The 57,671-nt window shown below is 37.3% G+C and carries 52 protein-coding genes and 1 pseudogene; 41 read left to right on the forward strand and 12 right to left on the reverse strand.

From position 1 onward, the window contains the following. Positions 1–208 precede the first annotated feature (208 nt). The 12 genes from ABDZ84_RS15095 (at position 209) to ABDZ84_RS15150 (ending at position 10,731) form a co-directional block, all read left to right on the forward strand. Positions 209–406: a hypothetical protein gene (locus tag ABDZ84_RS15095; RefSeq protein ID WP_281950038.1), complete on the forward strand. Its 198-nt coding sequence runs from the start codon at positions 209–211 to the stop codon at positions 404–406. Between the two features lie 158 nt (positions 407–564). Continuing rightward, complete coding sequence (locus tag ABDZ84_RS15100; RefSeq protein ID WP_026682295.1) at positions 565–1,557, forward strand: LacI family DNA-binding transcriptional regulator; 993 nt, start codon at positions 565–567, stop codon at positions 1,555–1,557. 121 nt (positions 1,558–1,678) lie between these two features. Beyond that, positions 1,679–2,395 (forward strand): GntR family transcriptional regulator, encoded by a 717-nt coding sequence (locus ABDZ84_RS15105; protein WP_026682296.1) that lies wholly within the window; start codon positions 1,679–1,681, stop codon positions 2,393–2,395. A gap of 99 nt (positions 2,396–2,494) precedes the next feature. After that, entirely contained in the window at positions 2,495–3,673 is a 1,179-nt protein-coding gene (locus ABDZ84_RS15110; protein ID WP_051388396.1) for an SIS domain-containing protein, read from the forward strand. Positions 3,674–3,756: 83 nt separating this feature from the next. Beyond that, entirely contained in the window at positions 3,757–4,236 is a 480-nt protein-coding gene (gene agaV, locus ABDZ84_RS15115; protein WP_026682298.1) for a PTS N-acetylgalactosamine transporter subunit IIB, read from the forward strand. Positions 4,237–4,280: 44 nt separating this feature from the next. After that, complete coding sequence (gene agaW, locus ABDZ84_RS15120) at positions 4,281–5,048, forward strand: PTS N-acetylgalactosamine transporter subunit IIC (RefSeq protein WP_026682299.1); 768 nt, start codon at positions 4,281–4,283, stop codon at positions 5,046–5,048. After that, on the forward strand, positions 5,038–5,859 hold the full coding sequence (locus ABDZ84_RS15125; protein ID WP_026682300.1) for a PTS system mannose/fructose/sorbose family transporter subunit IID: 822 nt from the start codon (positions 5,038–5,040) through the stop codon (positions 5,857–5,859). The genes agaW and ABDZ84_RS15125 overlap by 11 nt, the downstream gene beginning before the upstream one ends. 203 nt (positions 5,860–6,062) lie before the next feature. Further along, entirely contained in the window at positions 6,063–6,479 is a 417-nt protein-coding gene (locus ABDZ84_RS15130) for a PTS sugar transporter subunit IIA (protein WP_026682301.1), read from the forward strand. Between the two features lie 86 nt (positions 6,480–6,565). Continuing rightward, positions 6,566–7,735 (forward strand): N-acetylglucosamine-6-phosphate deacetylase, encoded by a 1,170-nt coding sequence (gene nagA / locus ABDZ84_RS15135; RefSeq protein ID WP_026682302.1) that lies wholly within the window; start codon positions 6,566–6,568, stop codon positions 7,733–7,735. 1 nt (position 7,736) lies between these two features. Continuing rightward, the gene (locus ABDZ84_RS15140) at positions 7,737–8,594 is read left to right on the forward strand and encodes a tagatose-bisphosphate aldolase subunit GatY (RefSeq protein WP_026682303.1); all 858 of its coding nucleotides are present in this window, start codon (positions 7,737–7,739) and stop codon (positions 8,592–8,594) included. A gap of 67 nt (positions 8,595–8,661) precedes the next feature. Then, complete coding sequence (locus tag ABDZ84_RS15145; protein WP_026682304.1) at positions 8,662–9,591, forward strand: hexose kinase; 930 nt, start codon at positions 8,662–8,664, stop codon at positions 9,589–9,591. Between the two features lie 228 nt (positions 9,592–9,819). After that, positions 9,820–10,731: a cupin domain-containing protein gene (locus ABDZ84_RS15150; RefSeq protein WP_026682305.1), complete on the forward strand. Its 912-nt coding sequence runs from the start codon at positions 9,820–9,822 to the stop codon at positions 10,729–10,731. A gap of 467 nt (positions 10,732–11,198) precedes the next feature. Here the strand turns inward: ABDZ84_RS15150 and ABDZ84_RS15155 are convergent, their stop codons facing one another. From ABDZ84_RS15155 to sigV, 3 genes are all read right to left on the reverse strand, one after another. Then, on the reverse strand, positions 11,199–13,169 hold the full coding sequence (locus ABDZ84_RS15155; RefSeq protein WP_034679435.1) for an acyltransferase family protein: 1,971 nt from the start codon (positions 13,167–13,169) through the stop codon (positions 11,199–11,201). Between the two features lie 347 nt (positions 13,170–13,516). Beyond that, complete coding sequence (rsiV, locus tag ABDZ84_RS15160) at positions 13,517–14,392, reverse strand: anti-sigma-V factor RsiV (protein ID WP_343782103.1); 876 nt, start codon at positions 14,390–14,392, stop codon at positions 13,517–13,519. Between the two features lie 51 nt (positions 14,393–14,443). After that, positions 14,444–14,923, reverse strand: a complete 480-nt coding sequence (gene sigV, locus ABDZ84_RS15165) for an RNA polymerase sigma factor SigV (protein ID WP_026682308.1) — start codon at positions 14,921–14,923, stop codon at positions 14,444–14,446. 316 nt (positions 14,924–15,239) lie between these two features. Between sigV and ABDZ84_RS15170 the strand changes: the two genes are divergently transcribed. The 14 genes and pseudogenes from ABDZ84_RS15170 (at position 15,240) to ABDZ84_RS15235 (ending at position 29,440) form a co-directional block, all read left to right on the forward strand. After that, a complete protein-coding gene (locus ABDZ84_RS15170; protein WP_026682309.1) occupies positions 15,240–16,223 on the forward strand; it encodes a LacI family DNA-binding transcriptional regulator in 984 nt (327 codons plus the stop codon). A 7-nt stretch (positions 16,224–16,230) separates the two neighbouring features. Next, positions 16,231–16,992, forward strand: coding sequence for an SDR family oxidoreductase (locus ABDZ84_RS15175; protein WP_034679438.1), 762 nt, complete (start codon positions 16,231–16,233; stop codon positions 16,990–16,992). A 303-nt stretch (positions 16,993–17,295) separates the two neighbouring features. Further along, positions 17,296–18,618, forward strand: a complete 1,323-nt coding sequence (locus ABDZ84_RS15180; protein WP_343782106.1) for an ABC transporter substrate-binding protein — start codon at positions 17,296–17,298, stop codon at positions 18,616–18,618. A gap of 226 nt (positions 18,619–18,844) precedes the next feature. Further along, positions 18,845–20,170 carry a carbohydrate ABC transporter permease gene (locus tag ABDZ84_RS15185; protein WP_026682312.1) on the forward strand — a complete coding sequence of 442 codons (1,326 nt, stop codon included), beginning with the start codon at positions 18,845–18,847 and terminating at the stop codon, positions 20,168–20,170. A gap of 11 nt (positions 20,171–20,181) precedes the next feature. Then, the gene (locus tag ABDZ84_RS15190) at positions 20,182–21,003 is read left to right on the forward strand and encodes a carbohydrate ABC transporter permease (RefSeq protein WP_026682313.1); all 822 of its coding nucleotides are present in this window, start codon (positions 20,182–20,184) and stop codon (positions 21,001–21,003) included. 81 nt (positions 21,004–21,084) lie between these two features. Beyond that, positions 21,085–22,167, forward strand: coding sequence for a Gfo/Idh/MocA family protein (locus ABDZ84_RS15195; protein ID WP_026682314.1), 1,083 nt, complete (start codon positions 21,085–21,087; stop codon positions 22,165–22,167). A gap of 15 nt (positions 22,168–22,182) precedes the next feature. Then, complete coding sequence (locus ABDZ84_RS15200) at positions 22,183–23,199, forward strand: Gfo/Idh/MocA family protein (protein ID WP_343782109.1); 1,017 nt, start codon at positions 22,183–22,185, stop codon at positions 23,197–23,199. A 51-nt stretch (positions 23,200–23,250) separates the two neighbouring features. Beyond that, on the forward strand, positions 23,251–23,973 hold the full coding sequence (locus tag ABDZ84_RS15205) for a ThuA domain-containing protein (RefSeq protein ID WP_026682316.1): 723 nt from the start codon (positions 23,251–23,253) through the stop codon (positions 23,971–23,973). A gap of 7 nt (positions 23,974–23,980) precedes the next feature. Further along, positions 23,981–24,942, forward strand: a pseudogene (locus ABDZ84_RS15210) (Gfo/Idh/MocA family protein). A 21-nt stretch (positions 24,943–24,963) separates the two neighbouring features. After that, positions 24,964–26,004, forward strand: coding sequence for a Gfo/Idh/MocA family protein (locus ABDZ84_RS15215; RefSeq protein WP_026682317.1), 1,041 nt, complete (start codon positions 24,964–24,966; stop codon positions 26,002–26,004). Positions 26,005–26,022: 18 nt separating this feature from the next. Further along, complete coding sequence (locus tag ABDZ84_RS15220; RefSeq protein ID WP_026682318.1) at positions 26,023–26,991, forward strand: sugar phosphate isomerase/epimerase family protein; 969 nt, start codon at positions 26,023–26,025, stop codon at positions 26,989–26,991. A gap of 217 nt (positions 26,992–27,208) precedes the next feature. Then, positions 27,209–27,466, forward strand: coding sequence for a hypothetical protein (locus ABDZ84_RS15225; protein ID WP_051388398.1), 258 nt, complete (start codon positions 27,209–27,211; stop codon positions 27,464–27,466). Between the two features lie 401 nt (positions 27,467–27,867). Beyond that, positions 27,868–29,046, forward strand: coding sequence for a pyridoxal phosphate-dependent aminotransferase (locus tag ABDZ84_RS15230; RefSeq protein WP_026682320.1), 1,179 nt, complete (start codon positions 27,868–27,870; stop codon positions 29,044–29,046). Between the two features lie 199 nt (positions 29,047–29,245). Next, positions 29,246–29,440: an alpha/beta-type small acid-soluble spore protein gene (locus ABDZ84_RS15235; protein WP_026682321.1), complete on the forward strand. Its 195-nt coding sequence runs from the start codon at positions 29,246–29,248 to the stop codon at positions 29,438–29,440. A gap of 93 nt (positions 29,441–29,533) precedes the next feature. Here the strand turns inward: ABDZ84_RS15235 and ABDZ84_RS15240 are convergent, their stop codons facing one another. Continuing rightward, a complete protein-coding gene (locus ABDZ84_RS15240; protein WP_026682093.1) occupies positions 29,534–29,935 on the reverse strand; it encodes a secondary thiamine-phosphate synthase enzyme YjbQ in 402 nt (133 codons plus the stop codon). Positions 29,936–30,355: 420 nt separating this feature from the next. Then, a complete protein-coding gene (locus ABDZ84_RS15245) occupies positions 30,356–31,081 on the reverse strand; it encodes a GntR family transcriptional regulator (protein WP_026682092.1) in 726 nt (241 codons plus the stop codon). Positions 31,082–31,985: 904 nt separating this feature from the next. Between ABDZ84_RS15245 and ABDZ84_RS15250 the strand changes: the two genes are divergently transcribed. The 5 genes from ABDZ84_RS15250 to ABDZ84_RS15270 all read left to right on the forward strand — a co-directional run bounded on the left by ABDZ84_RS15250 (position 31,986) and on the right by ABDZ84_RS15270 (position 38,459). Next, a complete protein-coding gene (locus ABDZ84_RS15250; RefSeq protein WP_051388370.1) occupies positions 31,986–33,266 on the forward strand; it encodes an ABC transporter substrate-binding protein in 1,281 nt (426 codons plus the stop codon). A gap of 324 nt (positions 33,267–33,590) precedes the next feature. After that, positions 33,591–34,457: a carbohydrate ABC transporter permease gene (locus ABDZ84_RS15255; protein WP_026682090.1), complete on the forward strand. Its 867-nt coding sequence runs from the start codon at positions 33,591–33,593 to the stop codon at positions 34,455–34,457. Positions 34,458–34,527: 70 nt separating this feature from the next. Further along, positions 34,528–35,409: a carbohydrate ABC transporter permease gene (locus ABDZ84_RS15260; RefSeq protein WP_026682089.1), complete on the forward strand. Its 882-nt coding sequence runs from the start codon at positions 34,528–34,530 to the stop codon at positions 35,407–35,409. A gap of 96 nt (positions 35,410–35,505) precedes the next feature. After that, complete coding sequence (locus ABDZ84_RS15265; protein WP_026682088.1) at positions 35,506–37,404, forward strand: beta-N-acetylhexosaminidase; 1,899 nt, start codon at positions 35,506–35,508, stop codon at positions 37,402–37,404. Positions 37,405–37,424: 20 nt separating this feature from the next. Beyond that, positions 37,425–38,459, forward strand: coding sequence for a lactonase family protein (locus ABDZ84_RS15270; protein ID WP_051388369.1), 1,035 nt, complete (start codon positions 37,425–37,427; stop codon positions 38,457–38,459). A 475-nt stretch (positions 38,460–38,934) separates the two neighbouring features. Here the strand turns inward: ABDZ84_RS15270 and ABDZ84_RS15275 are convergent, their stop codons facing one another. After that, positions 38,935–39,588 carry a hypothetical protein gene (locus ABDZ84_RS15275; protein ID WP_026682087.1) on the reverse strand — a complete coding sequence of 218 codons (654 nt, stop codon included), beginning with the start codon at positions 39,586–39,588 and terminating at the stop codon, positions 38,935–38,937. 248 nt (positions 39,589–39,836) lie between these two features. Next, the gene (locus ABDZ84_RS15280; protein WP_051388368.1) at positions 39,837–40,682 is read right to left on the reverse strand and encodes a lytic polysaccharide monooxygenase; all 846 of its coding nucleotides are present in this window, start codon (positions 40,680–40,682) and stop codon (positions 39,837–39,839) included. Positions 40,683–41,096: 414 nt separating this feature from the next. Between ABDZ84_RS15280 and ABDZ84_RS15285 the strand changes: the two genes are divergently transcribed. The 4 genes from ABDZ84_RS15285 (at position 41,097) to ABDZ84_RS15300 (ending at position 45,575) form a co-directional block, all read left to right on the forward strand. Then, positions 41,097–42,032 carry an ABC transporter permease gene (locus ABDZ84_RS15285; protein WP_343782129.1) on the forward strand — a complete coding sequence of 312 codons (936 nt, stop codon included), beginning with the start codon at positions 41,097–41,099 and terminating at the stop codon, positions 42,030–42,032. Between the two features lie 28 nt (positions 42,033–42,060). Continuing rightward, positions 42,061–42,960 carry a carbohydrate ABC transporter permease gene (locus ABDZ84_RS15290; RefSeq protein WP_026682085.1) on the forward strand — a complete coding sequence of 300 codons (900 nt, stop codon included), beginning with the start codon at positions 42,061–42,063 and terminating at the stop codon, positions 42,958–42,960. 90 nt (positions 42,961–43,050) lie between these two features. Beyond that, the gene (locus tag ABDZ84_RS15295; protein WP_034679343.1) at positions 43,051–44,661 is read left to right on the forward strand and encodes an extracellular solute-binding protein; all 1,611 of its coding nucleotides are present in this window, start codon (positions 43,051–43,053) and stop codon (positions 44,659–44,661) included. Between the two features lie 218 nt (positions 44,662–44,879). Next, positions 44,880–45,575: a YesL family protein gene (locus tag ABDZ84_RS15300; RefSeq protein WP_026682083.1), complete on the forward strand. Its 696-nt coding sequence runs from the start codon at positions 44,880–44,882 to the stop codon at positions 45,573–45,575. An 83-nt stretch (positions 45,576–45,658) separates the two neighbouring features. Here the strand turns inward: ABDZ84_RS15300 and ABDZ84_RS15305 are convergent, their stop codons facing one another. The 5 genes from ABDZ84_RS15305 to ABDZ84_RS15325 all read right to left on the reverse strand — a co-directional run bounded on the left by ABDZ84_RS15305 (position 45,659) and on the right by ABDZ84_RS15325 (position 51,014). Further along, on the reverse strand, positions 45,659–46,675 hold the full coding sequence (locus tag ABDZ84_RS15305; protein WP_026682082.1) for a sugar kinase: 1,017 nt from the start codon (positions 46,673–46,675) through the stop codon (positions 45,659–45,661). Continuing rightward, complete coding sequence (gene dagF, locus ABDZ84_RS15310) at positions 46,668–47,423, reverse strand: 2-dehydro-3-deoxy-phosphogluconate aldolase (protein WP_026682081.1); 756 nt, start codon at positions 47,421–47,423, stop codon at positions 46,668–46,670. Before dagF ends, ABDZ84_RS15305 begins: the two co-directional genes overlap by 8 nt. Before the next feature lies 1 nt (position 47,424). Continuing rightward, positions 47,425–48,528, reverse strand: a complete 1,104-nt coding sequence (locus ABDZ84_RS15315; protein ID WP_026682080.1) for a DgaE family pyridoxal phosphate-dependent ammonia lyase — start codon at positions 48,526–48,528, stop codon at positions 47,425–47,427. Next, positions 48,506–49,606, reverse strand: a complete 1,101-nt coding sequence (locus ABDZ84_RS15320) for an amidohydrolase/deacetylase family metallohydrolase (RefSeq protein ID WP_026682079.1) — start codon at positions 49,604–49,606, stop codon at positions 48,506–48,508. Before ABDZ84_RS15320 ends, ABDZ84_RS15315 begins: the two co-directional genes overlap by 23 nt. Before the next feature lie 343 nt (positions 49,607–49,949). Then, a complete protein-coding gene (locus tag ABDZ84_RS15325; RefSeq protein WP_026682078.1) occupies positions 49,950–51,014 on the reverse strand; it encodes a C40 family peptidase in 1,065 nt (354 codons plus the stop codon). A 656-nt stretch (positions 51,015–51,670) separates the two neighbouring features. Here ABDZ84_RS15325 and ABDZ84_RS15330 point away from each other — a divergent pair. From ABDZ84_RS15330 to ABDZ84_RS15355, 6 genes are all read left to right on the forward strand, one after another. Continuing rightward, positions 51,671–52,330, forward strand: a complete 660-nt coding sequence (locus tag ABDZ84_RS15330; RefSeq protein ID WP_166530128.1) for a response regulator transcription factor — start codon at positions 51,671–51,673, stop codon at positions 52,328–52,330. Positions 52,331–52,444: 114 nt separating this feature from the next. Further along, complete coding sequence (locus tag ABDZ84_RS15335) at positions 52,445–53,089, forward strand: helix-turn-helix transcriptional regulator (RefSeq protein WP_281950054.1); 645 nt, start codon at positions 52,445–52,447, stop codon at positions 53,087–53,089. Positions 53,090–53,616: 527 nt separating this feature from the next. Continuing rightward, positions 53,617–53,946 carry a DUF3870 domain-containing protein gene (locus ABDZ84_RS15340; RefSeq protein WP_026682076.1) on the forward strand — a complete coding sequence of 110 codons (330 nt, stop codon included), beginning with the start codon at positions 53,617–53,619 and terminating at the stop codon, positions 53,944–53,946. A gap of 213 nt (positions 53,947–54,159) precedes the next feature. Beyond that, entirely contained in the window at positions 54,160–55,320 is a 1,161-nt protein-coding gene (locus ABDZ84_RS15345; RefSeq protein ID WP_026682075.1) for a DUF819 family protein, read from the forward strand. A 100-nt stretch (positions 55,321–55,420) separates the two neighbouring features. Further along, on the forward strand, positions 55,421–56,491 hold the full coding sequence (locus ABDZ84_RS15350; RefSeq protein ID WP_026682074.1) for a dipeptide epimerase: 1,071 nt from the start codon (positions 55,421–55,423) through the stop codon (positions 56,489–56,491). Positions 56,492–56,535: 44 nt separating this feature from the next. Further along, positions 56,536–57,567 (forward strand): C40 family peptidase, encoded by a 1,032-nt coding sequence (locus ABDZ84_RS15355; RefSeq protein ID WP_026682073.1) that lies wholly within the window; start codon positions 56,536–56,538, stop codon positions 57,565–57,567. Positions 57,568–57,671 lie beyond the last annotated feature (104 nt).

The raw sequence follows: 57,671 nt of genomic DNA on the forward strand, positions 1-57,671 counted from the left end.
CAATGCTCCGACTAATTACTTCGCTTTCGGCGGGCACGGCCTCAACTAACTTTGCAAAGAAGAACACGTTTGCAAAGTGGATTTTCGGCTCGCGCTAATCCCGCAGGAGTCTACGTAATTCGTCTCCGCTATGCGAAGGTGCAACAATTCTTGCTCATAAGTAATAGATTGACTTTTTTTACAATGGGTAAAGTGAAAATCGCTATCCGTGCGTATAAAAGCAGCTGTGTTACTTCATGCTAGCGTTGTAGAGCCTGATAATAGCGAAGGGTGGCCACTTCAACTCCTGTGGGAAATGTTTGACCTGAAGATCCACTTTTTTGAGCGGGTTTTGCTAAAAAAGTTAGCTGAAGGACAAACCCCACGGAAAGGGAAGTGGGCAGCCGGAGTGGTGGTCAAGCAGTAGCTATTATTCCATAATAGCTACTAGGGGGAGCGTAAATCGGAGCATGTTTTGATAAGGACTGAGCGAATTTTGCTCCGTTTTTCTTACAGAAAACAGACGCTAGTATTGGGAAATGGTAAAATAGTTACTAGTAGATTAGGGATTTAGGAGTGATGTTGTTGGCAACGATTAAGGATATAGCACAAAAAGCTGGTGTGTCACCGGCGACTGTTTCACGTGTACTTAATTATGATGCAAGCTTATCGGTGGCAGATGAAACAAAGAAAAAAATTTTTGAAGCAGCTGAAGAACTGTCTTACCGAAAGAAAACATCAAAAAAGTACCATGGTACGAATATAGCTATTGTACATTGGTATACAGAAAAAGAAGAGCTGAGTGATCTGTATTATCTATCAATTCGCCTTGGTATTGAAGAACGATGCAAAGCGTTGAATATAAATTCTCAAGTATATTTTTTTAATAGTATAGATGAAATTTCTAGTGAAGGCATTGATGGAATAATTGCCGTAGGTAAATTTAGTAATGGACAGGTTAAGGAATTAACCGCTATTAACCCACATGTGGTATTTGTTGATTATAGCCCAGATGAAGATAAATATGATGCGATTGTCATTGATTTTGAAAAGGCGACAAGAACGGTTATTGACTATTTTATTCAAACAAATCATCAGTCGATTGGGTTTATTGGTGGTAGGGAGTTGTTAAAAGGAGAGGTTGAAGAGCTTATTGACCTGCGAGAAAAAACCTTCGAATCATATATGAAAGAAAAAGCATTATATAATGAGCGGTTTATGTATGTAGGATCGTTTTCGGTGGACGATGGTTATCAGCTAATGAAACAAGCAATCGAAGAATTAGGTGATGATTTGCCAACTGCATTTTTTACGAGTAGTGATGTCATGGCAATTGGCAGCTTACGTGCGCTTCATGAAGCCAACCTTCCCGTTCCTGATCGAGTTAGTGTAATTGGTTTGAATGATATGTCTGTATCTAAGTATGTGTATCCTTCTTTGAGCACGATTAAAGTATATACAGAAATTATGGGAGAAACAGCTGTGGATACGTTGGTTGAGCGATTGGCAGGAAGGAAAATAGCAAAGAAAATATTTATTGCAACAAAGCTTGTTATTCGTAAAAGTGTGCGATCTTAGACATAATTGAAGCACTAAGTTAATAATAATTGAAATTAAAGCCTTTACATTTTTGTAAGGATTTTATATACTAAAGGCAACTGGTAATAACCACTTTAAGTAAGGGAGGTGGAAGTCCGAATTGGATAAAAGTAGTAAGGTACCTTTGTATTTACAATTAATGGAAGAATTAATTAAGAAGATAGACAATCAAGTATATCAAGAACATGAAAAGCTACCTTCTGAGCGCGAATTATGTGATATGTATGATTTGAGTAGGATAACCGTCAGGCAGGCGCTACAGGAATTGGAGAGGGAAGGCTATATTTATAAGCTTCATGGAAAAGGTACCTTCGTTTCTGCAACATCTTATAACCAAGATTTAGTAAAGCTCTATAGCTTTACAGAAGAAATGCAAAAGATGGGTAAGGTTCCCATGACACAAGTATTGTCCTTTGAAGAAATTGCGGTGGAAGAAAGACTAGCAACAAAAATGGATATCAAACCGTACGATGAAGTTTTTCAAATTATTCGATTACGACTTGCCGATAATGAGCCATTAATGTATGAAACATCCTATTTGCCAAAGAAACGATTTCCTAATCTAACAAAAGCACAGTTAATAGAAAGACCAATGTATGATGTGTTTTACCAAGAATATCAAGTAGTAGTAACGAAAGCACTTGAGCGCTTCTCTGCTGCTAGCCTTCGAGAGACAGAGGCACGTTATTTAGGAATACCCTCTCAGCAGCCAGCAATGCTAATCAAACGATTTGCCTATCATCAGGATCAGTTAATTGAATATACTGTTAGTGTGGCTAGAGGAGATAAGTTTGATTATACGGTAGAATTGACTTAGATTGTACTCTATTAAGTATTAAATGAAATCTTAATAGAGTATTCTAATAGAACAACTGGTTATGACAACATAACCACAAGTAGATTTGGAGGATATTAGATGTTTAATTTAACAGAGCATGAACTGCAGAATAAGATGGCAGGTTTTACCGCGCAGGAAATCAACCAGCAGCCTGAAGTTTGGAAAGAGACAGTTACAACACTTTTTGAAAATAAAGAATCAATGAGAGGTTTTATTGAATCTATTTTTTCAAAGCATGATCATGTAAGAGTACTATTAACAGGGGCTGGTACCTCAGCCTTTGCAGGGGATATCCTTGTTCCAGAGCTACAAAAGCAGTATCAAGGGAATGTACAATTTGAAGCAATTGCCACAACGGATATTGTCTCTAATCCTTCTCATTATCTGTTCAAGGATATTCCAACGATCTTGGTGTCATTTGCAAGATCAGGAAATAGCCCAGAAAGTGTAGCAGCCGTACAATTAGCAGGATCGATTATTAGTGACTTTTATCAGGTAGTTATTACCTGTAATCCGCATGGCGAATTGGCAAAAAGCACGGAACAAGATGCGAATAGCTTAACAATCCTTACACCAGAACAAGCTCATGATCAAGGATTTGCTATGACTAGTAGTTTCACAAGTATGATGCTAGCTTGCTATGGATTATTTACGGTGTATCCGTTTACTGGTGATAATGTTTCTAAAGTAATTGCTAATGGTGGGAAACTAGTCAACCAACTTACGCCTATTGTCGAGGACATTTTACAATTCGATATAAAACGTATCGTTTATTTAGGATCTGGATTGCTCAGTCAATTATCTCATGAAGCAGCACTTAAAATGCTAGAACTAACGGCAGGTAAGGTGGTTGCTGTACATGAATCGTCATTAGGTTTTCGCCATGGTCCAAAATCAATTTTAAATGACGACACCATTGTTGTCCTTTTCATGTCACAGAATCCACATACGAGAAGATATGACCTAGATATGCTAAAAGAATTGTCCGGAGAAGATTCTAAAATGAAAATTGTCGCTGTTACAGAAAAAACAGATTCCGAGATAGAGGGATATGCTGACTGGGTGATTCCGGTAAATAGTGATAGTGAACAACTTACGAATGATTTTTATTTAGGTCTACTCTATATTATGTTTGCTCAAGTACTTGCTCTGAAAATGTCTATTAAGCTTGGTATTACTCCAGATAATCCGAGTCCTGATGGAAGAGTAAATCGAGTCGTGCAAGGAGTAACCATATACGAATACAACCATGCGTAACATAGGAGCCTAATTAGGTTCCTAAATAACAAATTTGATAGCACTTACATGAAGTGATTTATATAAATGAAGGGATGAATAATATGACAACACCGAACATTTTATTAACACGTATTGATAATCGCCTAATCCATGGCCAAGTAGGGGTCACATGGGTAAATCACTTAGGAGCCAATCTTGTCGTAGTTGCAAATGACAAGGTTTCAGAGGATGAGGTACAGCAAAGCTTAATGGATATGGTGCTTCCTGATGTCATTCAAGCGCGTTATTTTTCTTTGAAAAAAACGATCGATGTGATTCATAAGGCTTCTCCAAAACAAAAGATTTTTCTAGTCGTAAAAGATGTTCAAGACGCACTTGCCTTAAAGGAAGGTGGCGTTCCAATTGATCATATTAATGTCGGAAATATGCATTATGAGGAAGGAAAAAAACAAATTTCATCAACTGTTTCGGTAGATGACGAAGACATTCAAGCTTTTAAGAAACTCGATAAATTAGGAGTAAACCTTGATCTACGTGGCGTACCAAATGAAAAAGGACAAAATATTCTTGAGTTAATTTAAACGTAGATGGCAACACATTATTTGTGTAGGAGGAGGAATTGAGTATGTTAATGGAAGCTATACTAATTGCCTTATGGGCCGGAATCATCGGGATAGATTTATATAATGGATTAACACATATTCACCGTCCAGTTGTTACCGGTCTTGTTGTAGGTTTGATTTTAGGAGATGTAACTACTGGTTTAATCGTTGGAGGTACACTCGAGTTAATTTGGATGGGGATGGTACCACTTGCAGGTGCCCAACCTCCTAACGTTGTAATTGGTGGTGTTATTGGAACTGCTTTTGGCGTCATAGCAGGGCAAGATCCAAAGGTTGCGGTAGGAGTTGCTATACCTTTTGCCGTTGCTGTACAGGGATTAATTACACTATTCTTCACGGTTTTTGCTCCGGTCATGCATAAGGCTGACCAATATGCATTAGAAGCAAATGCTAAAGGAATAGAACGGATCAACTATATGGGACTAGGGATTCTATTTGTTTTTAATGCAGTAATTGCCTTTCTTCCCATCTATTTTGGAGCTGAACGAGCGGCTGCGTTTGTTGAAACAGTCCCGCAGTGGATTATTGATGGTTTATCTGTTGCGGGGGGGATTATGCCTGCAATTGGCTTTGCCATGCTACTTCGTATCATGATAAAAGTGGAGTATATTATGTTCTTCATTGTAGGCTTTATTTTAGCCGCATATCTAGAGCTTCCGATCTTAGCCATTGCATTAATTGGTTTAGCAATAGCTCTGTATGATTTCTATCAAAATAAGAACAAGCAAGGTCCTACACCGAAAGAGGAGGAGATAGCTGATGGTATCTAATAGTTATCAATATGAAGATACGGCTTCCGCACAGGACTTACAACCGAAGCAACTTCGACATCTAGCTTGGCGGTCATTGCTTTTACAGGCATCGTTTAATTATGAACGGATGCAGGCAGCTGGGTGGCTGTATTCCATATTGCCTGGATTAAAAGTGATTCATAAGAATAAAAAAGATCTAAGTAAATCGATGAAGGATCATATGGAATTCTTCAATACGCATCCTTTTCTAGTTACATTTATTATGGGTGTCATTCTAGCAATGGAGCAAAAGAAGGAAGATAGAGATGCAATTCGTGGTATTAAAGTAGCTACAATGGGACCTTTAGGTGGAATAGGCGATGCCTTGTTTTATCTAACCCTATTACCAATCACTGCTAGTATTGGAGCTTCATTAGCAGTAAACGGGAATATTCTTGGTCCATTTGTATTTTTGATCATGTTCAATGTTATTCACTTCGGAGTCCGTTTTGGGTTAATGAGTTATGGATATAAAACTGGAGTGAAGGCAATCAGTAAGTTGAAAGAAGGCACAAAGCATGTATCCCGTGCCGCATCTATTGTGGGGTTAACAGTAGTTGGCGGGCTAATAGCCACTTATGTTTCTTTCAAAATTGATTATACGTGGACACAGGGTGAATCAGAATTAAATGTACAAACAGATATTTTAGATCAAATCATGCCAGCAATGCTTCCTTTAGCCTATACCTTACTTGTATATTGGCTACTAAAAAAAGGTCGTTCACCAATTGTGTTAATTGGCCTTACTGTATTCGTTGGTCTTGTAGGTTCATTCTTTGGAATTATGTAAAGTAAATTATATTTTATCCCACATATAACTGCAGTAAGCCCCCACTATGGGTAGACGTGGGATCGACTGCCAGTAAATGTCCGATTGGTTCAAAGACCTTTAGGTCATACCCTTGTGGTACGAACAATCCGTTGGGGGAAATAAAACCCCAAAGGTTTGAAGTTCACCTTATCCTAGTTTTATATCGAGAAAGGATGTTTGAGATGATTGGAATTGTCGTTACAGGCCATGGATCATTCCCAAATGGGATTTATGAATCTGTTCGGCTAATCGCAGGAGATGTAGAAAAATTAGAGGTCGTTCCCTTTGAAGAGGATCAAGATAAATTAGAAGAAGCACTCCTTAAAGCGATTGAAGTAGTTGATGAAGGGGAAGGCGTAGTCTGCTTTGCTGATTTAGCAGGGGGTACACCTTTTAATGTAAGCTCGCGAATCGCATCAACTAGAGATCAAGTGCATGTAATTGGTGGAACGAATTCACCAATGCTATTAAGTGGCTTGTTTCAAAGGCAGCAACCGATAGATAGCTTTGTTACTAGTATCATTTCAGAGGGAAAGGAAAGCATTAAAGCCTTTGAAGTAAAGAAGAAGAGAGCTGTCAATGAATCGGATGGTATTTAAAATAAGATGCTGCAGTAATGGGTAGCGGTAGTAGACAAAATTAATTCACGAACAGTATTACTCATTAGATAAGGGAAGTGTACAGGATGCACTATTTTATAAAAGCAGATCGGTTTATATTGGAAAATCATATAGCAGAAGCTGGCTATCTTTCCGTCGAAAATGGACGATTTGGTCATCTGACCAAAACGGTACCTGATTCTGCTGAAGTAATTGACTGGAGTGGTTATATGATTGCTCCAGGTCTAGTGGATACGCATATTCATGGTATAAATGGCTACGACATCATGGATGGCACGAAGGAAGCAGTTCGCCATATTTCAGGAGCCTTGTTAACACTAGGTGTTACAAGATTCTTGCCAACAACGTTAACATCCTCACGCTCTGATCTTGACAAGGCCATTCAAGCTGTTACAGAAGCTGTGGAAGAAGGCTTGCCAGGAGCATTGTCCGAAGGAATTTATTTAGAAGGACCGTTTTTTACGGAAGCGTATAAAGGAGCACAGAATCCAAAGTACTTTCAAGATCCTGACATTGGATTATTTGAGAAATGGCAATCACTTGCTAAGGGAAACATTGTAAAAATTGCCCTTGCTCCGGAACGCGAGTATGCTATGGAATTTATTAAAACAATGGATGATAAAGGTGTCTTAGTAAGTATCGGGCACACAAATGCTAGTTATGGTTGCTGTCAAGAAGCGATAGCAGCTGGAGCGCAAAACTTTGTTCATTTATTTAATGGTATGTCGGGGCTTCATCACCGAAATCCTGGGGTTGCTGGTGCTGCATTAACAGATACCAATGTTTATGCTGAACTCATTTGTGATGGTTACCATGTTCACCCTGATGTAGCGACTCTTGCACTAAAGGTAAAAAATGAAAAGCTGATGCTGATTACGGATTGCATGCGAGCAGGAATGATGCCTGATGGACATTATCATTTGGGAGAGTTTCCTGTCGTTATGCAAAATGGTGTAGCTCGCACAGAAGAGGGGTCATTGGCTGGAAGCACGTTAAGATTAATTGACGGTGTTAAAAATCTTCATAACTGGTCCGATCAAGCATTATTTGATATATGGCATTTGGCTAGTTTAACCCCTGCCAAGAGTTTAGGGCGCGCAGAAGAGATAGGAAGTATACATCCGGGAAAGCTGGCCGATTATGTGGTTTTGGATGACGAGTTGTCGGTTCAAGCAACAGCAATTAATGGGAACATAAAATATCGAAAAATGACAACAGGAAATGAGGAGGAGTAATATGGGATACGTGCAAAATACAGAAGATATGCTAAGAAAAGCTAGAAGAGAAGGTTATGCGGTACCTGCTTTTAATATTCATAACCTAGAAACGATACAAACTGTAGTAGAAACGGCACAAGAATTAAAATCTCCAGTTATATTAGCTGCTACTCCAGGAACGATGAACTATGCAGGACGCGCTTATATTCAAGCAATTGCTGAAGTAGCAGCAAAGCAAAATGATATACCTATTGCCTTACATCTTGATCATCATGAAACCTATGAATCTATCGTTGAATCACTAGAGTTAGGGACAAAATCAGTTATGATTGATGGGTCACATCATACCTTTAAGGAAAATATTGCGATCTCGAAACAAGTTGTTGATACGGCACATGCCTATGGTGCTACAGTCGAGGCAGAACTAGGGAAATTAGTAGGGCAAGAGGATGATTTAGTTGTGGAAGCAAAGGATGCCGCTTATACCGATCCAGATACAGTAGCTGAATTTGTTGAAGAAACAGGTGTTGACTCATTGGCTGTAGCTATTGGTACGGGACATGGTTTATATGAGACAGAGCCTGATTTAGATTTTGAACGGTTAGAAAAGATTAAGAATTTAATTTCTATACCGATTGTTTTACATGGTGCTTCAGGGATTTCGAAGGAAGATGTTCAGAAATGTATTTCTTTAGGTTGTGCGAAAGTCAATATTTCAACTGAATTAAAAATTCCTTTCTCTACTGGATTACGAGCACACCTCATGGAACATCCAAATGAAACGGATCCAAGAAAATATATGGGTCCTGCCAAAGCTAGGATGAAGGAAGCAGTTAAAGAAAAAATAGCAATTTGTATGAGTGCAGGAAAGGCATAAAACTCACAATATATAGAAGCGGTATTTTCTGCATATACAATAAGTATGAGGAAAAGGAAGTGGAGAAGTGATATTAACCATTACCTTAAATCCATCCGTAGATATTCGATATAGCATCTCAAGCTTCCAGGAGAATGCCATTAATAGAGTGACAGATGTCTCTAAGACGGCAGGAGGAAAAGGTTTGAATGTAACTCGAGTGTTACATCAACTTGAGGAGAATGTAGCAGCTTCAGGCTTTCTAGGTGGAAGCTTAGGTAGCTTTATTAGTACTGAATTACAAAAATATGGTATTGACAATTATTTTACGCCTATTAAGGGAGAAACGCGTAATTGTATTGCTATCATTCATAACGGTAAGCAAACGGAGATTTTAGAAAGTGGGCCAGAAATCAGTGAAAATGAAGCAGCATCTTTTCTAAGGGAGTTCGAAAAAAATGTTCTTCAGGCGGAAGTAGTTACTATTTCTGGAAGTCTCCCCACAGGGTTAGACAGAACCTATTATAATCAGATGCTAGAAATTGCCGAAAAAGCTGGAACTCCTGTTTTACTAGATACTAAGGGTGAACTACTTGCTGAAGCATTACAGCATGATGTGAAGCCATTTTTAATTAAACCAAACCAATACGAGCTTGGTGATTTAATCGGTTCGGAAATTCTTCACGTAGATGAAATGAAGCAAGCTCTACAGTTGCCATTATTTAACGATATATCTTGGGTGGTTATAACGTTAGGAGAGACTGGTGCAGTGGTAAAACACGAAAACAATTTTTACCACGTCACAACTCCAAAAATAAATGCAGTTAATCCAGTAGGATCTGGGGATTCTGTTATCGCTGGTTTTGCTGCCGGGTTGGAAAGGAAGCTTCAAGAAACCGAATTAATTCGATTTGGTATAACCATGGGTGTTTTAAATGCAATGGAAGAAAAGACAGGGTCAATCGATCTAACGAAAATGGACTGGTGTATCCAGCAAATAAAAATTGATGTTTTGTAGTGCTTTTTGCTGGAAGACAGCTTCTACCAGTAATTTTCAGAGGCAAACAGTAACAAAATAAAGCTCCTTCACCTCGTTTACTTTAGCTAGGTGAAGGAGCTTTACGTTCTAAAAAGCAGGATTTACACTGAAAAGTCTTATTAAGATGATAAGTAGTTGAAGTACATTTTGTGGATGTAGGCATATGATGATTATGGATATTATAATGTTTGAAAGGATTGAAATGTTATGTATTATATGCCTCAAGCTTATCCATATTTTCATTACAATAATGTAGGCACAGCTATGTACGATTCTAATAATCAGTCAAGAAATACAGAGGAAAATTATCAAAGCCTTTGTGAATCTATACTTGAAGAAGTAAAACGAGTGGCTTGTGTAACTACGTTATATCAGGAGTTAGCAAATGTAGCACCAAATGAGGAACATGCCGATAACATTCGACATGCCCTAGCAGGAAAGAAAGACCATTTGGCACATGTTACAAATCTTTATATTCAATTAACAGGGGCAGAGCCTGACTATCAGGTAAATGACATCACTTTTGAAAGTTATCAGCAAGGTTTACAGAGAGCTTATGAGTTAGAAGTCGAAGGATACCAGGCCTATCAGAAAGGCTATTTCCTTACACAGCAGGATCCACAAATACGAAATATCTTTTTGGCTGCGCTAAACGGAGATCAAGTCAATGTCTCTAATGTTGAGCAAATACAAAATGGGAATTTTCGACGGCCAATGGATTATGGAGGAGAGCCGTTTGTCATTGATATAGAGGAAGCTACGAAGCAAAACAACACCTTTCGTACCGCTATTTGGACGGGGGACCATTTACAAGTAACGCTTATGAGTATTGATGTTGGAGAATCTATTGGCTTAGAAGTTCACCCATCGACAGATCAATTTTTGCGTATTGAAGAGGGAGAAGGATTTGTGCAAATGGGAGATCGTAAAGACCAACTTACTTTTGAAGCAAATGTAAATGATGACGATGCCATCATGGTTCCTGCTGGTAAATGGCATAATATAACCAATGTAGGAACCGATCCTTTAAAATTATACTCCATTTATGCACCACCTGAGCACCCTTTTGGAACTGTCCATAAAACAAAAGCGGAGGCAATGGCTGCTGAAAAGTACTAAAAATTTTGATCATAAAAGGATATCCACTCTAAAGGCGAATAATAAACTACGACAGCTTGTTGTTCGTCTTTTTTCCAGATTAAAACCCCGCCTCTTATTGGTTAATTAGGTATCATTCACTTAAAAAATGGCTCTATAAAATAATGAATAGGTTGATACATGTCAGAATGGTTATTTGGGTCATATTCACATACTACTATGCTCGAATATCAATAAGACTTGTTAAATGATCGAATTCATTTCTTTAAAAAGAAAAAATCCAAGCAATGACCTCAAGGTCTGCTTGGATTCATATATTACAAGAAAGGGGGAGTTACAAGGGTAGTATAGTAATTCCCAATTACATCCATTTCTAAACCACCATTCTTGAAAAAGGGCATTGTAATTATACACAGTGAGGGAGTTAGCTTCGTCTGATTTCTTAAAGCCTATTTCTGTATAGCTTTTCTAAGCTACACCCTGAACGATTATTGGCTATACGAAGAGAAATCTAGCGAATCATAAGCTTTTTTAATAATGTCAGCATATACCTTAGCCCCTTTTTTATTTGGATGGACTCCGTCAGAAGCAAAGTAATTATCATGTCCAGCGCTAGCACCATGCCAATCTACTAATGTAACATTTGCCTGTTTTGAGGCCGTATCTGCTAATGTCCTATTAACGACTTGTTCCCAAGGTCGAGAAATACGCGTATTAACTAATAGAACTTGACGGTCATCACCAATCATCTCAAGCACAGACAAAAGCTGATCCTTTGCAAAGGCTCCGTTAGTACCAAGTCCAATAATGACGATCTCTCCTAATTTGTCTTGGCCTTTCAGTTGCTTTACTACATTTTTTGCTTGCTTCATTTGTCGACCAATGGAAGCATCTATATGGATGGAAGGGAAATAAGATTCGAGAAAAGGCGATACATTAATTAGTATCGAATCACCAATTGCGGTAACCTCTTTCTTATCTGAATTCTCATTTGCTACAGCTTCCTTTTCCTCCTCATGAGTCTGCTCTTTTTTAGTAGCATTATGCTTCTCTTCTTTTGGCAGTTTCGTTTCATGTTTGTCCTTATTCTCAGTGTTAGCAGGTATATTTTCTTCTTTTTCTTGTTTGAGAGCTTGCTCTTTTTCTATTTTTTCCTTAGTTGCTTTTTCCGCTGATTCTCTGTTTTCATTTATATGCTTAGACTCACTGTATTCCGTTAATAAGCTATCTTCACTATAGGAAGCATTCGAGGTGGAAGCATTGGTGACTAATTGTAGCGAAGTAAGTAGGATTAAGACACTACCACCAATAACGGTCCATTTATTCAATGGAATACGTGAAGGAAGTCTTGTAAAAGAAAGCTGTTTCCAAAATTTAATGAATCCATCATGACGAATAGGCCCCTCGATAAATTTCCATGATAGTGCAGATAAGCCAAGAATAATTGCCAATTGAATCGTTACTCGAATGAAAGAAATACCATTTGTATTGATGGCTGGTGTTGTTAGCATAATAACTGGATAGTGCCATAAATAGATCGCATATGAGCGGATACCTACCCATCTTAGGAACGGTAAATTAAAAAGGTTGCCTATACTGTTTGCCGGGTGAACAAGTACGGCTATGAGCATGGCTGTTACAATGGATAAAATGACCATTCCACCATAATAAAGAAAGGGTTCATACTGATTTGTCGTCCAAAGCATAACTAGTAAAATACTAAGCATGATTGAACCAGCAATATTAAGTATATGCTTCAATTTCTGAGGTATCTTTCTAGCAAGCTGTCCGCTCGGCCATATGATTGCTAAAGCTGCACCGATTAACAGTGAGAAAGCTCTTGTGTCTGTTCCATAGTAGACTCTGCTAGGATCCAGACCTGGTTGATAAAGTAACATCATTAGAATTGCGGAAACACTTGCGGTAATAAGCATGATTTTTATTAGGGAAAGCTTGGTTATGTAGCGCAAGCCTAACAGCATTAGAATTGGCCATATAATATAAAATTGTTCCTCTACTGCAAGTGACCAGAAATGGGTCAGTAATGATGGTTCTCCAAGCGTTTCGAAATAGGATTGATCTTGAAAAATATACCACCAATTGCTGATATAAAACAATGCAGCGATGAAGTCTGATTTGAACGATGCGATAATAGTAGGTTTGAATAATAATACCCATATAAATGTTAGAATTAACATAGCTAACATTGCGGGAAGTAATCGTCTTGCTCTTTTGATCCAGAATTTTTTAAAGTTGATGCGCTTGTTTTGCTTCCATTCATCAGCAAGTAGATCCGTAATTAAATATCCAGATAAAACAAAGAATATACACACACCTAGAAAGCCACCAGCTGCCCAATCAAAGCCAAGATGATAAAAAATGACAGCTAATACTGCCAGTCCCCGTAACCCATCTAATTCTGATATGTACCTTCGTTTACCATTTCTCCTTTTATTCAAATTTATATCCCCCTTTGTGAAGAGGATGGTTATATAGAACGTATTTTTCTTTCTGTGTGTATAATGTATTCATCGCTGTAATATCCTTTCTGTCTTTCCAAAGCTGTCAATTTAATAAAACATAGGTTTGTTACCTGTTAATATAATATATTAATATTAATTTCTAATAGATTAAAGGCATATAAAAGCTATCATTAAATCATACATAAGGAATTGGAGAGAATCACTCCATTATAAATTCTCTCCTAAAAAACTACTTTTTCCAATAGATCTATATGCCTAATACGGTTATTTAAATATGAACAAATTGTAACTTATGGAATAGCGAATAAATTCCTATTTACATGTTATTTTATATACTGATTCCCAACTAGATCATTAGCTATAACCTCTGTTGGAATAACGAATTCGACAACTCCCATATACCCTGGTGCAACCGTATAATCGTTAAATGAAATCACTAATTTATGGTCTTCATTGATATAAAAGTTTTGGTTAGGATCTATCTTTTCAAACTTATCGACTACGTCTAAATCCTCAATCCCTGCATTATCTACCCAATAAATTTTATCTGGATCTTCTTTTATTTGCTGACGCATTTGTTCTTTTATTTCTTCGCTAATTGTATTTATATAATCATTGTTTTTAAATAGGATTGGTAGTGTCAACATAATTTGCCTTTGTTTATCAATCGTATCATATTTCAGCGTAGTGGCTGATGATGCTTGTATTTCTTCTGTGTATCGCCCAATCGAAAGTAGTAGATCATTATTCGTTTTTACTTCATAGCCGGATTCGATTAGAAAATGACCATCTTCATCTTGCTCTATTTTTTGTGTGAATTCATCATACAATTTTTGATTCTCATTCACATATTTTTGGTTTAAACTATTTTCAAGATCTTTGTTATCCAGATTGTTTACCTGTGGTGTCTTGAGATGAGCATGATAATTACCATTCTCTACTTGAATATCCTGAAACGTTACTACTTGAATAACCGATCCCAAAACGGGTATCTTCGTTAAACTTTGAGCTAGAGCTGGGCTTGTATTTACGCTAATTACAAATAAGCATAATGCAGCGGCTACTCCTATAAACCACTTTGCTCGGAAAGTAGATCTTTTCTTCCGTGTATGAAGTGCCTTATGGACAGTAGAATCTAATTCTTTAGGGATTGGGGTATTTTTATATTGTTTTTTTAATTCTTTTATTTTGTTATCCAATTGCGTCATCCTCCAATTATCATTAGCCGTATACATCTGGCTAGGTTAATTTCATTCCATTTTTTCTTTCAGCATTTCTAACGCTCGATATAATCTAGTTTTAATCGTGTTGTTGTTCTCATTTAAAATTTCAGCAACCTCATGTATTTTTAGGTCTTCAAAATATTTAAGTATGATAACTGTGCGATACTTTACAGGCAATTCCTCTAAAGATCTTTCTAAATCAATATTTTGATACGTATCATTTTTACCAGAGCTATAATAGTCTAGCGTATTTTCATCTACAAATGATGTACGTTTATGTTTCCGTAAAAAATCAAGTGAAGTATTTACAACGATGCGATAAAACCAGCTTTTAACAGATTGATTATCCTGAATGGAATGATGAGCCTTAATTGCTTTTTCAATGGATTCTTGAACAATATCCAAAGCATCTTCCGAGTTTTTAACATAACTATAGGCTAATCGGTAGAAATCCTCTTTTTTTTCTAAAATGAGTGAGATAAGCTTATCCTTCGATTTATTGCGCATGAGAAAAGAGCTCCTTTTGCATAAATACAACATGAATAGTAATATGTTGTAATAAAAAGACGTATGACTGAGTAAAAAAGTTTTGATTTTCTTTTAAAAAGTTATTCATGAGAATGATTCGATGAAAAGAAATCGTATTAAAATAATCTTATTCATTTATACTTCCCCATTTTAACTGCAAAAATATAGGGGGATCTCGAAGGTTGATTTTTTTATTTCAAACACGCAACCGTGGCTATTTCGCATATTGACAAATAGTTAGCAAAACAGTAATATTTTATTGTAATCGATTACATATAGAGGTGCGTGTGAAATCATGGTCACAATTCAGGAGGTAGCAAAAAGGGCAGGAGTTTCTGTCGCTACAGTTTCAAGGGTTATTAATAATCGAAGTAAGGTAAAAGAGAAGACACGAAATCGAGTTGAACAAGCAATAGATGAGTTGAACTACGAGCCAAGTGTTCTAGGACGAAATTTGCGAAATTCAGAAAGCAGGCTACTTCTTGTGTTAATCCCAAGTATTTCCAATCCTTTTTATACAGAAATTATTAATGGAATTGAAGATACTTCCATTAAAGAAGGGTATAATATTTTACTTTGTGAGACAGACTCGAATCCAAAACGAGAAGCTATTTATTTTAATTTAGTACGAAATCGGATGGCAGATGGAATTATTTTAATGGATCCAACTATCAATCGTAAAAATGTTTTGGAACTAGCAACGAACCATCCAATCGTACAATGCAGTGAGTTTGATAAAGAAGGGAATATCTCCTACGTTTCCATTGATAACGAGTTAGCTGCATATCAAGCTGTGAAGCATTTAATAAAGATTGGGAAAAAAAGAATAGCTTTCATTAATTCCGATGAAAAATTTTTGTATGCTCGTGAACGGCGTGCAGGCTATGAGAAAGCCTTTCGTGAGTTTAATATAGCTGTAGAAAAGAAAAGGATATATAATATTAACCAACTAAATTTTGAAAGTGGTCAGCAAGCGATGCGAACACTTCTCAATCAGGAAGAAAAACCAGATGCTGTCTTTGCTGTATCGGATGTACTAGCCATTGGAGCACTCAAAGAAATTCATGCCAATGGTTTGAAGGTTCCGGATGATATTGCCATTATTGGCTTTGATAAAATAAGTTTTTCCAATATGACACATCCAACGTTAACGACAGTATCGCAGCCAATGTATCGCATGGGGTGTATTTCAGCGTCCATGCTTATTAATAAGATTAAAGGTGAAGAAGTAGAAAGCATGCTATTAGAACATGAGTTAGTTATTCGTGAATCGACATAAGGAGGCTATGAACATTTATAATCTGTCTAATGCAAAGGCAATCGTTACGGGGGTAAGCCATGGAGAAGCAATAGGAGCAGCAATTTGTCGCCAGCTAGCGAAAGCGGGTAGTTCCATTTTCTTTACGCATTGGAAAGCAGTAGCAGACTGGCCAGAGAACTTTCAAGCAGAGTTGGCCGACATAGGGATAAATAGTGATCACATGTGTATTGATCTATCTATTCCAGATGCACCACAGAAAGTCTTGGACGTAGCTGTAAATAGCATAGGGGCACCAACGATTTTAGTAAATAATGCAGCTCATTCGGAACGAGATGGCTATGAAAAGCTTAATGCTAGTAGTTTAGATGTTCACTATTCAGTAAATATGCGTTCAACTATGATACTTTCTACTCTATTTGCACGTCTATTTAAAAAATCAACTCAAACCGCTGGGAGAATTATTAATTTGGTATCTGGTCAAGATCAAGCCCCAATGATCGAGGAATTAGCTTATGGAGCAACAAAAGGTGCTATTTCTACATTTACAGTGAGCCTTTCCGCAGAAGTAGCTCCACTAGGGATTACCGTCAATGCTGTTAATCCTGGACCTACAGATACAGGGTGGATGTCTGATGAGGACAAGCAGGAACTAGGCAGTCAATTTTTAATGGGGAGAATTGGTCAACCAACGGATGCAGCAAGACTAGTCACCTTTCTTGCAAGTAAAGAATCAGCATGGATCACTGGGCAGGTCATTCATTCTGAAGGAGCTTTCCTTAGAAAGTAAGGTGATTTATCCACATATAACTGGCAATAATATCCCCACCTTAAGCAATAAGTGAAACGAATAATGGTAAGTGTGGGTTCAACTGCCAGTAAATGTCTGATTAGTTCAAAGGCCTTTAGGTCATACCCTTGTGGTACTAACAATCAGCTTACTGATTGAAGTTTCACTTTTTCATATTCAAAAAATCGTTGACAACATTTTAATAAGGGTTATAATTAAACCATAATGTAATCGATTTCATTATTTGTAATATTCAATAAATGCACAAACGTGAAATTGATATAATTTTAAGGGGGACTAAAATTGAGGTTATCCAAGTATGTACTTAGTAGTTTGCTATTCATTGCTTTAACTTTTTTCTTAATTGCTTGTAGTGATTCAGCATCAGAAGATGAGAGTAAAAATGAAAACGATTCAGCAGATAATTCTGAAGATACAACAAAGGATGACGAACAAATTACTATTGTTTATGCACGTGGAGTCGATACATCACCTGCTACGAAAGCAGTTATTAAAGCTTTTGAAGAAAAGCATCCCAATATTAACGTGGAGGAGCGAGAGATGCCAGCAGATACAGGGCAGTCACATGATCAATATGTAACCGCTTTCAGTTCGCAAAGCTCCGAAATTGATGTGTTTAATGCAGATGTCATCTGGCCAGCTGAATTTGCCCAAGCCAATTATGCACTAGAATTGGATCGATTTATTAAAAAAGATGGTATAGATATGAATGCATATTTCCCAGGTACTGTAGCAGCTGGGAAATTTAACGGTAAACAATGGGCAATGCCACAATATACTGACGCTGGCGTATTCTACTACCGATCAGATATCGTAGATGAACCCCCGAAAACATGGGATGAATTAATAACAATAGCAAAGGAATTCCAGGGTGAAGAAGGTACGAAATTTGGGTATCTAATGCAATCCGCACAGTATGAAGGATTGATTACAAATGCTATCGAATATATTGCTTCATACGGTGGACAGATTGTTGATGAAGATAATAACGTCGTAGCTGATAGTCCAGAAACGGTGAAAGCATTAGAAAAAATGAAGGAAGTTGTCGGGTCTGAATTTGTTCCAGAAAATATTTTAAATTTTAAAGAAATAGAAACAGAAAATGCGTGGATACAGGGGAAATCAGTGTTTGCTAGAAATTGGCCCTATATGATGGCTTCTTCTAATGATGAAGAACGTTCTGAAATTGTAGATAATGTTGAAATGGCAATGCTTCCTGCAGGAGATGAAGGTAGTGCTGCTGCGTTAGGCGGATGGATGACCATGATCAACCGTTATTCCGAGCACCCAGAAGCAGCCTGGGAATTTGTAAAATTTATTTCTGGACCAGAGGGACAAAAGATTTCTGCAATAGAAGGTGGACGTGCACCAACATTGATTGATCTATATGATGATACAGAAGTGCAGGATGTCAGCTTGTTATTTGCTAATCCAGAATTTCGCGAAGTATTACAAACTGCTGTCCCTCGACCGGTATCACCAATATATCCAGAGATTTCAGATATCATGCAAATTGAAATTTCAAAAGTGTTAACTGGTGATCAATCTGCGCAAGATGCCGCAACAAATATGCAAACTAAAATGGAAGCTGCGATGAAGGAGTAATACAGTTAAAGAAACAAATAAGGCAAGGTGGGGAAATTATGCTCATCTTGCCTTTATCCCGCATATAACTAGCAGTAAATTTCCCACTTCAAGCAAGATTGAAACCAATATTGGTAAGTGAGGGATAAAAAAACTCCACGGATTGAAGTTTTACTTTATTAATAGAAACTTACAGGCTCTAGTATTTTGGTTTTCAATTAACTACTCTTGCAATAGGGAGGTAACCATGAGGAAGAAACGAAGTTTTCAATTAAATGAGAAGCAGCTTGGATATGCGATGGTAATACCTTCATTAATTCTTGTGTTTGTTGTTGTTCTTTGGCCAGTTGCTCAATCATTTTGGAATAGTTTATTTGATTATCGATTAAATGATCCGAATCGTTCAGAGCTTATGTTGAGTGCGACTATCGATCTAGAGAGATATGTAGATAATCATTTTTATATAAATAGTCAACTAGAGGAGTTGGCAACTGCTGCAGAAGATGAAGAAATAACCTCCACAATTACGAACATAAATAAAGAAATTAACAATTATCATTCCCAACTGCTAGAGGATGATAAGACGAAAGAAAAAGTAGGCAAAGTTGATGAATTAATTATGAACTTCCAACCAGTTACAGATTCTGAGCTGAAATATCAGAAGATAGATAATGACTTTGCTGAAACATATCGTGATGCATTAAAAGGTTATCAAGCTGAATTAGTGAAGATTGCCGAAGCTAGTGAAGCTAGTGCAGTGGCAGATAATTATCAGCAAGCTGCAGATCTACTAGGTGCAACTGCAAAAGCTATTTTAAAATCAAATTTTATTGGTTTTGATAACTATGCAAAATATATACAGGATGCACGTATGTGGAAATCAATTTGGAATACAACTTTTTTCACTGTAGTTACAGTCGCATTAGAACTGATACTTGGTATGTGCATTGCGTTACTAATCAATCGTGCGTTTAAAGGAAGAGGCATTATACGTGCATCGGTTTTAATACCTTGGGCAATTCCTACAGCAGTTGCCGCCATGATGTGGGGATTTTTATATGATGGACAATCAGGAATTGTTGCACATTACTTAGAAGTATTGAATATTATTCCAGATGCATCATGGTTACTATCTACTTCTTCTGGAGGAATGTTTTCTATTATATTAGCTGATGTTTGGAAAACAACTCCTTATATGGCATTACTGTTATTAGCAGGTCTACAGACAATTCCCAATTCGTTATATGAAGCATCAAATGTGGATGGAGCTAATAAATTTCAGCAGTTTTGGCGAATTACATTACCATTATTAAAGTCTTCGATACTTGTTGCTTTATTATTTAGAACACTTGATGCGTTTCGTGTATTTGATTTAATTTTTGTATTGACTGGTGGGGGTCCAGCAAATGCTACGGAATCGATCTCCGTATATGCATATAAAACGCTATTTGCCCAACAGAATTTTGGAGAGGGCTCCGTGCTTTCTGTAATCGTTTTCTTATTTGTAGCCCTAATCAGCTTTATTTATGTGAAACTAATCGGCTCTGATTTATTTGCTGGGCGTACAAAATGAGGAGGGAAGTCATGAAGAAACGTGGAAATATTGGATTTTACTTTTTCTTAATCGTATTTGTCTTGTTAGTTATGTTCCCTTTCATATGGGTATTTTTAACATCTATTAAACCAACAAATGAAATCTTTTCCTCATTTAAATGGTTTACTACTGATCCATCACTATCATCGTACGAGGCTGCATTGACGAATCGACCGTTATTACGCTATATGCTAAATAGTTTTGTGGTATCGATACTAACTACTTTATTATCCTTGGTATTTGCATCCTTTACCGCCTATGCAGTAACACGATTACCAATTAAAGGTAAGGGATTAATTTTAGGGCTTGTATTGGCGGCATCAATGTTTCCGCAAATAGCGATCATTTCACCAATGTTTAATTTGGTTACAGGTTTAGGATTACGTAATAGCTATCTAGGGCTAGTTATACCGTATATTACGATAAGCCTACCACTATCCATTTGGATTTTATCGACTTTTTTCCAGAAAATACCTTATGAGTTAGAAGAGTCAGCCAAGCTGGACGGTGCTAGCCCATTCCAGACGTTTCGAAAGATAATCTTTCCTTTAGCAGCTCCTGGTGTATTTACAACGGGTATTTTAGTTTTTATTGCTGCATGGAATGAATACTTATTTGCATTAACTATAAATAGTGATGATGTATGGCGTACAGTTCCAGTTGGGATATCCATGTACCAGAGTCAATTCTCTATTCCGTGGGGGGATATTTCAGCAGCTACTGTTATTGTTACCATACCAATTGTAATAATTGTGCTCCTTTTCCAAAGAAGAATCGTTTCCGGGTTAACATCTGGTTCGGTAAAAGAATAAACAGTGTAATGTCAATATAGAAACAATCATTTACTAGGCAATATACATGGAATTCGCTACTAAATATAAAGGGTGATCAATATGATGGAAAAACTACGTGTTGCAATAATCGGCTGTGGAGGAATTGCTTTTGGTAAGCACTTACCAAGTCTATCAAGAATTAGTGAGGTTGAATTAATAGCATTTTGCGATTCAAAAAAGGAAAAAGCCCAGAAGGCGGCCGATCAGTATGGCGTTGCTAATGCCATGATATATGAGCATTATAAGGAGCTTTTAGCTAACGAATCTATCGACGTCGTTCATGTGTGTACACCGAATATCTCTCATGCAGAAATTACGATAGCTGCTTTAAATGCTGGGAAGCATGTCATGTGTGAAAAACCAATGGCAAAGTCAACGGAGGAAGCAAAAGCAATGTTGGCTGCTGCAGAGAAGTCAAATAAAAAACTTACGATTGGCTATAACAATCGTTTTCGTCAGGATAGTCAGTATTTGCGACAGGTTTGTCAGCGTGGCGATTTAGGGAACATCTATTTTGCAAAAGCACATGCAATTCGCAGGCGTGCTGTTCCAACCTGGGGCGTGTTTTTAGATGGTGAAAAGCAGGGTGGTGGACCATTAATTGATATTGGTACACATGCATTGGATTTAACCCTTTGGATGATGGACAATTATGAACCTAAAGCTGTAATGGGAGCAACACATCATCAGTTAGGTAAGAAAGAAAATGCAGCTAATCCTTGGGGGGCATGGGATCCAAAAGACTTTACAGTTGAGGATTCAGCGTTTGGATTTATTACGATGAAGAATGGAGCTACAATCATTCTGGAATCTAGCTGGGCACTAAATTCATTAGACGTTGATGAAGCCAAATGTTCATTAAGTGGAACGGATGGTGGTGCAGACATGAAGGATGGATTACGTATTAATGGAGAAGAATTTGGTAAGTTGTATACAACAAATGTAGATTTAGATGCTGGAGGTGTCGCTTTCTATGATGGAGAAACAGAAAGTGCAGCTGATTTAGAAGCACGCCTTTGGATTGATGCAATTATGCAGGATAACGAACCGATTGTAAAACCGAAGGAAGCTTTAGTGGTAACCCAAATACTAGAAGCAATCTATCAATCTGCCAAAACTGGTAAGGCTGTATATTTTGATTAATAGTGAAGGAGGTAGATGACAATCATCCAAATAGCATTATTGAGTAGATGGCATGTTCACGCGGACGACTACGCGCGTGAAGCAAAGGATAATAAAGCATTAAATATTCAAATGGTCTGGGATGAAGATACAGCAAGAGGTGAGCAATGGGCAAGGGAGTTAGGTGTACCATTCGAAGCGGATTTGGATTGTGTCTGTGCAAATCCATCCATTGATGCTGTTATCGTAACGACACCGACTCATAGACATAAAGAAATACTTATAAAGGCAGCTAAGCATAAAAAGCATATATTTACTGAAAAAGTACTAGCATTAACGGTAAAAGACTGTGAAGCAATTCTAGAAGCTGTCAAAGAGCAAGGCGTTGAAGTGATGCTTTCACTTCCTAGACTTGTAGAAAAAGAGTTTTTGTATGCTGAGAAAGCGCTTGAGCAAGGCTGGCTTGGGAAGCTATCAATGATTCGCTGTCGTCTTGCACATAATGGTGGTGTTATTTATGAAGGAGAAGATCGTGGCTGGCTCCCAGAACGATTTTTCAGAAAGGAACAGACAGGTGGAGGGGCTTTAATAGATCTCGGAGCACATCCCATTTATTTAATGAATCGTTTAGCAGGAAAGGCAGAAGCTCTTTATGCACGTTTACAACAGCAGGAGAGTGATCAAGTGGATGATACAGCTGTCGTCACGGTCGAGTATACGTCTGGAGCATTGGGAGTTATTGAAACGAGTTTTCTTTCACATGGCAGCCCATTTCAATTGGAATTATATGGTACAGAGGGAACTTTACTGGCAGAAGAGGGAGAAGTGAAAATAAAAAGCATGCATGTAAATGAAAATAATTGGACGTTAATGGATGAGCCAATGACTGATAAGCCAAGACCATTGGAGCAATGGCTACAAGCAATTAAAGAACAAAAACAACCAAGCATTACGAAGGATGATTTTATAAAACTTACGTTAATAAATGAAGCATCTGTTCGATCACATCAAGAAGGAAGGCGAGTTATAATTAACAAAATGTTAACAAAATAATGGTGACATAAGAATTAAAAAACTTAATAGGCGAAGGGGATATACTACAAGATGAAAATCACAGTTTGGAACGAATTTCGTCATGAACAGGAAAATCCAATAGTTGAAGCGATTTACCCCAAGGGTATTCATCATACTATTGCCCGGTTTTTAACGGAAGCAGGTTTTAAGACACAAACAGCTACACTAGATCAACCAGAACATGGCTTAACAAATGAAGTACTAGACAAAACGGATGTTTTGGTCTGGTGGGGACATAAAGCACATGAGGAGGTTGAAGAAGCGATTGCAGAACAGGTAAAGACACGTGTTCTAGAGGGAATGGGGCTAATTGTTTTACATTCCGGACATTTTTCAAAGGTATTTAAAAAGCTAATGGGAACAACTTGTGATTTGAAATGGCGTGAAGCAGATGATAAAGAGCGGCTTTGGGTAGTAGATCCAAGTCATCCAATTACGGAGGGTGTTGGCGAATATGTAGAACTCGAGAAGGAAGAAATGTATGGAGAGCACTTCGATATACCTGCGCCAGATGAATTGGTTTTTGTCAGCTGGTTTGAGGGAGGAGAGGTTTTCCGTAGTGGGGCTACATTTAAACGAGGGCAAGGGAAAATCTTCTACTTTCGACCAGGACACGAAACGTATCCAACCTATCATAATCAAGAAATCCAACGAATTATTACTAATGGTGTGAAATGGGCCGCGAGTCCCAAAAGTAAAAAGCCAACGTATGGTAATAAACAACCGTTAGAAGAAATTTCCAAGAAAGGATAGATTAGAAATGGCATCGTTACGTGTTGCGGTGATTGGCTGTGGAAGTATTGCTAGACATAGACATTTAGTAGAATATCAAGCCAACGATCAAATCGAAATTGTTGCTGTCTGTGATATCATTCATGAGCGAGTTCAAGAGATAGCAATAGACTTTCAAGCGAATGCTTATACAAATTACCAAGAACTGTTGGAGAAAGAGAAGCCCTGTATCTATTGCAGCTTTGGAGGCTGGCTGTCATGTGTTATGTGAGAAGCCAATGGCAACAAGCCGAGAAGAGGCGCAATAAATGATTGCTACTGCGAGTAAATATGGTAAAAAGTTAATGATTGGTCATAATCAACGATTTGTACCTTCTCACCAGAAAGCAAAAGAAATTATTGAAAACGGTGAGTTAGGAAAGATATATAGCTTCCGAACGACATTTGATCATGGCGGACCAGAAGGTTGGAGTATCGATGGGAAAGCGAGCTGGTTCTTCCAAAAAGATCAAGCTTTCATTGGAGCAATGGGTGTACATAAGGCAGATTTAATTCGTTATCTTCTTGGCGAAGAAATTAGAGAAGTAGCTGCCTTTGTGGAGACAAATGCTAAAACGGAGACGGATGTTGATGATAATTCTGTATGTATTCTAAAAACGGAAAGCGGCATTATCGGAACAGCAAGCTGGGCTTTATGTTTCAAAAGAGGATAATGCGACAACGTTTTATGGTGAAAAAGGCATCATGCGTTTAGAAGCTGATTCGAACTATTGTTTTATTGTACATTATGTAAATGGAGAAGTAACCAAGCATGATTTGGGTGGTATTCAATCTAATGAAGCAGGTGGGCAAACCTCAACTCATGTAATGGATCACTTTGTAGGTTCGATTCTTAATGACACAGAACCTCTTATTAATGGCGAAGAAGGACTCAAGTCACTTGACGTAATGTTGACAGCTTTAGAATCTAGTAAAACCAAACAATATTAGAAAAATATAGGAAGGTAAGTTATGGATAAATTACAAGTAGGTTTGATTGGTGTAGGCGGAATCGCCCAAAGTAGACATATTCCAGCGTTTCAAGAATTACAAGAAAGCGTGGAGTTGGTTGCCGTACAAGATGTTAATCAAGAGCGAGCTTTAGAAGTAGCAGCAGCTTATTCGATACCACAAACGTTTGCGCAATATCATGAATTATTCACTGTTGTGGATGCAGTTGTCATTTGTACACCGAATAAGTTTCATGCAGAAATTGCAGTGGCCGCATTGGAAGCAGGTGTTCATGTACTATGTGAAAAGCCGATGGCGATGACGACGGCTGAGTGTGAGCGAATGGTAGAAGCTGCAGATAAAGCAGATAAACAGTTGGCCATCGCTTATCATTATCGGCATACAGATTCAGCACAGCTTGCGAAACAGGCAGTTTTACAGCAGCAAATTGGCGATCCATTGGTAACAAGGGTTCAAGCATTGCGAAGAAGAAAGGTACCTGGTTGGGGGGTTTTTACCAACAAAGAATTACAAGGTGGAGGTAGCTTAATTGATTATGGCTGTCATTTGCTAGATTTAGCAATCTGGTTATTAGGAGATCCGAGGCCTGTCGAGGTTATGGGTACAACATACAATCGATTAAGTAAACTACCGAATCAACTTAACGATTGGGGTAGCTTTGATCATGAAACCTTTAATGTCGATGACCATGTATCTGGCTATATTACCTTTGAAAATGGCATTTCCATGTTATTAGAGTGTTCATGGTCAGCCAATATTAAAGAAGATACAAAGCATCTAAGTATTTCTGGAGTAGATGGGGGGCTAAGTGTCTATCCGTTTGAATTGTATCAACCAAGGCTTGGAACATTTATGAAGAGCGATGCTGAGGTAGAACATAATGAAACTAAGGCTGGATTTGCTCAAGCAGAAAACTTCGTTAATAGCTGCTTAGGGAAAGCGGAATTAGTAGTAAAACCTGAACAGGCATTAAAGGTAACGAAAATTATCGATGCTATTTATCAAAGTAGTAAAACTGGAAGCAGCGTGAAATTAACATAAGAAAGGGTGGAGTGACAAATGAAACTAGGCGTATTTACTGTATTATTTGCAGAAAAATCGTTTGTAGAAATGCTTGATTATGTCGAAGCATCAGGGCTTGAAGCAGTTGAAATTGGAACAGGCGGCAACCCTGGAGCAGCACATTGTAATGTCGACGAACTATTAGCAAGTGAAGAGAAACGAAAAGCATACTTAGATAAAATTCATTCAAGAGGTTTAACGATTAGTGCATTTAGTTGTCACGATAATCCAGTCTCTCCAAATAAGAATTATGCACAATCCTCTCATAATACCTTTATGAAAACGGTGAAATTAGCGGAGCTTATGAATGTGCCAGTTGTTAATACGTTCTCTGGCACACCAGGTTCCAACGAGGAATCGAAATATCCGAATTGGCCCGTTACACCATGGCCAAACGAATATTCAGATATACTCAAATGGCAATGGGAGAAAAAATTGATTCCTTACTGGAAAGAAGCAGGTCAATTTGCCAAGGATCATGGTGTGAAAATCGGCCTTGAATTACATGCAGGCTTTCTAGTGCATACTCCGTATACGATGCTTAAATTAAGAGAAGCGACAAACGATGCTGTCGGTGCTAATCTAGATCCAAGCCATTTGTGGTGGCAAGGAATCGATCCTGTTGCTGCAATAAAAATTTTAGGAAAAGAAAATGCAATTCATCACTTTCATGCAAAAGATACGTATATTGATCAAGATAATGTTAATATGTATGGGCTTACCGATATGCAGCCATACGCAAGTGTCCAAAGTCGTGCCTGGACTTTTCGCTCTGTCGGCTATGGTCATAGTGAAAAAGAATGGTCCGACATCATTAGTGCGTTACGTACGTATGGGTATGATTATGTAATTAGCATTGAGCATGAAGATCCAATCATGTCCATTGATGAAGGCTTTCAAGCAGTTGTAAAGAACTTAAAAAGGGTAACGATTAAAGAAGCGCCCACCGAGATGTGGTGGGTGTAGTGCGAACAGCCTCACAGCATAGTTGCTGTGGGGTTGTTTGTAGTTGAATAATGATGAAGTTCACAGGGAAAACGCCGAAGTTCACAATTTGAATATTTTTTTCAAAAAGGTAGAATGAAGGTAATACACTGTTGTTTACCCCACATATAACTGACAGTAGGATTCCTAATAATTGAAGTTTCACATCTAATCGTTGTAAAAGAAGGGGGAAATGAAGATGATAGCTGATGGTTTATGGAGTATCATTCCATTTGTAATGCTGATCGCAGGTTTCGTTATTATAAGAAATCGTAAGAGGGCAGGAGTGACAGGGATGAAGACTGCTCTTACGCCTATTTGCTTGTTATTATCCGCATGTATCAATTATGTAGCATACGTGTTTCAGCTAATGGGGATTGCTAGCTGGGGAATTTCCATACTTTTATTAGTACTTGCCGCTTATTTTACGAAACACTTACCAAATGTCCAAACATAAAGAGAAAAAACTAATTGTAATTTGTCATCGGTTAAAACAATATCCGTGAGCTAGGTACTAAATAGATTTAAGCTTTGCTAATGTTTGCAAATCGAGATTAAATTTTTTCTCAAAAAGAAGCCAATGGTCATAAGGATGAAAATGGGTAAAATGATATCTCTTAATATGGTAAGAAATTCTCCCATGCTACTAGCCTCCAATTGCTGCTCATTTAGGAATTATATGTATGAACAAGATTAGTTTTCTCCAACGATAACCTTTCCTGACAATACAAAGAGTTTAAAACATATTTTCTTACTTTTTTATTCTAGTTGTCAATCTATTTTGAAAGATCTTTACAATTCTTCGTACAATAGCTAACATGTATAAAATAGTATGTTCATGCTGAGGGGATGAAGAACGTGCAAAGCTTTACTTATTCAAATACATTAAAACGGTTGCCGCGTCAATTCTTTGCCCATCTTGTGCAGAAGGTTGAGCGGTTAACAGAACAAGGTCATGATGTAATTAATCTAGGTCAAGGAAACCCAGATTTACCTACTCCTATTCATGTTGTCAAGGAATTACAAGAGGCAGCTGAAAATCCTTTGTATCATCAATATTCACCATTTAGAGGCCAATTTTTTCTAAAAGAAGCTATTTCCCAATATTATAGACGTGAATATAATATAAACCTTGACCCAAATACTGAAGTAGCTATTTTGTTTGGGGCTAAAGCTGGTCTAGTAGAAATAAGCCAATGTCTACTTAATCCTGGTGATTTAGCTTTACTACCAGATCCAGGTTATCCAGATTATATGTCAGGTATAGCATTAGCTGATGCAAAGATAGCGTTAATGCCATTACTAGTAGAGAACCATTTTCTACCGGATTATTCTAAAATTTGCAGGAGGAAATGGGAACAGGCAAAGCTGATGTTTTTAAATTATCCGAATAACCCAACGGCAGCACTCGCTAGCAAAGCGTTTTTTGATGAAACAGTTGCTGTTGCAAAAAGATACCATACATGTGTTGTTCACGATTTTGCCTATGGAGCAATGGGATTTGATGGGAAAAAGCCTCAAAGCTTCCTGCAATCTAAAGGAGCAAAGGATGTTGGCATAGAAGTGTATACCTTGTCAAAGACGTATAACATGGCAGGATGGCGAGTAGGCTTTGCTGTTGGAAATCATTCTGTTGTCGAAGGTCTTAATCTCATTCAAGATCATTTGTATGTCAGTATATTTGGTGCAATACAGAAAGCTGCTGAAGAAGCATTGCTTGGAGATCAGTCTGCAGTAGTCAAGCTTGTCAAAACGTATGAACATCGTCGAAATGTCTTTGTAAGCAAACTCCAAGAGATTGGTTGGAGGGTAGAACCTTCGAAAGGAACCTTTTTCGCCTGGTTACCCGTTCCAGAGGGCTTTACATCCGAGTCTTTTGCCGATCTCTTGTTAGAAGAGGCGCATGTTGCGGTAGCTCCAGGGAACGGTTTTGGAAATAGAGGAGAAGGTTATATTCGGGTTGGATTGCTTGTAACTGAGCAACGTCTGGTAGAAGCCGTGGAGAGAATTGGTAAACTCAAACTATTTACAAAGTAGGATTGACAAACAGAGCCAATTTATAATTATTGAGCTTTGTTAAGCAATGGGAGATGACGGCAAAGTAGAACCTTAAAAAAGTAGTAAAACGAACGGAGGTATGGGAAAAGTTAAAAAATGTGTAATTTCCTAAAAAAATCACATAGTAAGAGAGAACAGTCTTATACTGTTCTACTACTTTCCCTAGGAGTGAATTCCAATGGCAGAAAATCGTAATAAGCTAGTAGTACCAAGTGCACAAAATGCGGTGGATGCGTTGAAATATGAAATCGCAAATGAGCAGCATGTTGAGCTTGGAGCTGACACAACTGCACGTGAGAATGGATCCGTAGGGGGCGAAATGGTGAAGCGAATGATAAAAATCGCTGAACAAGATCTCGCTAATCGAAAGTAGTTATATGAAAAAAGGAGGACACTTTTAAGGTCCTCCTTTTTCAGCTTTGGTTTTCTTATGGTACTCCTTAATTATAAGTCATAAGTGTCCTATTCAGCAGGAGATTACCTTTGCATGTAATCTTCTTTGGCGAGGACCATCAAATTCACAAAAATAAACTCCTTGCCATGTACCAAGGACAAGGTCTCCATTTTCAATAATTAGTGTTTGTGCGTGCCCTAAAGTACTTGTTTTTAAATGAGCAGCAGTATTTCCTTCAACATGTTTATCTTGAACGTGATTCCATGGATAAATTTCATCCAAGCGCATTAGCATATCCGACTTCACATCTGGGTCTGCATTTTCATTTACTGTAATTCCGGCTGTTGTATGCATGGACTGTACAACTAAAATTCCATCTCTTATATTATTTTCACCAACCCAGCTTTTTAATTGGGCAGTAATATCGATCATCTCCGAATGTTTTTTGGAAGCAATAGAAAATATTGTATTCATGATACATCATCCTTTCCTTCTTGTTTATAAGTATTATTACGTGAATAGAAGAGGAAAATGAAATAAAAAAAGCGGAAGCACCCGATTAGAAATGTAGTGACCGGAGCGAGTCAACGGAAATAAAGGAATCACGGTGAGCTTGCGAGCCGATGATGACTTATCATAGGACGATTCATGAATTTGCATCGTATCTGGGTGCTGAGCTGGACGCGGGTCAATACGCCCATAATTATCCACATGGGCAAATTTTATTTGAGTTCCTAGACTATAAAAAATATCTTGATAAAATCCGTCGCAGTTATGCCTTATTAGAAAGAATTTAGTGGTCGATATAGAACAGCCCTTTCTGAAGATGAACAAAAGACTACTCTACGTAGACTCCTCGAAAAGAAAGAACGCTTTGTCTGTTCCTCTATAAAACTAATGTCTAACGAGATCAATCATAAATTTGTATCGATCTGCACGGTAAGAGGACTTCACAACTTCTAATGTATGCTTGTTCTCTAAATTAGTCGTTCGTTGCATTAAAAGAATAGGTGCGTTTTTTTCTATTTGTAAATGCGTTACTTCCTCCTCTGTGGCAATAGCTGCTTCGATGACTTGAAAACCGTCCGTGATTTTTAATTGTAAGTTATTCTCAATATACTGATATAGTGAATGCTGAACAATATCTTCCGTAATACCCATTACTAAATTTGCTGGGATATAGGTACGCTCTAATGCCATCGGAATATCTTCAGCTAGCCGAATTCGTTTGATTTCATAGACAGGTGCATATTCCGGAATATTCAACTGTGATGCAAGTTCATTGTTGGCAGGAACAATTTCAAAATGAAGAAGCTTACTGCTCGTTTGCATGCCTCTTGCTCGCATTTCCTCCGTAAAACTCGTAAGGCCATGAAGCTTTTGTTCAAATTTTGGACCCATGACAAAAGTGCCCTTACCTTTAATTCGATAAAGAAGCTGATCATTTACGAGATTAGTAATGGCCTGTCTTACTGTCATTCGACTAATATTATATGTTTCAGCAAATTCACGTTCGGACGGTAGTACATCACCTGGTTTTAAATCATTATTTTCAATTTGTTGCTTAATATATTCCTCCAACTGATGATAGATCGGGATGGGGGAGTTTTTATTAATCATTTTAAGATCTCCTTGAAATCTATATTTACATTTAATATTGAATATATGTAAACAAGTATGGTTTTATTAGGGTTTTCCTCCATTTTGGAGAGTGTCCTAAGCGAGCTATATTGGACGCTCTTTTAACGGAAGTTATTTTTCATGTTTCTTTAGATGGGTAATGTTACTTAGCTTTTTAGGCATATATTTTTAGAATAGCACCCAATTATATAGTTGTCTAGCGAAGTTGTTGTTTTTAATAGAAAATTATAAATAATTAAAGCGTTTATAAAAATATATTGGTATATGTACCTATATAAATAATTTAGGACGTAGTGAATCAAGTCAATGGAGGCAAAATTTCTTCATATATACGGAATTTCTGCACTCATTTTTACGGAAAATCATAAATTCAGTTGACGATTACTATTCATTGGAGTCCTTTATCATGGGTAATAGTTACTACAAAACTAAAAATTGTACGGAACCAATTTTGCATCGGCTTTCAAGAGTTCGCTTTACATAAAGCAGTTAGTTGTTTTGATTAGGTATTGAGCTGGTAATTAAGCTGATCATGATAAATGGTGCTAGTAAAATGATATAACAAACTTATTTGAATAGATGATAACGATTATTTTTTTATCCCGCATATAACTGGCAGTAAGCCCCTCGCTTCAAGCAATAAAGAGAAAGCAATCTGGATAAGTGTGGGGTGGACTGCCAGTAAATGTCCGATTGGTTTCAGGGCCTTAGGCCATACCCTCGTGGTACTAACCATCCGTAGAAGATAAATAAGACTCTCAACTAATTGAAATTCCACTTTATAAATATTGACATTTTTCAGAAAACTGGTACTATCGGTATAGACAACTAAATGTTACTTTAGTTGTATTATTTGTAATAACAAAACAAGGGGGAAATCATGTTGGAAAAAAGGAGTATTTGTTTTTTACTATTTGTTATGTCAATCTGCGTACTACTTCTTGCTGCTTGTACCGGTGATGAAAATACTGATTCATCAGGGGAATCAAACGGTAAAGAAGCCAACGCAGAGGAAGATGTTGAATTAAGAGTTGTTACTACAATGGCAGGTACCGATCCAGCAGGAGAAGTATTCGAGAAGCTTTTAGAAGAGTTTAAAGCTGATAATGAGCATGTTTCGATTATTAATGAATCGCAATCTGCTGATGCAGGAACGATACGTACTAAAGTAAATACTGATTTTACGTCAAATAATGAACCAGATCTTATGTTTTATTTTAATACAGTAGATGCTGAAGGAATTATTGAAGCTGGTAAAGTAGTGAATTTGGAAGAGGCTGAAGGTGTTGATCTTTCAAATTATGATTCCATGCTAGAACAGCAACGTCGTGAAGATGGGAATATTTACGCTGCACCACAAACTGGATTTTATGAAGGATTATTTGTAAATAAGAAGTTATTTGAGGAACATGGTGTTGAACTACCAACCACATGGGAGAAATATGAAGAGGCAATTAAGAAATTTGCAGAGACAGATATTATTCCAGTAGCCGCATCTACCGAAGATTCTTATTATGTAGTTGAACATTATGCACTAGCAGCAGGTGGAATTGAAAATTATAACGCGAGCTTGGCTGATCAAAATGTTGCATGGGCAGAAGGCTTGGATAAGATTGGGGAACATGCTGAAATGGGAGCGTTCCCAGAGGACGCAGGTACAATTGACTTATCCATCGCTGCCAGCCTATTTCATCAGGAACAAGCTGCGATGCTTTTCGAAGGATCATGGGCTTGGGGGGCAATGCCTGAGGAGATTGCTGAAAATATAGCTGTATTACCAATGCCGGTATATGGTGATGGAGGCTCTACTGGTGATGTTGTAGGTGGTGCTTCACAGGGATGGTTCATCAGTACCAAGGCTTATGAAGATGATAAAAAGCGTGATGCAGTTGTTGAGCTTTTTAACTTCTTAACATCTGAGGAAAATATTGTACGAATTGCAGAAGCTACTGGACAGGTTCCTGCGAAGGGAGCATTAACAGATCTACCAGAAAATATCGCTGCAGGTCATAAAATGGTAGAGGAGGCGAATGCAGTTGCTTCACCAATTAATGATAGGATTTTACCTGAAGCATTTACGCATATTCGTACAAGTGTACCACAAATTGTTAGCGGTGAGAAAACAGGTAAACACGTTCTGGAGGAGGCTGCTGCTCTAGAGTAAATAATCAAAATGTTTGAATAGAAGCAGCAACTGTTTAGTTCCAGTAGTAAGTGGATATATACTGACGATAAAGAAAGCGCTGTCTGTGGAAAGGGAGTATATTTCAAATGGCCAGGAAGAGGGTCTGGGGCGAAGCAAAAATAGTTAACCCAAAAGCCGAATTTTGATACGAAGCGCAGTATTTTGCTGGAGCCATGATAGAACCTGTTTCAAGTAAACAAATAATCCGAATTGATTCAGGTGAAATCGTTCGGATTATTATGTGAATAAAAAACACATTTGTCTCAGCCTCCTCCTGCAAATAAAATCAAAAAGGGGTTTATTATGAAGGGTGATAGATTAGTTATATTTCTTTTTTTAGCACCTGCTTTTTTAATTTCAGCAATCTTTTTGTATTATCCTTTTTTTGAAAATATTGTTCAAAGTTTTTATAACACCGATGGTTTTTTTAATTCTAAATTTATCGGTTGGGATAACTACAAAAGACTTTTTGAAGATGAGATTGCAATTGGTGCAACGTTAAATTCATTAGAATTAATGCTGTATGTAGCTGTTTTCCAGGTAGGTATTGCTTTGGTATTAGCTGTAATGGTTGACTCCATAAAACACGGTGTTCGTTTCTTTCGTACAACCTTCTTCTTTCCAATCGTTATTTCTGGTGCTGCTATCGGGCTACTATTCACATTAATTTATAATCATCGAAATGGATTACTTAATGAAATATTAGTGAGATTAGGGTTTGATAGAGTGCTTTGGCTTACAGAACAATCTTCGCTTTATATGGTTGCTATTCCTACAATTTGGAGTTATGTAGGGTTTTACTTTTTAATCATATTAACAGCAATTGAAAAAATTCCAGATGATTACTACGAAGCAGCGAAGCTGGAAGGTATAACAGGTTTTCAACGAATGACCAAATTAACGATTCCACTTATCGTCAGTGACTTAAAAACATGTCTAGTACTAGCGATTACAGGTGCTCTGAAGATATTTGAACTAGTTTATATTATTACAAGAGGAGGACCAGCAAGATCCTCCGAGGTACTGGGTACATATATGTATCAAAAAGCCTTTAATGATGGTGCGATTGGTTACGGAGCAACATTAGCGGTGCTGATGGTCGTAATTGGGCTTTCTCTAGCATTTTTAACAAACAAGCTTTTGGGTAATAAAGATGAAGTAACATATTAAAGATGCTTAACAGGTATAAATTAGCAATGATTTTTTGAACCTTATTAATTAGAAAAAGAGGTGAAAAGATTTGCGTACAGAAGTTAATAGACTTACATTTTGGGAAAAATTTCAAGGTCGATTCTTTTCAAAATCGAAGTATGGAAAACTTTTTATATACACCATTCTTATTATATGGTCGATTTCAACCATCTTCCCACTAGTCTGGGTATTTTTAAACTCCTTTAAACCATCAAGAGAAATCATTACAGATACATTTAAACTACCAACTGATCCAACATTGCAGAATTATATCAATGCATTTGATACAATAGATATCGGTAGAAGTTATCTGAATAGTTTTATTATGTCTGGTTCAGTTGTTTTTTTTGTATTATTCTTTGGTGGATTAGCAGCCTTCGTAATGGCTCGATTAAGCTTCCGGTTACGCGGGGCATTACAGACGATATTAGTTATGAGTCTATTAATTCCAGCATTTGCAACTATCGTGCCCGTTTATCGGATGATGATAGATTTAGAGCTTGTTAATACGCACTTGGCATTGATTATTCCGCAAACAGCAGGAAATCTTCCGTTTGCTATCTTGGTCATTAGTGGCTATATGGCTACCATACCTAAAGAATTAGAAGAAGCTTCATTAATGGATGGTTGCAGTCGCTGGAAGATGTTTACGAAAGTGTTCTTACCTGTTTCGCTCCCGATATTTGGTACAGTAGGGACCTTCGTCTTTTTATGGTCATACAATGATTTGTTCACATCTCTTGTATTAGTTGAACAAGAACATGTTCGGCCAATTGTTGTATTGCTATCACATGTTAGCTCTCAGTATGGGACAGATTATGGATTAATGACAGCTGCTATAGCTATGACAGTAGTCCCAGTCATTATCTTTTACTTATTTGCACAAAAAACAATTGAAAAAGGTGCAACCTCAGGTGCAGTAAAAGGATAAACGTAGGATTACACGGACACTTTGGCACATATAATCTCTAACTAAGTTATAAATTTAGATGTTCATATTCTATAATGGAAATTGGAGGAATTAGTTATGAAGCTAATGCTGAAAGGCGCTACAAATAATCTGTTATCTGCAATAAAAGAATTACAATCAGATTTGAATTTTGAATTAGCAGAAGATGGTATCCCTATTTTAATTAAACAAGCTGATAAAGGGTTGTCAGTTTCATTAAAGAATGGTCAAGGGGAAATTGTCTATGATAAGAAAGCGGCTTTCTTCAGAGGATTAGGCTTGTTGTTAGAGAACTATGCTCGGTCAAAAACATTCCATATTGAAGAGGATGCACAGTTTGAAACTATTGGTCCAATGTTTGACTTATCACGAAACGCAGTAATGAAACCAGAACGATTTGAGGATATGCTTCGTAAGCTAGCACTAATGGGCTTTAATTCTGCAATGCTATACATGGAGGATGTATATGAAATTGAAAGCCAACCATATTTCGGCTATATGAGGGGAAGGTATTCTCTAGATCAATTAAACCAGCTGGATGATTATGCCCATCAATTTGGTATTGAGCTTATACCATGTATTCAAACACTTGCTCATTTAGAGGAATTTTTAAAATGGAGTGATGCAAGTGGATTAAAGGATACGCGCGGTGTACTGTTAGTTGAAAGTGAAGCTACCTATACATTTGTTAGAGACATGATAGAGTCAGTAACGAAGCCTTTCCGAAGTAAGCGAATTCATATTGGTATGGATGAAGCAGAAGAACTTGGGAGAGGCGTGTATCTAAATAAATTCGGACATAAAGATAGATTGGAATTAATGACTAGTCACCTGAATAGAGTGCTTGAAATTGTGGACGAAAATGGACTGATGCCAATGATGTGGAGTGATATGTTCATGAAGCTTGCCTCTAAAACGGGGGATGCCCATTATGATTTAATGACTGAAATTCCTGATGAAATAATTGAAGCAACACCGAAGAATGTTACCCTCATGTATTGGGATTATGCACATACGAAGAAGGAAGAATATCTGGCAATGATGAAAAAGCACAAAGCATTCGGAAGGAAGCCTGCCTTTGCAGGTGGAATATGGGTTTGGAATACATTTGCCACAAATTATGGCTTGTCTCTTGGGGCAAGTGATGCGGCATTACAGGCTTGTAAACAAGAGGGTATTCAAGACGTATTTGTAACGCTATGGGGAGATGACGGTTATGAAAATAATTATTTTTCAGCAATGTTAGGGTTACAATTATATGCTGAGCATGCGTATGCACGAACGTTGGATAGAAGCAAGCTTCATGATCGGGTGAAGTTTTGCACCGGTATTGATGCAGAGACTTACCTACTATTAAATGAGCTTGATGCCATACCTGGTGTAGATTCAAATAATAAGGAACAAACGAATCCATCAAAATTTTTACTATGGCAAGATGTATTATTGGGTTTATTTGATAAACATGTGGAAGGACTTGATTTATATTCCCACTACAAAGCATTAGCAAACAAGATACGTGTATCAAGAGATGGAAATAATGCGTTGGATTATATTTTTGATGTCCCAGAAAAGTTGGCTGAATTGTTGAGTGTGAAAGCAACGATCGGTGTACAATTAAAAGCAGCCTATGATAGAGGGGATAACAAAGAATTAAAGCATATTGCAGATCAGGTACTTCCTGAAATAATAGATAAAGCAGAGGTGTTACGTTTGGCCCATCGTAAACAATGGCTACATATGCATAAGCCGTTTGGCTGGGAAGTAATTGATATTCGCTACGGTGGCTTAAAGTCAAGGCTGGAAACTGCTATTTATCGAATTAATGAGTATGTAAGTGGAGAAATCGATTTTATTGACGAATTGGAACAAAAAAGATTGTATTATCATGACATTGAAAACTCTACAGGCTTAGGATGGTCAAGTTATTATTATCGGATGGCATCACCTAATGTATTCTTTCACGTACTGCCAATTTAAGGATAGAAGGAGGGATACATATGGAAACTAGTTCTCGAGCTTATCACGTATATGTAGGTACTTATGGCACTGAACATGATCATTCCTTACACGTACTATCCCTGCAAACAAGTAATCTAAATTTAAGATATTTGTCAGCTGTTAAAGGGATAAGGAATCCTTCCTACCTTACTGTAAATAGCACGCAAGATGTAGTATATGCTTGCAGTGAAGTAGAGGATGGTGAAGTGGTTTCGTATCGTATAAATGAAGCTGATCATAAGCTAACCGAACAAAGCAGACAGAAAACAGCTGGAAATGGTCCGTGTTATGTAACATTGAGTACAGACGAAACGCATTTATTAACCGTGAATTATGGTGAAGGAACTACTACTGTACATCAGGTATTAAAAGATGGCTCGCTGGGTCTTTTAACGGATAAAGTAGTCTATAAGCAAGGTTCCCATCCGCATACCATTATGTCTATTCCGAAGTCGAAGAAATATGTTGTAACGGATTTAGGTCTAGATAGGCTCTATCTCTATGAATTTAATGAACAGCAAGGTAAACTGATACTACTATATGATTTAAAAGCCAATGCTAAATCAGGGCCGAGACATATAGCGATTGCGGACAGTCATCGGAAAATATATGTTGTCAATGAATTTAATTCAAAAGTTGCGGTCTATCAATATGATGCTTCCATTACTAAGCTAGAGCTTATCCAAGAAGTTCGGACGATTCCGAAAAGCTTTGAAGGTGTTAATTATGCTGCAGATATTCACATTTCTCATGATATGTCCTATTTATATGTTTCTAATCGCGGTCATCACAGTATTGGTATTTGTAAAATAGATAGTAACGGATTATTAACAGATGCTATCTGTGTATCCTCAATAGGTGAATGGCCTCGTAATTTTACATTGATACCGAATGAAAATTTGCTCTTGGTAGCAAATGAGCATTCTAATACAATCGTACTTATGAAGCTCGGGAGAGATGGAATTCCAACGTATACAGGAATTGAGTATCCGATTAAATCACCAGTTTGTTTGAAAGCTTTACCTACTATTTAAGATGCGAACTTAAAGAAAAGAGAAGAGGATATAAAAACTTCGAGCTACTATCCGAGGATACGGGTTTACCCTCTGGATAGTAGCTCTTCGTAAGTGCTTTGTTAGACAAAGTTAAATGGAATCATGTAATTTGCATAGCTTTAGAGCATGATTTAGCATAAATGAAGAGATTGAGAGATAGCGAGACAAATAATATTAAAACCTATACTTTCTAATTGACGGCGATCTCTTGGCTCAGCTAACATTGCTACCATGATGCACTTAGACGAATGCGGCCTTGGATTCACAAATTATTCCTACTCTATACCGCATAACTGGCAGTAATCCCGTACCTCAAGGAATAAAGTGAAAGCAATATGGATAAGAGGTGGTATCCACTGCCAGTAAATGTCCGATTGGTTTCAGGGCCTTTAGGTCATACCCTTGTGGTACTAACCATCCGTGGGAGTAACAAAACCCACCACGGATGGAAGCTTCACTTTATCTTATCTAATTGCTTAATGAAAGCTTTGGCATTTTTACTGTTCTGAGCATCCTTACGTATTACTGCAATTTTGGTGTTTTTTTGAATGGCTAAATTGGTGAACAATGAATGGTTGGTTACATCTATGCCATATGGGTGTTCTTTCGTATCATTCTCCTTTTGATAAAATAATAGTTGGGCAGATGCTGAAAGCTCTAATTGATCTAGAGAAAGAAACGGTCCATCTTCTACAAAACGATGAAAGTAATTGAGGTCAAATATGTAAATATCTGGTTTATTTGCTTCGATTGCAATCTGACCTTTTTGGAAGTTTGCCATGTCTTCTGCTGAATTTACTTCCTTTGGTGTTTGCACTAGGTTAATATGTATGCTTTCCCAATTAGGGAATATATGTTGAATTTCGTGCTTTAGGGGAGAAAGGTTCTCTTCTTGATAGCTTCCAAAGAACATGATGTCTATATCTGCTGGTAGTTGATCTGCTGCATTCGATTTGGCAATCTGCTTTTCTATAATAGTGTAGCCTAATGAACTTATAAGAAGGAGTAAGAATACAGAAAATATGGTGTGGTATTTATAATGATACAGAAAGTTTTCCATACGTTCGCTAACTGTTTCTCGTGTTGGGTCTTGTTTCTTGTTATTCATAAGCAACGATCCTTTTTTTAATAGATTGCTGTGCTAGTTGCTCCTGTGATATTATTTCAATCATTGTAACATCGTTTATTTTCTTTATTTCTTCACATACTTAGGAAAATGATGAATGTCAGTTTATCTGGGACTTCCCTCACTCGTACTAAGGAAGGAAATTGTCTCCAGATAACTAAAAGCAACATTCATCTGTCTTGAAAAGACCCTCCTTCCACATGAAGAAGAGCCTATTTTCAGTTCTTATCCTATTTTAAAATTGTTCCTAATGAATAGAAATAAGGGAGAAAATTGCTGTTGTTGTTAGTTGATGCAGTACCTTGACTAACTAGCTTCCAAACTCCAGCTTCACCAGGTGTTTCACCACGTGTCCACCACTTCGCCTCGTAAATAGCACCGTTATAGGTAACTTGATCACCACCTAAATAAGCAGTATTAGGATCCCAAGCTGGAATATCACCCGGATCAGGATTATTTGGGTCACCTGGTTCAACATAATCCCCGTCAAAATTTGCATCAATTACATTATAAAAAGCATTTGCTGTGTCGGCCACTTCCCAATAGGCTAAAATAACATGATATCCAGTGCGATCTGGAATTACACAATCATGATTAACGGTAAATGGCGGGCGTTCTCCATTATCATTAATAGAACAGAATAGCTCAAAGTCAGAACGCTCTAAAGGGTCATTTGGGTCCCAACCTTCTTTCGTAATATAGTAATCCCACTTATCTGTTGCATGTGCTGCTGTTAACGTCCACTCAAAAGTAAATGGACCGCTCGTCATAGGAACCTTTGCCCATCGATCCTCTGTTTGCGCATCTAGCTCATAAAAAATGTTTGCACTAGCAATTTTTCCGTCAGGTGGTCCTCCTTCTGGAAAATTCCCAGGTGCTTCAAGGCTTTGTGGTTCATAGATAATTGCTCCACAATCGTAATTGGCTCCGTCTGCGCATAATAAATTTCTGCTTTCTGGATTGTTTACATATCCATGAGCAGAGACAGAGCTGGCAAATGCAATGGAGCAAATTAACATAACGAATGCCCCAAATGTAAGCTTAATCGATTTCGGAATAAATGTGAGCGAATTCATTATACTCCTCCTAAAACTGATTTATGCGAAAAGTATATTGGGAATTTGGAATGAATATTGCTTTGAAAGGTATAGACAACTGTAACTTAATAAAGCAGTACTACTCCCCCTTCCTTTATACAATTGTTATAACTTTTCGCTAATATAGATTATACATCACTACAAATAAATATCAACAGAAAATTAAGAATTAACCGATAATTAGTAAATTATACCCTGCTTATGTAAAAAAATTATATAAAATAGTGATTATATACCAACTTTTAGTAAATGGATTTGTATTATAGTTGTTATATTTTTAAAAGAAATAATAAAAAAAATATTGAAAATATTAAAAAATACTGGTATAGTCATCTTATCAAATGATAGCGCTTTCTTGAATTAGGAGGGATGTTCTACGTGCGAGCTGAGAGTATGCATAGGAGGCAATTTAAAGGAAACCAGCGCCTTGTAACTCGATACTTTAGGCAATTTGATCTGCAAATGATGGTTATTCCGGGGCTATTGTTTATCTTTATTTTTAATTATATTCCGATGTATGGAGTGTTAATGGCTTTTCAAGATTATAATATCTTTGAAGGAATGGCTGGCAGTGAATGGGTAGGATTTAAGCATTTTGAACGCTTTTTTGAGGATCCGCGTTTTCTGGAAATCATGAGAAATACTATCGTTCTCAGTGTTCTTAAAATACTTATCTGTTTCCCTGCACCAATTATTCTAGCATTAATGTTAAATGAAGTAAGACATATGATGTTTAAGCGGGCAGTACAAACCATCACCTACCTTCCACACTTCTTATCATGGGTTATTGTTGCTGGGTTCGCTACTTCTATATTAGCAACAGATAATGGAAGTTTAAACATGGCACTAGAAAAAATAAACCTCATTGATAAACCAATCAACTTTCTATCTATCCCAGAGTATTTTTGGACAATCATTATAAGCACTAATTTATGGAAGTCCATTGGCTTCGCTTCCATTGTCTATTTAGCTGCAGTTGCTGGAGTTGATCAGCAATTATATGAGGCTGCTTCCTTAGATGGAGCTAGCAAATGGAAGCAGATTTTCTTAATAACGATACCATCCATTATGCCAGTAATTTTAATCTTCTTTATTTTAGAAATAGGTAACCTATTAAATGCTGGATTTGAAGATTTATTGCTACTAGGTTCGAATCCCGTCTTACGAGAAGTATCTGATGTTATTGATACATATGTATATCGGGTTGGAATTAGTGATGGTCTCTATTCCTATGCTGCTGCAATAGGATTATTTAAAGCTGTAATTAGTGTTGGATTATTAACATTAGCAAATCAACTTGCACGTAAGAGTGGTAACAGTCTATGGTAAGCGCAAGTGGAAAGTGGGAGCATACAGCATGTTGAAATTAACGTTTGGTGATCGTTTTATGGTAATAATGATATATATTTTTTTAACATTACTAGCTTTTGTGACGTTTTATCCATTTTGGAATTCATTAGTTATTTCTTTCAATAATGGTCAGGACACTATGCTAGGAGGAGTAACTTTTTGGCCTCGTGATTTTACTTTAGATAATTATGAAATTGTCTTTCAGGATAAACGGTTGGTGAATGCGTTTATGATCTCTGTGGCTAGAACTGTTGTTGGTACGATATTATCTGTGCTTGCAACAGCTATGCTAGCTTATGGACTTTCCAAAAAGGAATTAGTAGGAAGAAAATATTTTATGGTTTTTTGTATTGTAACGATGTTTTTTAGCGGTGGTTTAATACCAACATTTTTACTAGTGAGAGGCATTGGTCTTATGGATTCGTTTTGGGTAATGATTATTCCATCATTAATATTAGTTTGGAATATGATTATCTTTAGGACCTTTTTTCAACAGTTACCGAAGGGTTTAGAGGAATCTGCGAAAATAGATGGAGCTGGATATTGGGGAATATTCTTCCGCATCGTACTGCCTTTATCTGGGCCTGTAATTGCTACTTTGTCCTTATTTACGGCAGTTTTTCATTGGAATGATTGGTTTTTTCCGAGTATCTATATTACGTCAGAGAATTTGATTCCAATTCAAACGTTATTACAAAAAGTATTAAATTCAAATACTGTTAGTTCGCAAATGAGTCAAATAGATGCAGGTGCAGCTGCACATATGGGTAAGGCAGCTAACACGGTAACAGGTAAATCCTTGTCAATGGCAGTAATGATGGTAGCTACTTTACCGATTATCATGGTTTATCCATTTGTGCAAAAGTATTTCGTTAAAGGTGTTTTGATAGGGTCATTAAAGGAATAGGGAACATCTTATTTAAAGCATTTGCTTTGAAGATAAATTTTTGTAAATAAGGAGGATGAAAAAGTGATATCATCAAGAAAAATTTGGATTATGATAATGGTATTATGCTTTGTACCTATCATTATATCGGGCTGTAAAGACAAAGAATCTAATGTCGAAGCCGATACAGGAGGGAAAGAAAAACACGGAAACGATGAATTATTTAAGTTAGGTGAAGAACCATTGGAAATTACGATGTTTGGTAATTATGATTGGTATACGATGCCACCCTGGGGAGAAGATGTAGCGACAAAATGGATTAAAGAAAATAAAAAGGTGGATATAACTGCGATTGATGGTGGGGGAAATGCGGCACAGCGACTTAGTACGATGATAGCAAGTAATGACCTTCCAGATTTTATATGGTTGGATAAAGGAACAGATGTAGAACGATTACGTAAAGGAGGAGCTCTGGTTCCACTCGATCCTTACTTAGATAAATATACAAATTTGCAAGAGTGGTTCGGAGAATCTGGTATCAACATGCTTCGTTCTGAAGATGGAAAATTATATCAATATCCAAATTGGTATAATGCAAAACCATTTGGTAATGCGGGTTATGTAGTTAATAAAGGGATTTATGAAGAACTAGGCTCGCCACCTCTTGAAACGACAGAAGATTTATATAATTATTTAAAGCAAGTAAAAGAAAATTATCCAAATATAACACCATTCGAAACGGATGTAGAAGGACAGGGAATTAATGTTTTATATTCAGCATTTGCAGAAAATCAGTCTCCAGCTAATATTAGAATAAATGCTGTTCCTGAGGGAGATAAGCTAACATCTATTTTTACGAATGAGGAATATGTCGAATCACTACAATACGCCAGTAAGCTTTATCGGGAAGGACTTATTACACAAGATGCATTAACACAGGATCGCGACATGGTTACAGAGAAAGTATCGAGTGGTAGAGTTGCTGTATATGCATCTGCTAGTCCTACGGATTTAGCGCGGCCTGGTCATTACAATTTACAGGAAGAAGACTCGGATGATGGCTATTTTATGGTTTGGCCGATCGCAAAAGCGGGGTTGAACAAAGATAATATCTATCCGGGGGCTTATGACATGATGGGATGGAATGTAAGTGTCATTACGAAAAGTGCTGAAGATCCAGAAGCAGTATTTGCGTTTTTGGATTGGTTAACAGGACCAGAAGGGCAATCAGTGCTTATTTTTGGACCAGAAGGAAAGTACTGGGATGGTTTTGATGAAGAAGGATACCCTCAATTTACAGAAAAGTATGTAAGTGACCCAGAAGGTGCTGGGAAAATAGAAGAAGATACATTAAACTTCCAATGGAATGGAAATTCAAATTTTCTAGACACCGCAAAAGCTAAGTTTACAGAGACATTACCTCAGGAAGATCGTAATTGGACGACGCATTGGCAAAATGAAATTACGTGGAAAACACAATATGATGCAACTGCTTATTTAGGAATTGATCCATTACCGGAAACCACCGAGGGCCAGATTCAACAAAGTGTTGGGGAAATTGCTGAAGTGGCAAGAGCGGAAGCACTAAATGCGAAAAGTGATGAAGAAGTTATCAAGATATTGGAAGAGGCAGAGAAGAGTGCACAAAGCGTAGGTTATGCTGATTTACTAGCATACAAGACTAAGGAATGGCAAAAAAACTTAGAAACACTAGGCAAATAACATATTATGTAGCTGTCATTATGCAAAGGGGAACCAATCGGATATTTACTGGCAGTTATATGCGGGATAAATTACTTGATTGCTATCGGAAGTTATTATAGAACTTCTAGTCCACGGGTTAAATGCTTCGTTGATTGCAGATAGGTAATATTTAGTTGAGATAGGAGCTGACTCCTTTGGTGCCAGCTCCTATAAGAATAAACGGAGTGTGAAGAAACATGATGCTAACTGGAAGGCTAGAATCGCTTTATAATATATTTGACTGGCTGATGAAGTTCATGACAACGAATATCATATGGGTTCTCTTTAATTTTCCAATTGCCTACGCTATCTTAAGTATGGTTTTTGCGAAGACACAAGAGGAGGTATATTTGCTAGCTATTACAATATTGGCTCTGTTCCCTTTTGTTTTTTTTCCAGCAACTACTGCAATGTTTGCCGTAGTAAGGGAATGGGTGATGAAACGAGAAAATAAAGGATTCATAAGAGCATACTGGAATTTTTATAAGGAAAATTATATTCGTAGTCTTTTAGGTGGTGTGTTCTTTACAATTACTTGGGTTGTGTGGTTACTTAACTATCATTTAGCAGCGGTTGAAATTGGATCTGGCTTATTTTATTTTTTCATAGCCATTACTATTTTTATTGTTGCTTTTACTAGTTATTTTTTTGCTGATACCGTTCATTTTGAAGTGAGCATCATTTATTCAATTCGTAAAGCATTATTTATGGCGATTTTCCATTTACCCTATACAATAGCAGCTGCAGGAGCTGTTAGTATTTTATTGTATATCATCTATCAAATTCATCCATTATTTTTAGTACTCTTCTCAGGGCCTGCTATTGCGTACGTATATTTCTTTGCTTTTTATCAAATATTTTTAAAAGCACAGGCGGCAACCGAAAGTCAATAAAATACGAATATCGTTTCAATAGAACTAGTATTTTTAATACGTATTCATTTCTCATTTGTTACTAGTCTTTATTCTTACTATTATCATCGTCTTACGTCTGTACTACACGTTTTCATTGCTTGGAGTACTTCTTTTTCTGTTGCTCTTGGTGTATCGCCAACAGTTGTATGAGCAAGAATCGCTGATGCTACTGCAAAATCTACAATGTCCTGATTACTAAAATCTTCGATTAAGCCGTGAATAATCCCACTAGCAAAGGCATCACCAGTTCCAATTCGATCTAAAACGGAAAATGTCCGTTTATTAGAGAACGTAAACCTTTCTTCCTTATATAAAAAACCCATTAAACCATGCGTTTGATTATCAAGAATATTGCGATGTGTTCCAGCGATAATAGGAATATTATACAAATTAGCAACTTTTGGAATGAGGTCCATAAGTTGATTACGTTCACTTTTCTTTTCTGTATACATGCCTAATGTATGCAGGGCATCCTTTTCGTTCATTATCACGATATCAGCAAGTTCAAATATTTCTTCATAATGGCTGCGAGCCTGATGATGGCCATTCTTTCCCCATAGTGAAGGACGGAAATTACAATCAAAAATGATGGTTCCGCCTGCTTTTTTTACTGCATGTGCAAAGGTTTTTAATTGCTGTCTAACAAGATCATTCATCGCTAATGTAATCCCACAAAAATGAACGATATCAATTTGTTCAGCAAGCTTCTCAAAACGATAGAAATCGTGAGTCGCTGTATTAAAGCTACTCTCCATACGATTAGAATAGGTTACTCTGCTTGGCCTAACACCAAAGCCATTTTCTAAAAAGTACATACCAAGCGATTGACCATGTCGTATAATAAAGGAGGAATCTATACCTAATTTTTGCAAAAAGGATTGGGCTGCATCTCCTAGGGGAGTAACAGGTAACGTGGTTACGATTGAACCTCTATGTCCAAAACATGTAAGAGCTCCGGTAATATTGACACCTGTACCAGAAAAGCTATAGTTTAATGAATCTGCTTGTGAGAGTAATTTGTAATCAGGAACCTGCAATCGCATCATGACTTCACCAAATGCGGCAATATGCTTAATCATATGTATCAACTAATTTCTTCATGATGTCAGTTAACGCATAAATATCTTCAATATTTGTTTCACCAGTCTGTTTACTAATAATGGAAGAGTATACATGAGGAATAATTTTAGGAACATTTGCCGCTAATGCGATTTCCAAAATGGTGTTAAAGTTTTCTTTATTTATTCCACCAGTAGGCTCTAATCCAAAATCTTCCTCCCCACATGCCTTGGCAACAGCCTTGTATGCCTCAATCGTTGTAAGTCCTTTCATAGGAAAGAATTTAATAGCATTTCCTCCCATATCGCGAATTAGAGCAATTGCAGATTTGATAGGTACAATAGCTTGCTCCTCTATAGTAGCACTAATTGCTCCAGTGGAAATCTTAACGAGGTTTGGATCCTCCGTAGGAGATACTAAACTATTAATCCAGCTATTACGTTCACCTAAATTAGCTCTTGTTGCTCCAACAGCAGGGAATACTTGATTAATGTGGTCACAAGCATAATGCTTTACAATTTCAGCAACAACAGAAGCTTGTTTATTATCTCCCGCTCCTAGTCCAATAGATATGGCTCCGTCTATCGCTTCTCCATAAGCTTGCATAGCTGCAATAGCATTATCGATTGTTTGATAATCTTTTGATAGTACTCCAATTAAAACATGTCCTTCAGCAGCTTGGAAAACTGCTTTGGCATTTTCGGGGCTATTGGCTAAAACATTCAATGCGACACGCTGCTTATAAAACCGTTTTTCGATGGCTAGCATGTTACATCCCTCCTACGTATGTTTTAATACTTTCTTTAATAATATGGATATCATCATTCTTTAATGAACGTGGGTCGATATCAAAAAAACCTTGGTTCGCCCCATAATCTCTTGTATAGATAGCTATATTGCCATTACGAAGCTGTTGGGTTAATTTTTTTGCAGAGATCGAAGCAATATTGGCATCAATCTGAATTCGTGCTCGATATATAGCTCGACCTGCTTCATCTTGAACAACCGTTACAGTTATACCGGAAATATGATTTAAGTCTTCTAATTCTGTTAAGACTTCTTTTTGCAGTAGACTATTATCAGGCTTATTCGCATATTCATCAAGCGCTTTAAGTAAACCAAAAATAGACTCTTTACCTACTTTCATACTTCGGCCAATTCCATGCAATTGTACCTTTATCCATTCGATGTATTTTCTTCTACCGGCGACAATACCGGAGGTTGGCCCTTCGATTGCTTTTGATCCACTGTAAATAACAACATCAGCGTAGTTTATATACTTTTGCAACGCTCCTTCAGCCGCAGCATCTACAATGAAAGGGATTTGCTTCTCTTGAGCGACTTGATAAGCCTCCTCAACGGAAAGTATGTTTTTTTGTACGGCATGATGTGATTGAACATATAGAATAGCTGCTGTTTTTGATGAAATGGCTTCACGGATATGCTCTGCCTTACCTTCATTAGCATATCCAGCTTCAACAACTGTACCACCACCTAAGTAAACCATTGTTTCGATAGGGGCTCCATAGTGTACATTATGACCTTTTAACAAGATAACCTCATTCTTCTCAATTGGTTCCTGATGTAGGCGATCGCTTTTACGACGGTTCCCCTCAGTTATTAGTCCAGCAACAGACAATACAATTCCGCTAGATGCCGAATTAACTATTACAGCAGCTTCAGAGGCTAAGTGATTGGCAACGTAGTCACCAGATTTATTCACTAAATCTGCCATTTCAACGTAATTTTGTCCTCCTTGCTTCATAGCTTCCATAACGGAATCTGTCGGAGCGGATACTCCAAGAATACTCATTCGACCACTTGCATTAATGACACGCTTTAAACCATAGTTAGCATGTAAGGTACGTTCCATTCTTAAACACTCCTTTAGCCTTAATATGTTTGGTAGCTATTTGTTCCTCGCCTTCCGAGTCAATTAGCTTTACAGGGCTATTCTCTATTGAAAATAAAGTTAAATTAGCTGGTTCTCCTTCTTGAATTCTTCCGAGTTTTGGCATCTTTAACCAATTAGCAGCATTGATCGTTACGCCAGCAATTACCTCCTCTATTGAATAACCAAGATAGAGGAATTTAGATAGTGTTTTAGACATACTATATACTGGTCCATTCAGTCGATTGTTTCGATAAATATCCGTACTAATTGTGTCGAATTTTAATCCTTGTCTTTTTGCTGCTTCGGCTACTTGAAATGAAAAACTTGCTGAACCGTGTCCAACATCTAAATGAATGCCTTTATTAACTGCTTTCGTAACAAATGAATGGATGTGCTCGTTATTATCAAATAGACGATTTGCCTTTCCGTGCAAAAAATGTGTGACGATGTCTTCCTTTTCTAATAAATCGAAAATTTGTTCTATATAAGGAGGACTTGAACCGATATGAACCATTAACGAGCGTTTCGTGATGAGAGATAAACGACGAGCCAATTGTAGAGGCTTAATTCCTTGTTCACCTACAACGCTTTTACTCATTCTTGCCTTTAGACCGACGATAAAGTCAGGAAATTGTTCCACTGCCTTAACCACTTTATCACTATTAATCCAGCTTAGATTAGATAATTCGTCTATTCGTTTTAGACCAATGCTAGAGATGTTCAAAAAAGCAAGTAGATTTGTTTTACACTGCTTGGATAGCTCGTGGAGGTCTGCAATGCGGTCCGCTCCGCAACTACCTGCATCTACAACAGTTGTTACTCCTTGCTTGATGCCGATTTCATCGACATCATCCCCATAAGGATCAAATTCAGGAAAGGCGTGTACATGCAAGTCAATCCAGCCACTTGAGACGTATAGACCAGTGCAATCAATTACATGCTCTCCATTTAAAGTTTTGGGCTCAGAAATAGCTTTTATTGTTCCATCTTCAATAAAAAAGTCGTATTTTTGATGATTTAAACGTGACACATTATGTAATACATAGGTGTTACACATAGCAGACATCCTTTTTCAGTAATTTCATTGTTTTCAGTATATCATTTAACTGGTATAGTTATCTATATTTTACGAAATTTTGCTGAATAATTATTGATAAATGCGAATGAGAAATAAGAAAATAGAAACTTACATGAAGAAAGTATTGGCTGGGCATGGTGAGTCTATTACTGGATTGAGCAGAGAATTATCGTGAAAAATGGTAATCAAGGGTTGAGGCATCGTAATGGTGTAAATAAACTATTACTTTGATAAAATCGTAACAACAAAAAATCCTTATGTCGCTGGCTTGCGATGTAAGGATTTTGTTAGCTGTATTAACGAAAAATGACTAGCTACACTATTAATAAAAGCGTTTAAAACTATCAAAATGTTTTTTCCAGTAGGAGTTATTTAAACTGCTTATTTGCACTCCACTTGAACCAGCATGAATGAAGGTGTTATTCCCCAAATAAATGCCTAGGTGAGATATGCCAGGACGATAGGTTCCTGCAAAAAAGACAAGATCCCCTACTTGAGGCTTTGTAACATAATGGGAGCGATTAAAATAACCATCACTGGAAAGTCGATTTATACTCATGCCGCCTTTTTTGTACACGTAATGAATAAAACCACTACAATCAAATCCTGATGGTGTCGATCCTCCCCAAACATACTTTACTCCCTGCATACTCTTTGCCGTTTGAATAACCTTTTCTACATTATATTGAACATTGTTAGATGGTTTTTCATTGGTATTTCCGTTTGAATTAGTGTTTGAGCTACTACCTATACTCAATTTTTGACCGATAAAAATTAAGTCAGAGTTTAAGTTATTCCACTTTTTTAAATTAGCTACACTAACCTTATATTGAAGAGCTATCCGTGATAAAGTATCACCTGATTTTACGATATATACCTTTGTTGAACCTGTTTGATTCGAACTGTTATTAGAAGAACTAGAACCTGAATTAGATCCAGTAGAACTCGATCCGTTTGAACTATTTTTTGAAACAGCAAGTACATTACCTGGATAAATTAATGTTGAATTAAGGTTGTTCCACTTCATAAGGTTGCTCAACGAGATATTATACTTAATGGCAATTCCGCTCAGCGTGTCTCCGCTTTTAACCGTATACGTTTTAGAGCTATTCGAATTATTATTAGTTGGTTTTGAAGAACTGGAGCTAGAACCGGACGTGTTGTTATTCTCTGTTTCTATGATTTGATTGGGGTAGATCGTATCTCCTGATAGTTTGTTTATCGATTTTAATTTGGCAACATTTGTATTATACTTTTGGGCTATTGTCCATAAGGACTCGCCGCTTTTAACTTTATGAGACGCTGCTTCTACCTCTTCCGCTGCAAATATTGCCGAGGCTATTGCTGCACTTGCAGTAACGGACATGATTATTTTTTTATTGCTCATTATAGGTCCTCCCTCACATAAACGTGCTAATATATAGAACTATTATCTCTATTATCGGAAGAAATTGGATGAAGTTTAGGGAAAATGGATGTTTTTTAGAATAAAATTTTCGTGTCTTTTTATCTATGAAAAATCCTGGAAAATCAGGGTTTTGTTGAAATTTGCTTCATGTTGATAAAAATTCTGCGATTTATTAGTTCTTTTTAACTGTAAATTAAGGTGTTTTCAGATTACCAAATTTAAACTATTTAACCATTGAATTGAAATATAACTATGATTATATAGTTGTGTTTGGTATAATTAATAGTACTTTAGAAATGATACAAAAGAACTATTTGATATTTACTTAAAAACATACTAGCTATGTTTAATTGGTTAGTAAAGATAAATTGGTTCCTGACTAATCAGTACCGTTTTATTTCACTTTATCCCGCATATAACTGGCAGTAAGCTCCCCACTTCAAGGAATAAATAGAAACCAGTATTGCTAAGTGGGGAATCAACTGCCGGTAAATGTCCGATTGGTTCAGAGGCCTTTAGGTCATACCCTTGTGGTACTAACCATCCGTGGGATAAACAAAAACCCCCCGCGGATGGAAGTTTCACTTTATTCACTTGATGTAAGGGGAGAAATTAGAGATAGAGGGGTCATATGAATGATAAAGGTGATGATTGTAGATGACCAAAGGTTATTTATTGATGGGCTTCGAGCATTAATTAGTAATGAAATAGATATAGAGGTTATCGCTACTGCTGTCAGTGTTAATCAAGCAATAGAGAAAATGGTAGAGAATACTCCTGATATTATACTTATGGATGTGCAAACTCCCTACAAGCAGACCGCTAGGGCAATTGTAAAAATGATAGAGAAATATTCAGGAATCAAGGTAATTGTTTTAACTACAATTATAGATGAGGATCTAATCATTTCATCTATTAATGCAGGCTGTAAAGGTTATTTATTAAAAAACCATGATTCAAAGCATTTACTTAGAGCTATAAGAGATGTTTATCATAATGAAGTTGTCTTTTCAGGAAAAATCTCACAGATATTGGCAAGAAAGATTATAGAGACAAAGTATGATAACAGAGAACTACTTAATAAAGCGTTTTTAAATCGAAACATCCATTTATCGAATAGAGAACTAGATATAGCTTGTCTATTAACAGAGAATATGTCTAATAAACGTATTGCCCAAAGGCTTTTTCTCAGTGAAGGGACAGTGAAAAATTATATCAGTGGAATTTACACTACGTTTCAAATTCATAACCGCAAAGAACTTGTTAGCTATTTTCAACGTTTATTACAAAAATAGACGAAAAAATATGACTATTTAATAGAAAAGTAACTAAAAATATGACCATGTATTTAGTATGATGTATGTAATTCGAAAACTCAATGCTTTAAAAGCAGGAATGAAGGTCATACTATGATAAAAATCGTTTGCATCCCAAATAGTGACTTTATGAAAAACATTGCACGAACTCTTCGCACAACAAAGGGTATAAAGGTTATCGACGACGTAAGCAGGTCTGGAAGGAAATTAAACAATACGGTGGCATTGATTGATTTAGATAGATACGAAGCTGACAATTTATTATCATTAATTAAAGATTTATCAGATAGAGAGATTAGAGTAATTGGTTTTATAAATGCCTGTTTAGGAGTAACTAATTTAAAGTTCATTGATGCTGGAGTAAATAGTATATTTGTAAAGTATGATTCAGTTACTGATAATATTGCAAAGGTAATTGAAAGTTTAAATAGAACTAATTATTATTTACCGAATAAGCTGATTTCGCCATTACTGCATGCTATTGAAGAAAGAAAAAGAGCAAACCAAGAGGCATTTGCTTATCGTATTGAAAAGTCTGGTTTTTCTATGACTAGAAAACAAATAGATATAGCATATTTATTAAGAAAGGGTTTTAGTAATAAAGAGATCGCATTATTCCTTGGAATATCAGAAGGGGCAACGAAAGTACATATTAGTAGAATATACGCTAAAATGGGCAATTCAACAAGAAATGAAGTAATTGATATATTTGATCGTTTAATGACTAGGCGTGGTTAAATGTCTTTTTATCCCGCATATAACTGGCAGTAAGATTCCCAATACAAGCAATAAGGAGAAACCAAAATTGGTAAAAGGAGAATCAACTGCCAGTAAATGTCCGATTGGTTCGGGCCTACATGGAAGTAGGTCACAAAGGCGTTGCCACAGGACGTGGCGATTTAAGCCTTTGTACGTATTTGTTTCAGTAAAAGCCGATGGAAGTTTCACTTTATCCCGCATATAACTGGCAGTAAGATTCCCAATTCAAGCAATAAGGAGAAACCAAAATTGGTAAAAGGGGAATCAACTGCCAGTAAATGTCCGATTGGTTCACCTAACCATCCGTGGGGATAACAAAGCTCCCACGGATGGAAGTTTCACTTTATGTAAGAGTTATGGTAAGAATGATCGTATTTGACGTAAATTTTCAAAAATATTATAATGTTACTATATTTAAAAGAAAGCGTATGCATGATATAAGTTACTGCAAGTTTCCCTTGTTGGCCCCTTATATCATCTGCAGCATCCTAAAGGGGATTCTTTCATTGTATAATGACAATACCATCTATGTAATTGGCGATGCAAAGGCACCGCAGAACAACCCAATTACGAAAAAGTACAGTCAATTTTTTCTAGCATTAGTGATTGATGCGACTACTGATGAGATTATTGATAGCGAATGCTCCTCAACGATACAATTAACCAATGCGTTTGTAAGATCATTATTTATTGGTCGAATGGTGGATGATAAGGGTATTGAGGAAGCGATTCGCAAGCGATATCAAGGTTCATCGCAAAAGGCGCTAGTTGTCGCCTATCATGATGCAAGATATAAATATAGCCAAGCGAAAGCTGCTTTGACTACAGAAGCCTAGTCGAAATCCAGCCTGACATTATTTGTTAGGCTGGATTTTTTATTTGGTCTGAAAATTAAGGTAATTGCATCTTGGATGGAGAATTATACAGGGAAAGTAATTGCTATGGAATACGTGAGCACCTTTTGTGGCAAAGGGGGAGAGGCAACAATCCGATGTTTCCATGTATAAAACGTAAGAAAGATATTATTTGATAATTAGGGGGAAAACAACATGATTACAGATGGTTTCTTTTATATTGCTGTCTTGGTAGCGTTAGCTGCACTGATGGTTGGAATAGAGAATAAATTTAGCTCGAACCGCTTTTTAAAATTCATCCCAGGTATTGTACTAATTTATATTGGGGCGGCCTTTTTGCAGACAATTGGTTTATTTGATAATGAAGCTACAGCACCTGCATATTCTACTGTGAAGAATGCTCTGCTTCCTGCAATGTTAATGATGATGCTATTGAAATGTGATATTCGCAGTATCATTAAACTTGGCCCACGCATGCTCGGTGGATATTTTGTTGCGGTAATTAGTATCATTCTTGGTTTTGCCATTGTGTACTTGATATTTAATCACTTTTATGTAGCGGATACATGGCGTGCTTTTGGAGCACTTGCAGGTAGTTGGACTGGTGGGAGCGCTAATATGGTGGCTCTTCAAGACATTCTACAGGTTCCAGAAAATATTTTTGGTTATGTGTTAATGATGGATACGATCAATTATGCAGTATGGGTCATGTTTATGTTCTGGTTGGTTCCGTTCGCAGGTGCGTTTAATCGTTGGACGAAAGCAGATACAACGATTATGGATAATGGCTTAGCAGAGGATGCAGGCAAAATGAATGATATGCAAGGTACGGAATTTAAGCATATGATGTACTTGCTTGGGATTGGTCTACTTGTCTCTGCGTTAGCAACGTTAGCTGGAAATCATTTACCAGCTTTAGGAGATGTGTTCAGTTCGACTACATGGACAATTCTAATTGCTTCTGTTATTGGATTAATACTTGGGCAAACACGTATATCTAAAATTCCAGGCGCATTAGATGTTTCCAATGTAATGTTGTATATTATCGTGGCATTAATCGCTTCGCAATCCGATTTCTCACAGATTGCCCAAGCTCCTATTTATCTGATTTCTGGTTTTTTAATTATGTTCATTCATTTAGTGATTATGCTGTTACTAGGAAAGCTGTTCAAATACGATTTATTTACACTAGGGATTGCCAGCTTAGCAAATATAGGAGGAATGGCCTCAGCACCGATGCTTGCTGCTTCCTATAGTCGTAGTTTAATCCCAGTAGGTGTAGTTATGGCATTAATTGGTTCCTTCCTCGGTACGTATTTTGGCATGTTTATAGGGAAAATACTTGAAATATTGTAAAGCTGCTATTTTTTAAGAAAATGGCATAAGATATCAGTAGATTCACAGAACAATAGAAAGATAGATCAATGTTTAAAAGTAGAAAAAGGAGGAAATTGTGTTGCTTATTGAGGATATACAGGTATCATACCGAAAAATCCCGTTGCACACCCCGTTTAAAACGGCATTGCGGACGGCAACTGAAATTGAAAGTATAACGATAATTATTCATTTAGAAAATGGCATGGTAGGTAAAGGAGAAGCAGCACCGACTTGGGTGATCACCGGTGATTCTGCACAAAGCATTCAAGCAGCTTTAGAAGGACCAATTAAACAGGCTATCTTGCATCAAGACCTTTCTCATTTCCAAACGCTGCTGGCAGCGGTCCAGAATAGTTGTATAGGAAATACGAGTGCCAAGGCAGCGGCTGATATGGCACTTTATGATGCATATAGCAAATGGTTGAATATCCCACTATATCAATTATTAGGTGATAATCAATCACTTCACACATCAATGACGGTTGGTGTCGATGATCCAGCGAAGATGGCAGCTGATGCCAAAAAATGGGTCGAAGCTGGTTATTCTCGTTTGAAAATTAAAGTAGGCTCCAAGCCAGAACTAGATATCGCAAGGGTTTCTGCGATAAGAGAAGCTATCCCTACGGATGTGTTGCTCAGGCTAGATGCGAATCAAGGCTGGCAACCGAAACAAGCTGTCCAGTTAATTAAAGAGATGGAACGAATGGATTCGGGAATAGAGTTTATTGAACAGCCAGTAAAAGCCAAGGATCTAGAAGGGCTAAAGTTTGTTACAGACCATGTGCAGACGGCAATTATGGCAGATGAGAGTATCTTTTCTCCGTTAGATGCATTTACGATTGTCAGTGGTCATTATGTGGATTTGTTAAATATTAAGTTAATGAAATGCGGTGGGATTCGGAATGCGCTAAGCATCGCTAATTTAGCTATGGTGCATCGAATTCCATGTATGATTGGCAGCATGATGGAATCTAGTTATTCTGTTGGAGCAGCAGCACACTTTGCCGCAGCTCATCCAAATGTACTCTACTATGACCTGGATGCTCCACTATGGTTAGTAGAACAGCCTACGGTAATTGATTATCAAGGTGAGAAATTACATCTATCATCTGCTGCTGGCATTGGCACAGTGAATCAACCGAAAGATTAACATGGAAAATCATAGAAGGAGGCAAATTCATGTTTGTAAAATGGATGAAAATACTAGGAATGGCGTTAATTGGATGTATCTTAGTAAAACCAATCATATCACAGGCGGCAGGCAATTCTGAGGAGCATGTATTTGAAGCCGAAGAAGATATGATTGCTTATATAGATGTTGCAGTCGCTACGCTTTGGACTGAGCCTAATATCTTACGGGAAGTGGATCAACCATCTGCGAGCAATCCAGTAGCTATTTGGAAATGGAAAGAAGATATGACGTATGAACAAGAATTGCAGTTGTCTGGTGATGGGATGCTGGAGACGCAGGCTCTGTATGGGAATAAAGTCACCATTCTTGAAACAGAAGGAGAGTGGGTGAAGGTTGCTGTTGATGGACAACCTACACCAAAAGAGGAATTAGGTTACAGCGGTTGGATGCCAGCTTCACAGCTCACCTATACAACGAAGTTCGCTAATAAAACTAATGATCCATTTGTTATGGTAGACGCACCAACTAGTTATTTATATCATACACCAGCTTTCCGCCATCAAGGAATGGAGATTAGCTATAATACACGCTTACCTTATCTAGGTGAATCCAAGCATGCATATCGTGTGATGCTACCATCTGGAAGTCATGCATGGGTGAAGAAAGCAGATGCCAAAACCTATGAATCTCAAAAAGCTATTCCGACGCCAACGGGACAAGCGTTAGTAGAGGCAGGGAAGCAATTCTTGGGCCTGCATTATCTGTGGGCAGGTATGAGTGGATTCGGATTTGACTGCTCTGGATTTACATTTACCCTGTATCAATCTCACGGGATAACGATTCCACGTGATTCCAGTATTCAAGCAACACATGGTGAGCCGGTGGCATATGAAGATATTCAGCCTGGAGACCTCTTGTTTTTTGCCCATGATCAGGGCAAGGGAAGTGTCCATCATGTTGCGATGTATGCTGGTGACGGTAAGATGATTCATTCACCAAATTCAAAAAAAGATGTGGAAATCATTCCAGTGACAACAAAAGGGTATTATGAGGAGCTTTCAGGTATTCGTAGGTATTTGTCGAAAACAGACTAAAGTGTTAGAAAGGATGGGTAAATAACCTGAACGCTTATCTCTAAAGTTACAAAAGATAAGCTTTAAAGTATTGGAAGTATACTCATGAGCAATTAGCTAATGGA

It is taken from the genome of Virgibacillus salarius, from assembly GCF_039521925.1.
Taxonomy (GTDB): Bacteria; Bacillota; Bacilli; order Bacillales; family Amphibacillaceae; genus Virgibacillus; species Virgibacillus salarius.

Coding starts and splice junctions, on each gene's coding strand:
- ABDZ84_RS15110 (WP_051388396.1), top strand. CDS start 2,495: ATGTTTAATTTAACAGAGCATGAACTGCAGAATAAGATGGCAGGTTTT.
- agaV (WP_026682298.1), top strand. CDS start 3,757: ATGACAACACCGAACATTTTATTAACACGTATTGATAATCGCCTAATC.
- agaW (WP_026682299.1), top strand. CDS start 4,281: ATGTTAATGGAAGCTATACTAATTGCCTTATGGGCCGGAATCATCGGG.
- ABDZ84_RS15125 (WP_026682300.1), top strand. CDS start 5,038: ATGGTATCTAATAGTTATCAATATGAAGATACGGCTTCCGCACAGGAC.
- ABDZ84_RS15130 (WP_026682301.1), top strand. CDS start 6,063: ATGATTGGAATTGTCGTTACAGGCCATGGATCATTCCCAAATGGGATT.
- nagA (WP_026682302.1), top strand. CDS start 6,566: ATGCACTATTTTATAAAAGCAGATCGGTTTATATTGGAAAATCATATA.
- ABDZ84_RS15140 (WP_026682303.1), top strand. CDS start 7,737: ATGGGATACGTGCAAAATACAGAAGATATGCTAAGAAAAGCTAGAAGA.
- ABDZ84_RS15150 (WP_026682305.1), top strand. CDS start 9,820: ATGTATTATATGCCTCAAGCTTATCCATATTTTCATTACAATAATGTA.
- sigV (WP_026682308.1), bottom strand. CDS start 14,923: ATGCGCAATAAATCGAAGGATAAGCTTATCTCACTCATTTTAGAAAAA.
- ABDZ84_RS15170 (WP_026682309.1), top strand. CDS start 15,240: ATGGTCACAATTCAGGAGGTAGCAAAAAGGGCAGGAGTTTCTGTCGCT.
- ABDZ84_RS15175 (WP_034679438.1), top strand. CDS start 16,231: ATGAACATTTATAATCTGTCTAATGCAAAGGCAATCGTTACGGGGGTA.
- ABDZ84_RS15185 (WP_026682312.1), top strand. CDS start 18,845: ATGAGGAAGAAACGAAGTTTTCAATTAAATGAGAAGCAGCTTGGATAT.
- ABDZ84_RS15190 (WP_026682313.1), top strand. CDS start 20,182: ATGAAGAAACGTGGAAATATTGGATTTTACTTTTTCTTAATCGTATTT.
- ABDZ84_RS15195 (WP_026682314.1), top strand. CDS start 21,085: ATGATGGAAAAACTACGTGTTGCAATAATCGGCTGTGGAGGAATTGCT.
- ABDZ84_RS15200 (WP_343782109.1), top strand. CDS start 22,183: ATGACAATCATCCAAATAGCATTATTGAGTAGATGGCATGTTCACGCG.
- ABDZ84_RS15205 (WP_026682316.1), top strand. CDS start 23,251: ATGAAAATCACAGTTTGGAACGAATTTCGTCATGAACAGGAAAATCCA.
- ABDZ84_RS15215 (WP_026682317.1), top strand. CDS start 24,964: ATGGATAAATTACAAGTAGGTTTGATTGGTGTAGGCGGAATCGCCCAA.
- ABDZ84_RS15220 (WP_026682318.1), top strand. CDS start 26,023: ATGAAACTAGGCGTATTTACTGTATTATTTGCAGAAAAATCGTTTGTA.
- ABDZ84_RS15225 (WP_051388398.1), top strand. CDS start 27,209: ATGATAGCTGATGGTTTATGGAGTATCATTCCATTTGTAATGCTGATC.
- ABDZ84_RS15235 (WP_026682321.1), top strand. CDS start 29,246: ATGGCAGAAAATCGTAATAAGCTAGTAGTACCAAGTGCACAAAATGCG.
- ABDZ84_RS15240 (WP_026682093.1), bottom strand. CDS start 29,935: ATGAATACAATATTTTCTATTGCTTCCAAAAAACATTCGGAGATGATC.
- ABDZ84_RS15245 (WP_026682092.1), bottom strand. CDS start 31,081: ATGATTAATAAAAACTCCCCCATCCCGATCTATCATCAGTTGGAGGAA.
- ABDZ84_RS15255 (WP_026682090.1), top strand. CDS start 33,591: ATGAAGGGTGATAGATTAGTTATATTTCTTTTTTTAGCACCTGCTTTT.
- ABDZ84_RS15265 (WP_026682088.1), top strand. CDS start 35,506: ATGAAGCTAATGCTGAAAGGCGCTACAAATAATCTGTTATCTGCAATA.
- ABDZ84_RS15270 (WP_051388369.1), top strand. CDS start 37,425: ATGGAAACTAGTTCTCGAGCTTATCACGTATATGTAGGTACTTATGGC.
- ABDZ84_RS15275 (WP_026682087.1), bottom strand. CDS start 39,588: ATGAATAACAAGAAACAAGACCCAACACGAGAAACAGTTAGCGAACGT.
- ABDZ84_RS15280 (WP_051388368.1), bottom strand. CDS start 40,682: ATGAATTCGCTCACATTTATTCCGAAATCGATTAAGCTTACATTTGGG.
- ABDZ84_RS15285 (WP_343782129.1), top strand. CDS start 41,097: ATGCATAGGAGGCAATTTAAAGGAAACCAGCGCCTTGTAACTCGATAC.
- ABDZ84_RS15290 (WP_026682085.1), top strand. CDS start 42,061: ATGTTGAAATTAACGTTTGGTGATCGTTTTATGGTAATAATGATATAT.
- ABDZ84_RS15295 (WP_034679343.1), top strand. CDS start 43,051: ATGATAATGGTATTATGCTTTGTACCTATCATTATATCGGGCTGTAAA.
- ABDZ84_RS15300 (WP_026682083.1), top strand. CDS start 44,880: ATGATGCTAACTGGAAGGCTAGAATCGCTTTATAATATATTTGACTGG.
- ABDZ84_RS15305 (WP_026682082.1), bottom strand. CDS start 46,675: ATGATTAAGCATATTGCCGCATTTGGTGAAGTCATGATGCGATTGCAG.
- dagF (WP_026682081.1), bottom strand. CDS start 47,423: ATGCTAGCCATCGAAAAACGGTTTTATAAGCAGCGTGTCGCATTGAAT.
- ABDZ84_RS15315 (WP_026682080.1), bottom strand. CDS start 48,528: ATGGAACGTACCTTACATGCTAACTATGGTTTAAAGCGTGTCATTAAT.
- ABDZ84_RS15320 (WP_026682079.1), bottom strand. CDS start 49,606: ATGTGTAACACCTATGTATTACATAATGTGTCACGTTTAAATCATCAA.
- ABDZ84_RS15325 (WP_026682078.1), bottom strand. CDS start 51,014: ATGAGCAATAAAAAAATAATCATGTCCGTTACTGCAAGTGCAGCAATA.
- ABDZ84_RS15330 (WP_166530128.1), top strand. CDS start 51,671: ATGATAAAGGTGATGATTGTAGATGACCAAAGGTTATTTATTGATGGG.
- ABDZ84_RS15335 (WP_281950054.1), top strand. CDS start 52,445: ATGATAAAAATCGTTTGCATCCCAAATAGTGACTTTATGAAAAACATT.
- ABDZ84_RS15345 (WP_026682075.1), top strand. CDS start 54,160: ATGATTACAGATGGTTTCTTTTATATTGCTGTCTTGGTAGCGTTAGCT.
- ABDZ84_RS15355 (WP_026682073.1), top strand. CDS start 56,536: ATGAAAATACTAGGAATGGCGTTAATTGGATGTATCTTAGTAAAACCA.